Source organism: Hydrogenophaga atypica (genome assembly GCF_042665215.1).
GTDB classification, from domain to species: Bacteria; Pseudomonadota; Gammaproteobacteria; order Burkholderiales; family Burkholderiaceae_C; genus Hydrogenophaga; species Hydrogenophaga defluvii_A.
Map to the genome: position 1 here is coordinate 1 of NZ_JBHTCA010000028.1, position 46,240 is coordinate 46,240.

The following is a 46,240-nucleotide window of genomic DNA, read 5'->3' on the forward strand; positions in this document are numbered from 1 at the left end:
CGAGCGCTTGCCAACGCATCCGGCCAGCCGTATCGACGAGTTGCTGCCGCATCGCTGGTCACCAGCCACCTGAGGTGCAGCGCCGGCCTCGTGCTGGCCGTCAGGATGACTTTGCCGGACGGATACCACGCGCTCGACGCTCGTGCCGATGCAACCGTGCAAGTGCGAGATGACGGGCATCGTCGATGTGAGGCGACACACACTCGCTTCACCCTTGGCGTGTATGTCACGGCGAAGGCTCTTCACACGCCTTCCAAAGCCCGCCAGGACGTGGGCACTGAATTCAATCATGCGTCGCGGCTGCCGCGTTCGCGGAATGGATCACTGACATGCCTTGTCGGATCCGCACGCCGCCTTCGGGCGCCACCGAACACCGCCACCCTATGGCCAGACAGGCAACATCGGTATACCTTTTTAAGGATATTCACATCAACAAATTGATCGAATTTTCATTTTTCAACCCAAAAACGTACTACGAGAAGTTTACAAAATCAGTTGGTCTTTCGGTTTTGCGACGTCTCTCCGCCATGTTTGGTATACTTTAAAAACCATATTGTGGAAACAAGCACATGAAAATCAGCGAAGACCATGAAAACATGCGACGTCTGGTGAGAGAGGACTGCGTCCATCGGGACCTCTACCTTGACCAGGCAGTTTTTGCTCAAGAGCAGCAAGAGCTGTTCGCCAACGCATGGACCTATCTGGGCCACGACAGCCAAATCTCGACGCCCGGCGAGTTCTTCACCCTCGACGTTGCAGGACAACCTTTTGTTGTGCTGCGAGACCAAGAGGGTCAGGTCCGGGCGTTCCACAACCGCTGCCCACACCGGGGCGCGAAGCTGTTTGCGGCTGAGTCAGGTCGCCTGGAGGGTCGCTTTATCCGGTGCCCCTACCACTCATGGTCATTTCGCCTGAACGGCGCCCATATCGCGATGCCCCTGAAAGAGGGTTACGAGGGCACGAACATGGCGTGCAGCTCGGCAGGCGAGGGGATGAAGCCTATGGGAGCGCTTCAGGTCTACCGAGGATTCATCTTCGGCCGGGTGAACCCACAAGGGATGGATTTCCAGGACTACTTTGGCGAGGTGTTGTCGTCGATCGATCTGATGGTGGATCGGTCGCCCACCGGCGAGCTTCGGATTGAAGGTGGCGTGCTGCGCAACACGATTGAGTGCAACTGGAAGCTGTACCTGGAAAACATCAATGATTCGGTGCACCCGGTGTCCACGCACGAATCAGCGGTGCAAGCTGCACAGACGGTAGCACAGGAATGGAATCTGGGCGGGACCCTGCCCATGGCTTTCGAACAGATCCTGCCGTTTGGCCAGCGCTACGACTTCTTCAAGGAGATGGGCGGGCATGTGTTCCCGAACGGCCACAGCATCTCGGGCACCCGCTTCAGCATCCATTCCGGCTACGGCGTGATGCCCGAGTACGTGTCGGCACTGCAAGCCGCTCACGGCGAAGCGCGAGCCAAGGAAATCCTGGAGCGTTCACCGCAAAACACCGTGCTGTACCCCAGCCTGGCGCTCAAGGGATCCCCACAAACGATCCGTGTCATTCGACCCATCGCGGTCAACCGCACCGTGATTGAGTCGTGGAATTTCCGGACGGTGGGGGGCCCTGATTTGCTTCTGGATCGTGCCTTGACGTACAGCCGCTTGGTCTACTCCCCCATGTCGGTGGTTGCGCACGATGACGTGCATCTGTTTGAGATGCAACAAGAAGGCATGCGTTCCAACGCCAACGAATGGATCAGCCTGCACCGCGAATATGCAGCCAGCGAATTGGCGGAGCCGAACAGGGATTGCAGCGGCACCAGTGAGCTGCTGTTGCGCAATTTTCATCGGGCCTGGACGAGGTTCATGACGTCCGACCACAAGGAGGCATGAAATGACCATCGACCATCAAGCCCTGAGCGATCTGATCTACCTCGATGCACTGTTGCTGGACGAGGCGCGTTACGACGAATGGCTGGCGCTCTTCGCCGAGGACGGCCGCTACTGGGTGCCCCTCAAGGGTCGGCTGCAGGCTGAAGACGAAAAATACAACGCCATCGCCGACGAAGACCGCCTGCTGTTGGCGTTGCGGATCGATCGTCTGAAGGCCGGTCGGGCGCACTCGCAGCAGACCACCAGCACTGCACAACACGTGTTGCAGCAGCCGATGTCGGTGGCATCTGACGTGGGTGCTGGCGTGTATGTGTTGCGCACCCCTTTCAGTTATGCGGAAAGCCGCGGAGAAGACTTGGTGACGCTGCACGGGCATTACATCCACCGCATCGTTGCTGTCGACGGGCAGCTTCGCATTGCGCTCAAGCGTGTGAACCTGGTCAACGCCCACGCGCGGCTGCCCATGATCCAGCTGTTCCCATGAGCACGCCCTCTGCCCTGCGAGAGCGCTTGGTATTTGACACCGACCGTGGTCAGGTGCTCGATCAGGACAGGCGCTATGTGCTCATGCGCGCCGATGTGCTCATGGGCCTGTTCTCCGAACTGCCCGAACACAGCCGGGCCGACGCGTTGGCCGCCTTGTCACGCTCCGTGTTGCGCCATGGGGGCAACAGCGTGCGCGCCTATGCCCTGGGCACAGGCGGCGCCCCTGAGGCGCTGTTCAACAGCGTCGGTATGGGCGCCGCTGCGCTCGGTTGGGGCGTATGGACCTTTGAGCACGGGCCGAATGAATGCGTGCTGAGGGTGAGAAACAGCCCTTTCGCACTGGCATCTGGCCCCAGCCCGCACCCCATGTGTGCGCCCATCCTGGGCATGTTCCAGGCGGTGTGCAGCCACGCGTGGCAACAACCCGTCACCGTCCGGGAAACCAGCTGCCGCGCTTGCACAGGCGAGCACTCACACCCCGCTGGCGAGGAATGCATTTTCCACGCATCCCCACAAACCTGACCCACACCACTCCGCGATGAATACCGTTTACGAGCGATTCCACCAAAGCGCACAGCGCTGGGCTGAGACCGAGTTTCTGCATGTCGAGCCGGTCACGGCCAAGGCGTACGGCATCGAGGCACGTTCCTACACCTGGTCACAGGCACTGAACGAAGTCCAGCGGCTGCGCGCCGCCTACATCGAAGCGGGCTACGGCCACGGGCACCGCGTGGGCCTGATGCTGGAGAACCGACCCGTCTACTTTTTTCACTGGCTTGCCCTGAACAGCCTGGGTGTGAGCGTGGTGCCGATGAGCGTTGAAATGCGTTCCGCTGAACTGGAATACCTCATCGGACACAGTGAGATTGCCCTGGCTGTGGTCTTGCCCCAGCGCACCGACTTGATCACCCAGGCTGCTGAGACCGCCGGCATTCCGACCAGGGTGACGGACGCAGCGGCCACCGCGTTCCCAACGCCCGCCCATCCAGCACCGCACGCCCATGCGCCGGAGCGCGCCACCGAATGTGCGTTGCTCTACACCTCTGGCACCACCGGTCGCCCAAAGGGATGCCGTCTCACCAACGACTATTTCCTGCACACCGGCGACTGGTACACCTCCTTGGGCGGCCACTGCCCGGTTCGACCGGGCATGGAGCGCATCATGACGCCACTGCCACTGAACCACGTCAACGCAATGTGCTTCTCCGGCATGGCCGTGATCACGGCGGGCGGCTGCATCATCCAGATTGACCGCTTCCACCCCAAGACATGGTGGGAATCGGTGCGTACCGCTGGCGCCACCATCGTGCACTACCTGGGTGTCATGCCGGCCATGTTGCTGTCCGCCACGCCTGCCGAGTCGGACACCCAGCACGCGGTCCGCTGGGGATTCGGCGCGGGGGTGGGCGCGGCCGACCACTCGGTGTTCGAGGCACGCTTTGGTTTTCCCTTGGTGGAAGGCTGGGCCATGACGGAAACAGGGGCAGGCGCCGCCATTCACGCGAGCCAGGGCACCCGCCACATCGGCACGCACTACATTGGTCAGCCCTCCTCCGAGGTTCAGGTGCGCGTGGTGGCGGAGGACGGCAGCGAGGCGCAGGCAGGCGAGACCGGCGAATTGCTGGTGCGTGCCAGCGGGCCCGATCCACGACGCCACTTTTTCAATGGCTACCTGAAAGACGAAGTGGCCACAGAAGAGGCCTGGGCCGGTGGCTGGTTCCACACCGGCGACGTGGTGCGCCGCGACGAGCACGGCGGGCTCTACTTCGTGGACCGCAAAAAGAACGTGATCCGGCGCAGCGGTGAAAACATCTCTGCGGTGGAAGTCGAGTCGGTGCTGAACAAGCACCCGGCGGTGAAAACAACAGCCGTGGCCGCAACGCCCGACCCGGTGCGAGGTGACGAAGTCCTGGCCTGTGTGGTCACGCAAGAACCCGTGCCGCAGGAACAACGCGAGGCGATCGCCGCGAGCATCGTGCAGTGGTCGCTCGAACGCCTGGCCTACTACAAGGCACCTGGCTATGTCGCCTTCGTCAACGCCCTGCCCGTGACCAGTTCGCAAAAAATCCAGCGCGGGGAGCTGAAAACGCTGGCCGCCCAGCTGCCGGGGCAAGGGCATTGCATCGACACCCGACACCTGAAAAACAGGCGGCCCTGACCATGTCGCGACTGAGCTACAGCGACATCGCTCTGGCGGTGCCCGTCACCGTTCCCTACACCCGGTACAGCATCCAGGGATCACACTGGTTCGCGGCCCAGGCGCTGAGCGCCTTGCTTGCGCAATCGAAGCTGGAGAAAGCCCAGATCGACGGCATCAGCGTGGGCAGCTTCATGCTCGCACCCGACACCACGGTAGGCCTGACCCAGCAACTGGGCCTGGTGCCACGCTGGATGGACCACATGCCCACGGGCGGCGCATCGGGTGTGATGGCACTGCGCCGCGCCGCGCGCGCCGTGCAATGTGGTGACGCCGACATCGTGGCCTGCATTGGCGCCGACACCAATCATGTGAGCTCGTTTCGCAACAGCCTGTCCAACTTCAGCCATTTCGCGCGCGACGCCACCTACCCCTACGGCGCCGGCGGGCCCAATGCGATGTTCGCCCTCATCACCGCGAACTACATGAAACGTTTTGGAGCGACCCGCGAAGATTTTGGAAAGATCGCCGTCAGTCAACGCCACAACGCGGCGCGCAATCCCAATGCCTTGCTCAAGAAGCCCATCACCCTCGAGGACTATCTGAGCGCCCGGGTCATCTCCGCCCCAATCCACTTGCTCGATTGCGTCATGCCCTGTGCCGGGGCCGAGGCGTTCCTGGTGATGCGAGAGGAAAAAGCCCGGGCCCTGGGGCTGGACCACGTTCTCATGCGCGGTGCGATCGAGCGCCACAACGCCTACACCGAAGACCCCGTCATGGTGCGCGGCGGCTGGATGATGGACCAGAAAGACCTGTATGCACAGGCCGGCATACAGCCGCAGGACATCGACGTGCTGCAAACCTACGACGACTACCCGGTCATCTCGATGATGCAGTTCGAAGGACTGGGCTTTTGTGAACCCGGCGGTGGGCCCGAATACGTCCGCGCAAACAGCTTCACCTTCGACGGGACCATGCCCCACAACACCACGGGCGGCCAGTTGTCCGCCGGACAGCCTGGCGCGGCCGGCGGCTTCCTCGGTCTCACGGAAACCATGCGCCAGCTCATGGGCACGGCGGGCGAGCGCCAGGTCGACCAGGCCAAGTGGGGCCTGTCGGCCGGATTCGGCATGGTCAATTACGACCGCTGCGTCTGCACCGGCGCCGTCATCATGGAGTCATCGACATGACACACCCCGCGCCCTCGAGCCCATCACTGGTTCCAAGAAAGAACCCGCTGCTGCGCACCCCGCAGATGAACCTGCCGCCGGAAGGCCGCAGCCGCATTGCGCATGGCCTCACGGAGGCCGCAGCGATCGGAGCAGGCTTGCGCCTGCAGTGTTGCGCCGACTGCGGGACCACCCAGTACCCGCCGCAAACCACCTGCGTCAAGTGCCTGTCCGCCAAAGTCCGCTGGACAAGGCAGTCAGGTCTCGGCGAGCTGCTGACCTCCACCACACTGGAACACAGCAACCACCTGTACTTCAAGGAGCGCTTGCCCTGGCGCATCGGTTCGGTGCGCCTGGACAACGGTCCCTGCGTGATCGCTTTCCTGACGGACAGCGTGACGGAAACATCCCCCCGCGTTCGGTTGTCGCTTCGACTGGACCGCGCGGGACAGGCGGTTGTGATCGCCCAACCCGAGTCGGAGCAAGACATGCATCCTCAAGAAAAACTGCAAAAAGAAACCGGCTGCTCGCCCGATCACCGCAAGGTGCTCGTTACCGATGGCAAATCGGTGGTGGGACAGGCCCTGGTGCGCTCACTGCTCAAGGCGGGCGCGGACATCGTGTGGGTCGGCCATGCCGAGCCGTGGAAGCCACTGCCCGGCGTAGCCGAGATCGCCCAACTGCCCCGCGTCGAGATGGTTCCACTGGACGTGACCGACCCGATTTCCGTCACCCGCCTGGGCGCTGAAATCGGACACAAGGTCGACATCCTGATCAACAACGCGGAAGTCCATCGCACCCACGGCATCTCATCGCGCCGGGGCACCGAGATCGCCCGCGCCGAGATGGAAATCAACTACCTCGGCCTGCTGCGCCTTGCGCAGGCATTTGGTCCTGCGCTGCAGGGCCGGGCCGCCGACGGCAGCGCGCACGCCGTCGCGTGGGTCAACATGCTGTCGGTCTTTGCATTGAGCAATTTCCCGGCGCAAGGCACCTACTCTGCATCCAAGGCAGCCGCGCTATCGCTGGCCCAGTGCCTGCGCTCGGACATGCTGTCGCACGGTATCCGCGTGCTCAACGTGTTTCCTGGCCCCATCGACGACGAATGGAACCAGAATCTGCCCCCCCCAAAACTGGCGCCCGCTTCGCTGGCCGATGCAACGGTCAAGGCACTGATCCATGGCGTGGAAGACCTGTTTCCTGGCGACGTGGCGCAGGAATGGCTTGCACGCTGGCGCGACAACCCCAAGGCACTCGAGCGCGAGCTCGCACAGGGAGCTCTCTGACATGGCACATTCCGTTCTGTCTCAACTGGTCGCGGCACTGGCCACCGAACAAGTGCGGGTCATCGACCTGACACAAACCCTCAGCCCCGAGTTCCCGACCATTGCGCTGCCCCCGGAGCTGGGCCAATGCTGGCCCTTCCGGCTGGAAGAAATTTCTCGCTACGACGAGCGTGGGTCGGCTTCGTATTGGAACAACTTCTCTTGCGGCGAACACACGGGGACGCACTTCGACGCCCCCATCCACTGGATTTCGGGCCGGTATCTGCCGAACAACTCGGTGGACACCGTCAAGGTGCAAAACCTGTTCGCACCGGCTTGCGTGATCGACTGCAGCCAAAAGGCCGCTGCTGATCCAGACTACCTGCTCACCAACGAAGACATCGCCGCGTTCGAGGCGGCCCACGGTCGCATACCTGCCGGTGCGTGGGTGCTGATGCGCACCGACTGGAGCAAGCGTGTGGACCCGGTGAGCTATGTCAACGCCAATCACACCGGTCAGCACACACCCGGCCCTTCTACGGACGCCATCCGCTTCCTGGTGGAGGAGCGCGATGTGTTGGGCTTTGGTTCCGAGTCCATTGGCACCGACGCCGGTCAAGCAGACCACCTCAAGCCACCCTACCCCTGCCACTCCCTGATGCATGGTGCTGGCAAATGGGGATTGCAGTGCCTCACCAACCTGGATCAGCTTCCCGCTACCGGGGCGGTTCTGGTGACCCCTCCACTGAAGATTCTCAACGGCTCTGGCAGCCCGCTGCGCGTGCTGGCGCTGGTTGACGCCTGAAGTGAAACAACACACCCCGACCGCGTAGCCGCATGCCAAAGCCAAAACCCTCATAGCTCACCCACCCAAACCATGAACCTGCTTTCCCAAGTCGCCCAAGCTGTGCGGTCCGGCACCGTACGAACCATTGACCTCACCCAGGTGCTGAGCGAAGACTTTCCCGCGCTCCAGTTGCCCAGCTCATTCGGTCAAACCCAAAGCTTCAGCCGCCAGCGCATATCCCGCTATGACGAAGCCGGACCACACTGGTACTGGAACAACTTCACTTGCGGCGAACACACTGGCACCCACTTCGATGCACCCGCGCACTGGATCACGGGGAGCGAACTGCCGGCCAACACCGTCGATACCATCGACCCGGAAAACTTCATCGCGCCCGCTGTTGTCGTTGATGCCAGCGCGCCCGTCGCGGACAACCCGGATTGGCTGTTGACGCCAGAGTACCTGATGGATTGGGAAGCCCAACACGGTCGTATCCCCGCCGGCGCCTGGTTGTTGTTTCGCACCGATTGGTCCAAGCGCCTCAAACATCCGCCCGACTTTGTGAACATGAAGGAAGACGGTCCGCATACCCCGGGCCCAACACAGGCGGCCGTCGAATGGTTGATCCGGGAGCGCGATGTGCTGGGCTTTGGCGTCGAGACCATCAACACCGACGCCGGGCAATCCCACAGCTGGCCCACGCCCTACCCCTGCCACACCTTGATGCACGGCGCAGGCAAGTACGGTCTGCAGTGCTTAACCCATCTGGATCAACTGCCCCCCACCGGCGCGCTGATCCTGGCAGCACCGCTCAAGATTCTGGAGGGATCGGGCAGCCCGTTGCGCGTGCTCGCACTCGTGCAAGCACCGTAGGGTTTCCGTGAATCGTTGGCGATAGACTCTCACCATGTCATCCACGGACAACTTGGAAACCTCTTCCGATAAATCACCCGCCGAACCACAGCCGAACCTCGGCACGGAGGCCTATAGCTACCTGCTGCACAGGCTGCGCAATGGTTCCATCCGACCCGGCGAAAGACTGGTAGAGGCCGACATCGCCAGTCACCTGGGTGTGTCCCGTGTCCCCGTGCGCCAGGCGCTCATGCGCCTGGTCGTCGAGGGTTACCTGGTGAGCACACCGCGCGGCTACAGAATTCCACAGCTCCAGCCGCAAGACATCCGTGAAGTGTTCGAACTGCGTCGCTTGCTTGAGCCACGGGCTGCCGCCATGGCAGCCCGCGACATCACGCCGCAGCAGCTTGATGAGCTGAACCAGGCGATTGCTGAAGCCAAAGCCGGTCACGCCACCAACGATATCGAACGCATCTTTGGGGCCGCCCAAAAATGGAGGGACACTTGGCTGAGTGCGGTCGGCAATTCAAGGCTGGTGGCCACCCTCACACGCTATGCCGATCAGGTGTTCGTGGTGCGCCAAACGACCCTGTCCGACCAACGCGTTCAGCGCAGCATGATCGCGGGATACGAGGAGCTGGTCGCGGCGTTCACAAAGCACGACAGCGTCGCAGCGGCGGATGCCGTGCAGCGGTTCGTCATGGCATCCGAGCGCGAGTACGAAACCCTGGCAAGCCACGAACTGTAGCCCATCAGCGCCCATTTGCTGGGCGCTGATTCCCTCTCAAAGGTCCAGCACCAGCCGAGATCCTCGGGCGCGCGACACACAGATCTGGATCGTCTTTCCCGCGTCCCGTTCAGCGGTGCTCAGGACATGATCGCGGTGATCGACCTCACCATCCAGAACAGGCACCACACAGACGCCGCACTCGCCTCGCCGACAGTCTGCCAACACGTCACAGCCTGCGGCCTCCAGGCACGCCAGAATGCTTTGATCATCGCCTACACGCAGGGTCTGGCCGCTGCGTGCCAGCACCACATCAAAGGGCTGATCGCCCAGCTGCATGGGTGGCGCAGAAAAAAGTTCGAAGTGAACTCGCTCGGGCGGCCAGCCTCGACGACGTGCTTCATCGAGCAGTGCATCAAGCAATGCTTGAGGACCGCACACATAAAGCTCCTCGTCTGGAGGACAAGAGTCCACCAGAGATGCCACATCAACAGGCCGTGCCGCTTCTTCATCTGCGTGCAAGGACAGGTCATCTCCCAGCAGATGACGCAGCTCATCTACAAACAACATCTGGTCGCGGCTGCGGCTAGCGTACAGCATTCGCACCGGTCGCTCGCGGCGCCGGCACTCGGTGACCATGGACACCAGCGGTGTGACACCGATGCCACCGGCCACCAACAACGCTGGAACGTTCCAGTCACCAAGCGGAAAGTCATTGCGTGGCGGTCGAACGGTCACGGTTTCACCCACCTTCAGCCCGTGCATGAACCTGGATCCACCCCTACCTGCGGGCTCCAGCCGAACGCCCAACAGGTAGTGATCGGGTCGGGATCGCACCTCCTCCGAAGTATCGAAATTGACCAGCGAATAGTGCCGCCAATCGGTCTTCCCTTGCGGCAAATGAACCGCGACCTGGAGGTGCGCCCCAGGTTCGTAGGGCGGAAGGGCAGCGCCATCGATGGCACGCAAGACAAGTCGGCAGAGCAGCGGGTGGGGCTTCTCAATTGATGCGACTCGAAGTTGCAGGGTGGGCGAGTGTGTCATCGAATGCATTTGCAAAAGAAACCGGATATCAATCGATGGAAACCCCGGTCTCTATGATCACGGGTTTGATTTTTTCGGTCTCTGAACGAATGGTCGATTCGAACTCGGCCGGGGTCGTGGCGACACGGACATAACCCAGATCGTTGAAGCGTTTGAGATTCTCCGGGCTGGCCACAGCGCGCTGAAAAGCGTCACTCAACTTGTTAACGATAGTCGCAGATGTTCCTTTCTTGACAACGGCCCCGATCCAAAAGTCCATCACCAGTGCGGGAAATCCAATTTCAGCGGTGGTTGGAACATCCGGAAGCAGGCTGTTGCGCTGGGTTCCGGCAACTGCAAGCGGGACGACTTTGCCCGTCTTCATCATGTTCAAAGTACCAGGGACAGCATCAAACAGAAGGTCCACTTCCTGGGTCATCAGGGCCTGCATCGCAGGCGGAAATCCTTTGTAGGGCACATGTGTGAATTTCGCACCGGAGGCTTGCTTGGAAAGAATATGGCCGAGAAGATGTGGCGCAGTTCCAGGACCGAACGAGCCATAAGTGACCAAACCACTGGGGTTTGCCATGGTTTCCTTCAAGGATTTGACCGTGCTGATTTTTCCGCCTGTATTGGCCAGCATGACCTGCGGCGCGCGCACCAACATGGTGACCGGCTCGAAGTCCCGCGAGGGAATGTAATTAATGTTCTTGTACAGCAGCGGATTGACGGTGAAATCGCCGATCTGCCCCACAAAAACAGTGTGGCCGTCCGCCGGGGACAACAGGACGTCCGATGCCGCGATCTGCGAGCCACCGCCAGGCTTGTTGAACACAACAATCGTCTGGCCAAGTTGCCGCTCCAGCTCGGGACCGATCGTTCGCACAAACGTGTCAATGGCCCCACCCGCCGGGAAAGGGACCACCACCCGTATCGGCTTATTCGGAAAAGCCGCGCCAGGTGTCTGAGCGTGAGCGGATGTCACAGCGACCAGAGAAGCCACACAGAGGGCACCCAAGCCCAGAAAACTAACCCGACGAAGTACAGAAAAGTTCATGATCTTTACCTTGTGAAAAAAATGGGTTTAATGCACCCGCTCATCCTTAGCGGGCCGAAAGTGCGAGAGCGAACGAGGATTTCATGGGTGATCGGGACAGCCACCCGTCCGACTGCTCGGCATATCCTTTGTTTTGCGCTCGACTAAATACGTCCCGATAACCTCCCGGAGATCAGAAGGAATAGCGATGGGACGCTTCTCCTTCATGCCCACAAACACAAGCGTCAGCTTGGCTGAAAGTCTGATTTGCGCATCGGTAGAAAGGCCATTTCCGAACACGTCAACTTGCAGGTGCAAGGAAGACTTTCCGACGTGTTGCACGGTCAATTGGCAAAGCAAGGTGTCGCCGAGCACGCTCGGCGCTTTGAAATCCACCTCCAGATTGGCAATAGGCACAGCCATTCCGCGCGGCCCATGCAGTGTCAAAAAATCGCAGCCCAACCCATGTCGGAACCAATGCTCGACAACGTCGTTGAGCATTTCGACGTAGCGGGGATAGAACACAATCCCGGCTGGATCGCAATGCTTGAAGCTGACTTCCAGCGGGACGCGATGCGAGGTGGTCATGCACACGCCTCCTCGGCATGGCGCGAGACTAGTGTTTCCAGCACGCGCGCCAGTTTCTGGCCTGACTCATCGGCCAGGGCCGCGTCGCGCAACTCGCGCACTTGGTCCGCCGTTGTCCGTGTCCGCCCCTCCACCAAGGACATGATGGTTTCGTAGTTGGACAAGCCTCGCGCATGCGTGTCGCCGTAGCCCTTGATCAGACGCTGGCACTCCACGACCTCGCAGGCCAACGCATAGTCGACCCGAGCGATCCTGGTCACACGCGACATCCAGGCCTGCATGGCCTCGTTCTCCCTAACGTAGCGCAAAGACTTGCGACGAAAGCCACGACAACCCGCCACGACGTAGAGCATCAGGAACCCCGTCAGTGATGTGGTGCGAACCACGCGGCCCTGCTGGGTGACCCGCTCCAGCAGAGCGCGTGGCGTGCCGCTGGCCATGAGCCAGCGCCCCAGACCCTGCGGCAGCATGTCGGCGATCTCTTGCAAGCGCGGGTGAAAGTACTCGTTAATATGCATCAACTGCTGTTGGCTCACCTGCACTTCGCGCCCCACGCGCTGGAACCGCGAGGCCCGCAACTTCAGCTCCGCCACACGGGCGGTGTCTTCAAACGTCATCCACAGCGCCAGGTAGCGCGCCGTCTCCCGCGCCAGGCGCCAACCCTCCACACCCAGCTGCTTGTCCAGCGCCACCACCGGGGCCAGACGGTTCAGGTACTCGGCGGCATAGGCCAGGTCCTGGTAGTCGGCCGTACGCCTGACGCCATGGGCAACCACGTCCGCGATGTCGGCCGGGAAGTCGTTCCGCACCCGCTGCAGGAGCTCACGCAGGCGAGGGTCCTCCAGGTCACGAGTAAGCTTCGTCAAGGGCGGGCTCGGGCTCTCGTCGTCGCGGTAGGCATCAAACCCCGCAGCAAAAGCCTTCAAGCTTGCCGAGACGCCCACGCCGCCGCGCTCGATCGCGGACTCGAACGCCTGGCGACCCCAAGGAAGCACTTCGGCGGCCGCGAGTGCGCCAAACAACACGGCACTGATGACGCTGCCGCTGCTTTCCGCCAATCGGGAAAAGTCACGCACCACACAATGCCGCGCTGCCTTTCGGCCCGCTTCAAGCAACTGCTCGGAGGGCACTCGGCCATCGCCCATGGCCATCTTTTCGGGCATGGCGTAGACCCGGTGGGACGAGGTGATGAGGGTGGTCTTGTCTGGCGTGACCAGACCGCGCTGTACCGCGCGCGCCGACTCCATCAGCTCCGAAGCGATCACGACGTCCACGTCCCCCGGTGTCGGCATCAGGCTGAAGACGGGTGTACGCCCCGCCTCGCGTGCCATCGGCAAGACTTCCACGTAGTAAATCGTCGCGCCGGTGCGCTGGGCCACACCTGGCACCGAGGTGGACAGGGCGTAGCAGCCCTGCACCTCGGCGGCATCGACGATCCAGTCGGCCAGCACGCCACCACCTTCGCCACCCATCGCCAGGATCGCGATCTTGATGGGCTTGATCGGCACCTCACGCAACATGGACGAACTCCCGCGCAGCCAAACGACGTTGCAACAATGTGGTGATGACCGAGGTGATGCGCGCCCAAAGGCGTTCACCCCGACTGGGATTGCTCACCAACTCCGTGCGGTAGAAGGACGGACACAACACAGCAGCGTGCGATACCTCACCACACAAACCACAACCCACGCAACTGGACTGCACCACGGCAATGGGATCTTTGCGCAGCGGGTCCGGGTTCGGTCGGATGCTCAAGGACGGGCACCCAGACAAGCGGATGCAGGAGTGGTCACCGGTGCAGGTGTCCGAGTCGATGCCGAAGCGTTCGGTCACGACGCGCTCACCCTGTGCGATTTGCTTGCGCATCAGCGGCTTGACCCGCCTTTGCTTGTTCAGCATGCACTCCGATTGAGCGATCAACACCTTGGGCCCACGATCACTGGTGGTCAGCGCCTCGCGCACCGCCGCCTTCATCTTCTTGAGGTTGTAGGTGTTCGAGACGGTTCGGATCCAGTTCACCCCCGTGCCACGAACCGCCCCCTCGATGGACATCTTCGTGGTGCGTTTGTCGTTCTTCGCCCTGGAAGACAGAATGTCCTGGCCACCCGTGGCCGCGGAATACCCGTTGTCCACCACCACAATCAGGTTGTCGCTCTTGTTGAACACGGCATTGCCGACACCCGAGGTCAGACCGTTGTGCCAGAACCCGCCATCGCCCATCACGCTGATGGTGCGGCGGCCGGCCCCCTCCACGTTCAAAGCTGCCGCGCCTGCGGCACCCAGACCGTATCCCATGGAAGTCGCGCCAAAGTCGAAAGGGGCCAATGCCGCGAACTGATGGCAGCCGATGTCCGCGCTGACGTAGTGTTTGCCAATTTCTCGCTCCACCAACTTGATGGCCGTGAACAGCGGTCTTTCCGGGCAGCCAGTGCAAAACGATGGCGGCCGGGGCAACACGCCTGGCGCCTCCTGCAGGGCGACACCGGGCATCGACGGGATCAGGGGAATCACCTTGGGGGCCAACATGGCCGCGACGCCCGAATCTACCGGTGCCATCTCCAGCAGCGCCGGTGCGTACCTTTGCAGAAACTTGCGGATGCCCTTCATCATCACCAGCGTGGTGTACTCGCCAGCGCGCGGCAGCATGTCCTTGCCATGGATCCGGGTTTCAAGATCCGCACGAGCCACCACGGTCTGCAGCGTTTGCTCGATGAACTCGGGCTGCCCCTCCTCCAGCATGAGCACGGCCGGGTACTTGAGGCAGAAATCAACCACCTCCTCATCCACCACCGGGTAGACAACGTTCATGACGTAGATGGGCAATCGGGCCGAGCCCCAGATGTCCGCCAGCCCCATCAGCTCCAACGCGCGAATCAACGTGTTGTACAAGCCACCCTGGACCATCAGGCCGACACCGCAACCAACCGTATCAGGGCTCTCGAACACCTCGTTGAGCCCCTGCTCACGGATGAACCGGGTTGCGGCGGGCCAGCGCTCATGGACCTTCTCGTGCTCGTGCGCAAACGTCGCCGGCGCAAGCGCCATGCGCTCCACCCCACGGCGGGGGTTCTCAATGGCGTCTTTCAAAGTGAACGACGGGCGCACATTGTCTTGCGCAATGAAGTGGCCATGTGCATGGCAGGTGCGCACGCGCATGGTCAGCATGACCGGGGTGCGGCTGGCTTCCGACAATTCAAAGCCCTTCTGCACCGCATCAACCAACGCGCCGTGGCTTGGCCTGGGATCCAGCAGCCACATCTGGGATTTCATCGCAAAAGCGTGGGAGCGCTCCTGGATGATCGAAGAACCCTCTCCGTAGTCTTCGCCCAGAATCACCAGGCAGCCGCCCGTCACACCGCCCGATGCCAGGTTGGACAGGGCATCGGAGGCCACGTTTGTGCCCACCGTGGACTTGAAGGTGATCGCACCCCGCAGCGGGTAGTGAACGGACGCACCGAACATGGCCGCTGCCGTGGCCTCGCTGGCCGAACTCTCGAAATGCACGCCGAGTTCTTCAAGGATTTCGCTTGCATCGGCAAGCACATCCATGAGGTGGGACACTGGCGAGCCTTGATAGCCGCCCACGTATGCAACGCCGGACTGGAGCAGGGCTTTGGTGACCGCCAGGATGCCTTCGCCCTGGAACTCGGTGCCCGCGCCTGCCCGCAACTTTTGCACTTCTTGCTTGAATGATCGTTCTGCCATGGGGGCAGAATGTAGAGCGCAGATCAGGATCCTCCTATTAGATTTCTATTGCACCCACATGACTCAAATTCATCGTCCTCACTTGGATTGATCAAACCATGGACATACGGCAATTGAAAGCCTTGCAGGCGATCGCCGACAGCGGAAATTTTGGTGAAGCTGCGGCAACGCTGGGCTTGACACAGTCAGCCCTGAGCCACCAAATACGTCAGCTTGAAGAGGAACTGGGCGAAACCCTTTTGATTCGAGCACGTCCCCAGTCTTATCCCTCGGCTGCGGGGCGCGCGGTCTTGGAGTCATTTGCCCGGATCTCTGCGGAGTTCACTGCGCTTGAGAGGCGTTTCGCCAGCGCGAAACACGGAGCACTGTCAGGCATCTTGCGAATCGCCGCGACGCCCATGTCCTTCACCTATCTTCTTGGTGACCTGTGCGAGGTATTCCGTCAAAGATATCCCTCCATTGAGCTTGTTTTCACCGCCACAGAAAGCGCGGAGCTCGCTGTACGGCGTGTCCTCACTGGTGCGTCAGATGTGGCGTTTGGCCCCCTTACAAGCCAGCACGAAACTTTGAGTGAAGTAAGACTGGCGCGCGCCGAGCACGTCTTTATCGTACGTAGCGGTCATCCGCTGGCATCCCAAAAACGGGTGACGCCGGATCAATTACGCCAATTCCCTATCGCTCTGTTTCAACCCAGAAGTGGCACCCGCTCGCTTACCGACGCCATTTTTGAAGGCAAGGGCTACCCGCCTGTCCTGACCGAATCGAACGACGCACAGTTTCTCAAGCGAATGGTCTCCATCAGCGATGCAAGCGCCCTCATGGTGGCCTACGCCTTGGAAACGGGCGGATACAGCCGATCGCCTGTCAGCTGCTTGCGCCTTGATGGCCCTCCCGTGGTTGTGGATGTAGGTCTGATCCACAAAAGTAACCTACACATGAATGCACTGGAGATTTTTAAAGCGCTCTGCCTGGATCTGCGGGGACCAAAACCCCTGGAACTGCTGCTGGATAGGCCCAACGGATCACCGTTCCTAAGTTCTGCAACTTCTTCCGTCTCGCCCCAGAATGGGCAGTAGCACAAACAAGCTTGTCGCTGTGCTACCTCGGTCGCGGCGCATTCACGATCCATTTGCGCCGCGCTTTTCACATAGCCACCGCTCAAAGTACTCCATTGCGTTGTGCTACTGCCGGTTTCATCCGGCACGCATTTGCCAGTCAACGGCTCATTGTGAGTTGGTAGCTGAACCGATCCGCATGATGCGTTGCGGTTTCCAATTGCAGCGGCTTGCCTTCGTCGTCCAAAAGCACACGACGCACCTGCAAGGCGGGCCCGTCTGGCGTGGCTTGTAACCACTTGGCCGCCAGTTTGGGCATGGGCACGGCACTGATTTCCATGCGGGCCTGCGACACACGCAATCCCAGGTCGTGCTCCAGCACCTCGATGACGTCACGCCCGGAGAGGTCCAGCCGCACCATGCGCTCGCCCAGGGGCAGCGGGTAGTGGGACTCGTTGAGCGATACAGGCAGCCTGTCCACGTACCGCAGAGTGCGAAGCTGGTAGACCTCACTGCCGGGTGACAACTGCAGCGCGCTCACCACATCGGGCGAGCCCTTGAGGCGCTTCATGGACAGGCGCTGGCTGTGCACTGCCTGCCCATGAGCCGATAAGGCCTCACCTAGGCCCTCCAGGCGCTGAAGGGCCTGCGTGGTGCGCGGGGCCGACACGTAGGCCCCCTTGCCCTGCAAACGCGTGATCAGGCCCTCGCGCTGCAGATCGGCCAGCGCCTGACGCACCGTGATGCGGCTCACGCCGTGGGCCTGCACCAACTCGTGCTCCGATGGCAGTTTGTCGTGCACGCGCAGCCGACCGGCCAGGATGTCGCCGCGCAGCGCATCGCGAAGGCGCGCATAGAGGGGCTGAAGGATCTCGCTCATGGGGCGCTATCTTGGCACACGAATTGCATGCTTGATCTTACTTGTTATAACAAGTAGAGTTGCACCACCGCCGTGCAAGCCGTCCACCCATTTGTTGGAGTCCATCACCATGCAATCGCGCACCTTTCTCACATCCGTCGCCCTGGCCTGCACCGGCTTGCTGCCGCTGTGGTCCGTCACCGCCCACGCCCAGTCCTACCCAAGCAAGCCCGTCACCGTTGTCGTGCCGTTTGGTGCCGGCGGCGGTGTGGATGCCACCGCTCGCCTGATCATGCCCAAGCTGGCAGAGGCGCTGAAGCAGCCGGTGGTCATTGAGAACGTGGCCGGTGCGGCCGGCACCATCGGCACCCAACGTGTTGCGCGCGCCGCATCCGATGGGTACACCTTGCTGTTTGCGGTGGCCAGCCCGCTCAACGTGGCCCCGCTGGTGGCGCCAGCTGCGGTGAAGTACGACACCTTCAAGGATTTTGTTCCCCTGGCCACCGCCGCCGTCGGGCCATTTGTGCTGATTGGGCGCAGCGGGCTGGCCGCACCCAACACCACCGAGTTGCTCAAGCTTGCGCGTGCGCAGCCCGGCAAGCTGACGTTTGGCACCGACGGCGTGGGGACGTCGCTGCACGTCACAGCCGAAATGATCAACCAGCAAGCGGGGGTGGAGATGCTGCACGTGCCCTACAAGTCGGGCCCCCAGGTGCTGACCGATGTGGCGGGCGGTCAAGTCGATCTCGCGGTGTTGCCGCTCACCCTGGCACAACCCTTCATCCGTGACGGCAAGGTGCGCGCGTACGGCGTGACCTCCAAGGCCCGCTGGCCTGGGCTGCCCGATGTGCCCGCGCTGGCAGAGACGGCCGAGCTCAAAGGCATCGACGTGGAGTCCTGGCTGGGCCTGCTGGGGCCGGCGGGTCTGAGCGCCGATGTGTCGGGTGCTTTGATCAAAGCCATGGAACAAACCATGAAAGACCCCGAGATCGTGCGCAAGCTCGGTGACATCGCCAACCGCCCCCTGGTGATCAGTGGCGCGAAATTTGGCGAATACCTGGCACGCGAGCGTCAGCTCGTCCAGGGTGTGGTGACCAAAGCCAACATCAAGGTCGAGTAAGCACCCATGGACGCCAGCACGGGCGCACTCATCTTGATGGCCGGCTGGCTCATCGGTGCAACCGGCATTGGTGGCGTGCTGGTGGTGCCTGCGCTGGGCGCCCTGGAAGGTTTGGCCATGCCTCACGCCATCGCGGCCACCGCGCTGGCGTTTGCCCTTCCGGGCGCCGCGGCGTTGTGGCGCCTGCGCGGGCACGCCGACCGTTCGCAAGCCGCAGGTGGTGCCACGCCTTTGCCCATCGTCAGCCTGATATGGGGCGCCATACCAGGCAGCTTGCTGGGCGCGGCGGGCGTGCATCACCTCGGCAACGCCTGGCTGCTCGCGGGCCTGGCCGTTCTGGCGCTGGGCAGTGGCCTGCGCGGATTGCGCCCAGTCCAGGCCGTGCATGGGCCGGCGGTCAGCTGTTCACGCCCACGGGCCCTGGCCCTGGGGGCCCTGGTGGGCTTGGGGTCCGGGCTCAGTGGCACGGGTGGACCGGTGCTGTTGGTTCCGCTGCTGATGGCATCGCGCCTGCCCTTGCCGGCCACCATCGCTGCGGCGCAAGCCATCCAGCTTCCCGTGGCCCTGAGTGCCGGCGCCATGCACGCCTGGTCGGGCGCACTGGATTTTGGCCTGGCACTTGAGCTGGGCGCCTGGTTGCTGCTGGGCTCTGTGGCGGGGCAATGGGCGGCCACGCGGCTGGCCGTTGCCCGCTTGCAGATGCTGGTGAGCTTGTTACTGATTGCCACCGGCCTGTGGCTGGGGCTGCGCTTGTTTGTTTGAATCCCGGAGTGTCACGATGACGCACATGCCCCCAGTCGCTTTGGCGCAATCTGAATACCTGCTGCAACCTGCTCAAGTGTTGCGTCCCGAGGGCCCGGTACGTGACTGGGCGGTGGTGGTGAAAGCCGGACGTTTCACCCACGTGGGGCCGGCCGCCGAGGTGTGCGCGGCACACCCGCACCTGACACCGCAGGTGCTGCCCGACATGCTGCTCATGCCGGGCATGATCGACGCCCACACCCACCTCACCCAATCGCTGGGGAAGGCGCTGGCCTTTGGTGAGCCCTCCGAAATCTTTCGCCGCATCTGGGTGCCCATGGAGGGGGCGCTCGGGCCTGAGGCCGCGTATGTGAGCGCCAAGCTGGCGGCACTGGAGGCCTTGCGGGGTGGCTTCACCACCGTGGTCGACGCTGGTACCCGCTCAGCCCACGGCCTGGCCTCGGTGGCGCAGGCCGCGCGCGACGTGGGCATTCGCTGCGTGCTGGGCATCATTTGCAACGACCTGCACCATCCGCTGGGTGAGCAGGCCTTTGAGCAGCTGGCAGCCGAGGCTGCGGCGCACCTGGCCCGCCATGAGCACGATCCGCTGGTGCACGGTTCGCTGGCCATCTCCATCCCTGAGGTGGCCAGCGACCGGATGTTGACCCATGTGGCCGCGCTGGCAAATGAGGCCGGTGTCAGCTTCCAGACCCACGCCAACGAACACCTCGTGGCGGTGGAACGCTCGCTGGTGGCGCGTGGCCTGCGTCCGATCGAACTGCTGGCCGCCTGCAACGCGCTCAACCCCAACACCCTGCTGGCCCACGCCACCTTGCTCACGCCGCGCGAGTTGATGCAGGTGCGCGACAAAGGGGCTGCGGTGGCCTACAACCCGGTGGCCAGCCAATGGAAGGGAAATGCGGTGCTGGATGCGGTCATGCTTCACGCGCAAGGCATTCCCATGGCCCTGGGCACCGACGGCACGCGCTACGACGCCTTCCGACTGCTCGACGCCGCAGAGGCCACCCAGCGCCTGACCCATGGTCTGGCCCGCGGTGACTCGTCGTGTGGCGGCGGCTGGATGTGGCTGGACCACGCCACCCATCTGGGCGCACAGGCCATTGGCCTGGGTGGGCTCACCGGTGAGGTTGCGGCTGGCAAGGCCGCCGATTTCCTGCTGATCGATCTGGATGTCCCCGAGTTGGCGCCTAGCTGGGATTTGAGCTGGGAACTGGTCCGCTTGGCCGACCGCAGCCAGATCACGGCCGTGGTCGTCAACGGCGCGCTGCGCCTGTGGCAGGGCTGGCCGACCGACTGGGATGCCCGTGCGCTGCTGGCCGACGTGCGCCGCATGGCACGCGAAGACATCAGCCAGGCTCCGATTCAGCGTGTTCACCCGGTGGCCGATGCCCATCGGCGCGAGTGGTCCAAGGGCATTTATGCCAAACGAAAGCGTCGGTTCTGAAGACCGGCATACGATCAGCCGTGTGGTGTAGGTTTGACCGCCTCTCATGGGCAGGGAGTTTCTATACGAGGGGTCGTGACGCTCAAATAGCGGCAGTTCCACCACTGGAGTCTACTGATGACAGCCACCCTTCCCCTGCCAATTGCCCGCTCCCTCAAGCGCCTGGGCGCCAACATCTCCAAGGCACGCCGCCGCCGTGAGTTGGATCAAGCAACTTTCGCTGCCCTCATGGGGATCTCACTTGCCAGCCTGAAGCGGTTGGAAGCTGGCAGCCCAGGCATCGGTCTCCATACATTCGTTCGCGCGCTGCTGGCCCTTCAACGGCTGGATGACTTTGATCAGCTTCTTGAAGCGCCCAACGACAAGATTGGTCTGATTCATCAAGACGACAATCTCCCCAAGCGCGTACGCAAGTCGGCTTGAGCGCACGATATGACCGAGGGCATCACGCCAGCGCAGCGAGCTGAACTGTCGTTGATCATTCCCAGTGACGGTTCTGGCATCCACTGCAGCGACGAACTTTCCATCAGCCTTGGTGAGCCCGCCCAGCCGCTGGGTATCCTCCGCTTGCACAACAAGCTGGGGACCAACTGCTCCAGCTTTCGCTTTGACCCATCCTGGCTGCGGCACTCCCGCCGATTTATGGTGTCGCCAGACCTTCAAGCGGTCAACGCCACCCAGTGGTGTCTGCAGTTGGGTGAAGGGGGCGCCCAGGTTTTCGCGGCCTTGAACGACACCATCCCCAGCGGCTTCGGAAAACAACTCGTCGAGCATGCGTGGGCCAATGGCCTCCTGGGCGAGTTGGGCGACTGCGACGAACACAACTCGGCATCAATGGCGCTGTGCGCTGTCTCGGACCATGCGCGCCTTGGCGCACTGCGGGTACGCGCGACCGGTCAGCCATTTGCTGATCCCCGTACCGCAAAATTTTCGCTGCCCTTGCACGTTGATCTGGACAACATGGGCGCCATGGTTCGCGCGTTCAAGGAAGACCGGGAAACCTTGCGCCAGTTGCTGCTCATGCTCTACGGCTTCACGGCACTGGGCGGACCTCAGCCCAAATGCACCTTTGTCACCGAAGATGGCGCACTGTCCGTGGCCAAGTTCTTCGCCTCCGAACAGCCAGGCTGCATGCCTCGGGCGGAGGTTCTGTTCACCACCCTGGCATTGGCCGCCGGACTGCACACGGTGCAGCTGCGCTTGCTGCATCCGGTATTTAGCCCAGTGGTGATCGGCCCTCGTTTTGATCGCGATCCCACCGGACGCCGAATTCCGTACCTGAGCGCCCGGTCGTTACTTCAGGCACGCCCGGGTGAACAGCTCAGCTGGACCGAGCTGCTAACACAAATGCGCCTATGCAGCAACAACTTTGCGGCCGATGCCAAAGAAATTTGGTGCCGCTTGGTGTTTGGTCGGCTGATCGGTAAAGCACCAGAGAGCATCGATGACTTCGAGTTCTTGTACGCGGGCAACGGCAAGTGGCAACTGGCTCCTGGCTGTGGCTTCAGGCCCCATTTTCCGGGGACCGATGACAAGCCAACAGACGGACATCCACGTTTTCTGCTGCCACCGAACATTGAGGCTTTGCTGGCAAGCGCAGGTCAGTTCGGACTCAAGGAGACGGACGCGCTTATCGAGATAAGGCGCCAGATCAACGTGCTCAAAACCTGGAAATGGCGGGCTACCGAATTCATGTTCAACATGAACCACCACCAGATCGACGCCATTGCACCTCTGATTGACAACACCCAGCTTCGCCAGGCCACCCTCTTGGTGGGGTCGTGAGGTTTGCCAAGCGTTTCACCTACCGCTATTGAAGCGGAATCCTCGTTACGCCCCGGCCAGCCCATCGCCTTTGCGCACGTCACTGCTTGCCCACGCGCAAGCGTCGCGCGCACGCTCGGTTAGGCGTATCACATCAGTCATGTCACCAGACAACGACCAGCGCCAAGTAAAAAGGCTGCCGGCCAAGTCCTGCTCGATCTATCGGCTCACATTTGAGCCGTCAAGCGTCTTTTCAAGTCACATCTGACCAGCGCACTGGCCTTGGTCACCAATCGCCCACCCCTCAAAGAAATTCACGCTAGCTTTGATGCCGTGATCCGGCGGATCAAATCTGCACCGTAACGCCAGCTAAGGTTTCAGCTCTGCAAAGAGGACGCAGCCGAAAACACAGTCGGCCGTGGGCGCAACCGGCCCGCAATAGGGATGCTGCCAGACAGACCACCGGCTCAACCACTGCCAGCTGTCTTGACAGACGCGGTGCTGGGAATTAGCGGAGGCAGCATCACAGACCTGGCGCTGGCTTCCGACTTACCGCTGGGCTGCTCACCACATTCATCGTGGCCCCGCCACATCGGCGCTCAAAGCTGCCTCAAAAATGTTGCAGCGATCCTGTGCAGGCGCCCTGCCCCCTGCGAGGCTCAGCTCAAGGCATCAAGAACCTGCGGGATTGGGCGGGCGCGTAACACCCCGGCAATGCCGATCAAAAGCCACCGTGGATCGCAAAACACCAGAGCGAACCCACAACCACGCACCCAAGATTAAATCGCGCCAAAACGCCCAAAAACCGCCCTCTTGCGGGCATACATCATTGCTGCTGCATCTTGCGTTTTCAACCTACCGGATGGGTGGCCAGTTACCCTGAACTTCCCGCAAAGTTTTTGCGTGAGGTCCACGTACAACGGGTGCGGAGCGCCGGGGGGCTTGCACACTCCTGGCCACGATTCCTTTTTTGCGCCCGCGCGCGTACACGCGTGTGACGCGGGCGCGCGCGCATTTTTTTTGTAGCTTGCTTTTCGGAGCACCCGTTTGGCCGGCGCGTTTTCAAAAGCCCAATAAACACAAGGGAAAACGCAGATTTTCCGACCGAGCCAGGCCGATACGGGTTCGGTCCAGACTACGTCCACCGCCAGTATGACAAGGCCCCCGCAGCGCGGGGGCCTTTTCTTTTGGCAAAGCCCCAGTTCATGCGGGCTCCAGGCCGATTCGGCTTTCTCTGTGGGCTATCTCTGACCGAATCCGCGCTGTTTTTTCCGGCCCTTTCTCTGTGAGCCCTCCGGGGCGGTGACATTGTGGGTTTGCGCCGCTTGATTGCCCCATGTAAAACGGGGGGCCGAACACCCCGTTTTTGATTGAGTGGCTGCCTGCTCAGGCCATACCGAGCAACCGCCTCTGCTCATCCCAGTCCATCGGCAGCGGCACCATCCGGCTGAGCTTGGTGGGGGTCAGCTCAAGCCCTGTTCTTTCTCGCGATTCGCTCCCAATCGCGCAAGGTTTGGACGATGCGGTTGCGTGAGTCGGGGTGACCGCTGCGGAAGGACTGGATCAGGCGCGCTTTGATGGCCTCACCGGGTGGTGGCGCACCGGTCGCTTTGAGCTGGTCAATCAACAGCATCAGTGTCTGGAAGTCCTGCGCGTCCAGTGCCAACGCCAACATGCTTTTGCCGTCGGCCGAGACGTCTGCCACGTTGGCCCCATGGGCGATCATGTGGCGAACAAGGCCGGCTTTGCCATGCTGGCATGCCCAGTGCAGTGGTACCAGGCCGCTTGCAGTGGCTTGGTTGAAGTTGGCACCGATGGCCAAGGCTTCGGGGGCATCGGGCCAGCCCGAGGCCTTGATCATCTGCTGGGTTTTCCAATCGCTCATGGGGAATGTCGGTGCGCGTGGGCCCTGCTCTGAGCGCGAACACCCAAAAGCCAAGCCCATTTAAAACCAAAAATAATATTCTGAACGGTTTTTACAACAAAATAGTATAATTCAAGGCTCGAGACCACAACACGCCATTCCCACATGGCAAGTCTTGACGTCGCTGTCGGAGCCTCTCGCGCCCCGTCGCCTTTTTGACCTTTGAGCGCCTGCCCCCCGAGGCAACCAGCTCATGCGGGCGTGATCCACGCTTGCAATCCTGATTGATCACGATTTCCAACATTTCTATCTCCATGGGCCAGTACGTCGTTTCGCCCTCGACACAGCCGACCGCCTGCGGCCGCTTCCGCGCCTCATTTGCGGTCCAACGCTCTCAGGGCAACGGCAGCTATTGCCGCGTATTCAGGTTTGACACGACCTTTGCGTCGCGCGAGGCCGCCCGCGTGTTTGCCGTCACCCAGGGCTGGCTACAAACCTGCGTGCCAATGCGCCCCGCGTGCTGACGACCTGCTCACGGCAGACGCCAGACACCTTTTCAATTCCCAGCGGACTTCCGGTTCGCTCGCACGCATCGCGACGATGCGTCCAGATTCACAGAAAGACTCAAACATGAGCACCAAGATCTACGTGGGCAACCTGCCCTACTCCGTCAGCGATGCCAGCCTCAAAAGCAACTTCGCCGAATTCGGCAGCGTTGCTTCAACCAAAGTCATGATGGACCGCGACACTGGCCAGTCCAAGGGCTTCGGTTTTGTGGAGATGACCTCAGCCGAGCAGGCCCAGGCTGCCATCAGCGCATTGCATGGCATGTCCGTCGATGGCCGCACCATCGTTGTCAATTTGGCCCGGCCACGCGAAGACCGTGGCACTTCCGGTACCCATGCTCCGACGGAATACCGTGCCTCCAATCGCCCGGACGTTGGCTATGGCACGGGTGGCTACGGCGGCGGCCGCTACTGAAGCCTGCGACATCTCCTGAAAACCGGTTTGCTCAAGCCGGTTTTTTTTCGCCCAGGCAAAGTCGCCCTGGTCAGCAAGTCGACCAGCATGTCACGACGCATTGGGGCCACCAACCGTGCGAATCTGCGGTTCAGCGGAAACCCTGACGTAACATGCGGCGGCTACGCCACTGGCGAGTGAAAGGTTGCCCATGTCCCTCCTGTCCCGCATCGGTACCCCGTTGACACAATGGGCCAAACAAGTGTTCGACACCACGCCGGCCGCGGTGCCACCCCGCGCCGCCGCGCTGCAGGTGCTGGAGAACGAGCCCTACGCGTCCAAATGCCTGAGCGCAGAGCAGGCGGCCGAACTGGTCAAGCCCGGCAACAAGGTGTTTGTGGGGACCGCCTGTGCCACGCCTCGCACGCTGATCCGGGCGTTGGAAGCGGTGCGCTTTCCCCCGCCTGACGTGGAACTCATCCACTTTCTGACCACCGACAGCATCGCCCGTGACGCACAAGGTGCGCCCGTCACCCAATACCGTCATCAATGCTTTTTTGTGGGCATGGACATGCGCGAGGCCGTCAAGCGCGGACAGGCCGAGTACCTGCCGGTGTCCATCGCGGCGGTGCCCGAGCTGTTCAACATTGGGCGGTTTCCGCTCGACGTGGCGTTCATCCAGGTGTCGCCGCCCGACCGCTTTGGCTACGTGAGCCTCGGGGTCTCGGTTGACGTGGTCGTGGCCGCTGTGCAGAACGCACGGCTGGTCATTGCCGAAGTGGTGCCCGACATGCCATGGACCATGGGCTATTCCACGCTGCACGAAAGCCAGATCCACCACTTCGTGCCGGTGGACACACCGTTGATCGAGTACACCCACACGGTGTCCGAAACCCAGGTGGTCGAGCGCATTGCGCGCTACATCGCCGGCATCATCGAGGACGGCTCGACACTCCAGATCGGCCTCGGCCGGTACCCCAACGAAGCGCTGCGCTACCTGACCGACCGCAAGGACCTGGGCATCCATTCCGATGTCATCACCGACGCCATCCTGCCGCTGCTCGAGCGTGGCATTCTGACCGGCAAACACAAGACCTCGGACAAGGGCAAGATCGTCACCAGTTTTGCCATGGGCTCGCGCCAGTTGTACGAGGTGCTGGACCGCAACCCGCTGTTCTCTTTCCAGCCCATGGACATGGTGTGTGCCGTGGGCACCATCGCCTCGCAACACAAGATGGTGTCGGTGACCCAGGCCTTTGCCATCGACCTCACCGGCCAGGTCTGCGCCGACCAGTTCGAGGGCGAGTTCTACAGTGGCATCGCCGCGCAAGAGGAGTTTCTGCGCGGCGCCTCTCGCTCGCCCGGCGGCAAACCCATCATCTGCCTGGCGTCCACCACCGACGATGGCAAACAGTCGCGCATCCGGCCCATGCTCAAGGCCGGTGAAGGCGTGACCGTGCCGCGCTCTGACGTGCACTTCGTCATCACCGAATACGGTGTGGCCTACCTGTTCGGCAAATCGCTGCGCGAGCGCGCCATTGCCCTGATCCAGATTGCTCACCCCGACCACCGGCAAGGCTTGCTCGATGAGGCCAAGCAACTGGGCTACCTGTCGCCCACGCACACCCTCAAAAACATGCGCGCCTACCCGGTGGAAGACGAGCGCACGGTGCAACTGAAGAACGGCCAGACCGTGATGCTGCGCCCCGCGCGCGCCTCCGACGGCAACGGCATCCGCCAGCTGTTCTTTGGCTTGCCTGCGGCCGACGTGTACACCCGTTTTTTCCGCACGGTGCACGCGCTCTCGGCCGACGATGTGGAGCGCCTGTGCAACCACAACTACGAAAACGAGGTGGGTTTTGTGGCCGTGGTGGGGCCCCGCGAACAGGAGGAGATCATTGGACAGGCCTGCTACTTTTCCAACCCGTCCACCAACCTCGCCGATGTGGCCTACCTGATCAATCCGCAGTGGCAATCCACCGGCCTGGGCAGCGCGCTGCAGCAACGCATTCTTGAACATGCGCAAGCACGGGGCGTGCGCGGCTTCATCGCCGACATCCTGCCCGGCAACACCAAGATGATTGCCCTGGCCAAAAAGGCCACCGACCACATCACGGTGGAAAAGGAAGACGACTCGCTGCATGTGACCATGATGTTCGAGTGAAAGCGGCGCGCGAATCGACCTGCCCTCCCAACGGCACCGTCGCCTCATGCCCAGAAGGGGCGCCGACGCAACAACCCTGATCGGTAAGCTGACTCACACCCGGGCCAAGGCCGGCCCGCTATGTCGTGCGCTGGCGTGCCACCTTGCGCAGCAACTCAAGCAACATGGCGCGCTCGGCCGCCGACAACTGGTCCAGCAACTGCGACTCCTCGGCCAGCACGGCCGCCATGGCTTGCGAGACCAACGCCTCGCCATCGGCCGTCACTTCGAAATGCCGCGAGCGACGGTCAGTGTGGCTGCGCTGACGCGTGATCAGCCCACGTTCTTCGAGCTTGCCCATCCAAACGGTGATGGCCGGCATGCTGACCGACAGGGCTTGGGCCAATTTGGAAGGGGTCACCGCCGTATTTTGTTTAATCAAGTGCAGCAATGTGAACTCCACCTGACCCAGGTGGGTGGGCTTGCCAACGGCGCGCACAAAACCCAGGTTGGTCAGGATCGAGGCCTGCGCCAACTGGTATCCCAGCACATCGCGCAAGCCTCCCTCCTCAAGACGAGCTTTGGGCGTGAATGCGTCAGGTGTCGGCTTGGGCGTGCTGCTCATGCCCCCATTATCGATTCACACACCCCTCCATCACGCCGCAGGCTCGCACCTCCCGGTGTAAACCCTTGTTTGCACCATTTAGTTAATTAAATAAACTAAATAAGATCTTGCGGCCATCGTCGCCAAAAGGCCACCCCAACCCCGGAGGAGACCCATGCCCACCTTGATCCAACGCGCCACGCGCCTCGGCGCACTGTCTGCGCTGACCGCCCTGAGCACCGCCTGTGGCGGCGGTGACGACCCCCTGCCCCAGCTGGCCGCTGCAACGCCGGCCAGCTTGGTAGGCGCCTGCGACCAGTTGAGCACCGCCCTGGCCGGCCTGCCCAACACCCAGATCAGCGCCGCTGAAACGGTGGCAGCCGGCACGGTGCAACAAGGCGGCCAGCCTATCGCCGAACACTGTCGCGTGACCGGCAAGATGCACGAACGCGTGAGTGCCGTGGATGGCAACACCTACGCCATCGGCTTCGAGATGCGCCTGCCCAAGGCCTGGAACGGGCGCTTTCTGCACCAGGGCAACGGTGGCATCGACGGCGCGGTGTTGCCCGCTTTGGGCGCCCTGGGGGGGGGCCCATTGACCGGCGCCCTGCACCAGGGGTTTGCCGTGCTCAGCTCGGACGCCGGCCACAGCGGCAGCGCGCCGACTTTTGGGATCGACCCCCAAGCCCGCCTGGACTACGGTTACCAGGCGGTGGCCAAACTCACACCCATGGCCAAGGATGCCATCAAGCGCGCGTATGGCAAGGGCCCGGACCGCTCCTACTTCGCGGGCTGCTCCAACGGTGGGCGCCACGCCCTGGTGGCGGCCGCGCGCTACCACGCCGACTACGACGGCATCCTGGCCGGGGCCCCGGGCTACAACCTGCCCAAGGCGGCCACGGCCAACCTGGCGGCGGCCCGCCTGTACCAGACCGTGGCGACCACCACGGTGACCAACCAGATCGACCTCGCCACCGCCGTGACCGACACCGAGCGCCAGTTGCTGGCCAGCCGCGTGCTGGCGAAATGTGACGGCCTGGACGGTGTCGCCGACGGCCTGGTGCAGGACGTGACAGCCTGTCAGGCCAGCTTCAAGCTGGCCGAAGACGTGCCCACCTGCAACGGCCCCCGCGACGGCAGCTGCCTGAGCAGCGCCCAGAAATCGGTGCTGGCCCAGGTCTTCAGCGGCCCCACCACCAGCCAAGGCGAACGCATCTACGCCAGTTTTCCGTACGACGCCGGTTTTGGCGCCGGCAAAGCGGGTGTGGCGTCGGGCGGCAGTCCAGTCGGCAGCGGCATCGCCTTTTGGGAGTACTTCGCTGCGATCAACCTCGACGCCGGCGCGACCGGCCTGATCTTCGGTGCACCGCCGCAGGACCTGGCCACCTTCAACCCGCTGAGCTTTGCGCTGACCACCAACATCGACGCCCTCAACGCCTCGATGTACGCCACCAGCGGCATCTACAGCGAATCGGCCATGTCTTTCATGACCCCCCCGAAGCCGACCCAGTTGCAGGGCCTGCGTGAGCGCGGCGGCAAGATCATGGTCTACCACGGCGTCAGCGACTCGATCTTCTCGGTGGACGACAGCGAAGCGTGGTTCAAGGGTGTGAGCCGCGACACCGGCGAGGACTTTGCCCGCTTCTACCGCGTGCCGGGCATGGGGCACTGCTCGGGCGGCCCGGCCACCGACCAGTTCGATCTGCTGACGCCGCTGGTCAACTGGGTCGAGAACGGCCAGGCACCGGCCGACATTGTGGCCTCCGCGCGTGGCGCGGGCAACCCGGGCGGCACCAACGCCGACCTGCCAAGCGGTTGGGCCGCCGACCGCACACGCCCGCTCTGCGCCTACCCCAAAGTCGCCCGCTACAAGGGCACGGGCAGTGTGGAATTGGCGAGCAACTTCAGTTGCCAGTGATGTGAACCAACAGCGCGGCCATAAGCGTGGCGGCACCGTTGCTGCGAAGCAAGTGCTTCGCAGCACTGCCCCAGGCGCCCGCGCTGTGCGAACTCGCTTTGCGGAAGGACCACGAATTGGCGGGCTGCTTCGCATTGGCCGCCCCAAAGCCGCCACATGGGCGCGGCAGGGCTAACGCCCAGCCAGTTGGCGCAAACACTCTGGGGTGGTGACCGGGAGCCCAAAGAACCGAAGGTAGGCCGGGATTTGCTCGTACAGCATGTCCTCGCCCACCTGGGTGCGGCAGCCTGCGGCTGAGGCAGCCCGAATGAGAGGCGTCACGGCCGGCTCAAGCACCACATCACCCACCAATGTGTGGGGCGACAAGCGCTCGGCCTGAAACGGCAGGGGGTCCTGTGCATACATCCCCAGTGGGGTGGCGTTGACCACCAGATCCAGATCGCAGGGATCGGGCGCGGCCACTTGAACCACATCCAGGTCGGCATAAACGGCTCGCAGACGCTGGCACAGTTCTGCCGATTGTGTCGGTTGCGCATCAAATAGCCGCAACTCAGCCAGTCCCTCACCGGCCAAGGCCGCGGCGATGGCGCGCCCCACACCGCCACAGCCCACCACCAGGGCACGGGCACCCTTGAGCACCACCCCTTTGCGAAGGGCACCTTGCACAAACCCTTCACCGTCGAACAATTCCCCCACCAACCGACCATCGACCGTGCGCCTGACCGCATTGCAGGCCCCCGCGACCTGCACCGCCATGCTCACCTCGTCGAGCAAGGACACGACCGCGACCTTCAAGGGCATGGTGATCAGCGCGCCACGCACGTTGTCGAGACGAAACAGCGCGGGCAACACCTGTGCGAGATCATGGGCCCGGCAGGCCATGGGCACCACCACGGCCCGTATGCCCTGGGCCGCAAAGTAGGGGTTGTAGATGCGGGGTGACCGAAAGCCCTGGGTCGGAAAGCCCAGGTGCACGATCAATTCGGTGTGGCCGTCGATGGACGGCGTGGGCTGGTGTGTCATGCGTGCGCCCCTCAGCCAGAATAACCCGCCAGCCGAGGCACAAACAACACGAAGTCCGGCCACAAGGTGATGACCGCCAGCGCGCCAACCATGACGAACAGAAAAGGCATGACTTCCTTCACCAGGTCAAACAGAGACACCTCGGCGATTTTGGTCATCATGAACAGCAGCAGGCCATAAGGCGGTGTGACCAGGCCGATCATGATGTTGAGCACGGCGATGACGCCAAAGTGCACGGGGTCGATCCCCAGCGCGGTGGCGGTGGGCAACAACACGGGCAAGATCACCAGGATGATGGTCGAGCCTTCCAGAAATGCACCCAGCACCAGCAGCAGCAGGTTGACCGCCAGCAGGAAGGCCAGCGGCGACAGGTCCAGCGCGCGCAGCACCGCACTCAACGAGGCGGGTATGTTTTCTGAGGTGATGACGTAGTTGAACACCAGTGCGCCCGCAATCAGCATCCCGATGGAGATGCTGGTGCGGGCGCTGCTGAGCAACGAGTCGTAGACCTCACGCCAGCCCATGCTGCGGTACAACGCGGTGGCCACCAGCAGCGCGTAGGCTGCGGCCAGGCCGGCGGCCTCGGTGGGCGTGGTGATGCCGCTGTACAGGCAACCCAGCAGGATGACGGGCAACATCAGGGCGGCAAAGGCCTCGCGGGTGATGCGGGGCAAGTCGCGCAGCGGCACCGCCGGCTCCACCGGAAAGTGGCGCCGCTTGGCCTGCACATAGATGAGCGCCATCTGCACGCCCGCCAGCAACAGCCCCGGCAACACACCCGCCAGAAACAGGTAGCCGATGGACGTGCCCGACACCAGGGCGTACAGCACCATGGGTATGGACGGCGGCAGGATGGGGCCGATGACCGCCGACACGGCCGACAGCGCACCGGCAAAGGCCGGGGTGTAGCGCCCGCCCCGGGTCATCATGGCCTGCATCAGCTTGCCCGAGCCTGCCGCATCGGCCAGCGCCGAGCCCGACATGCTGGCAAACACAATGCTTTGCAAAACGTTGACCTGGGCCAGGCCACCCGGAAACCGCCCCACGATGGCGTTGCAAAAACGCAGCAGGCGATCGAGCACGCTGCCTGTGCTCATGAAGCTGGCGGCGAGGATGAACAGGGGAATGGCCAGCAACAGGTAGCTGGAATAGGTGCTGTTGAGCAACTGCTCGGCCGCGCTGCCCATGTCCATGCCCTTGAGCCACAGGTAGAGGATGGAGCCACCGATCATGGCCTGCCCCACGGGCACACCCAGCAGGCTCAAGCCCACAATGGTGGCCAGTGCCAGCGAAAAAGGACTGGTGAAGTTCACGTGCTGCTCAGACAGAATCGGACGACGGGAGGCTGGCCGCACCGCGCCACAAGGCACGCGCGATCCGACGCAGTTGCCACAGGTGGCGGGCGATGACGGCCAGCACAAAAACGATGTAGATGGCATAGAGCACATCGACACGGATCTTGAGGTAAGAGGTCTTCTCGACCTTCATGAAGCTCACGTAGTCCCAGCTGGCGGGCAGCGACATGCCAAACAAAACCACGATGGCCACCGAGCCCAGGGCCTGCGCCAGCAGGCGCAGGCGACCGGGTGCCAGCACGTCCAGCAACTCGATGCGGATTTCCTCTTGGTCGTTGAGCACGAAGGCCGCGCCCCACAAGACCAGCCACAACCAGGCCACCAGCGACAGTTCAGCCGTCCAGCCGACCGGCCAGTCAAACACGTAGCGCAAGGCGATCTGCAGAATGAACGCGACAAAGATGACCGCCAGCAGGCCGGCGGCCACCCCGTTGGCGCCGTGGCGCAACAGCGGCAGAAGGCGCGTCATTTCATCGCGTTGATCTTGTCCAGCATACCCGCCGGCCAGGCCTTGGCCTCGTCAGACGCGAGGTAGATTTTTTGAGCGTGCTCGCGGAACGCCTGCAGGTTGGGGGTGTACACCTCCAGCCCCTGGCGCCGGAAGCCTTCGGCCAGCTCGGCCTCGCGTTTGAGGTGCTCGGCGGTGCTCCAGGCGATGGCCTTGTCGGCCGCAGCCTGGAAGGCGCGCTGTTTGTCGGGCGCCATGGCGTTCCAGCGTTTGAGGTTGAGCGTGAGCAGGTCAAAGCCCACCAGGTGCGAGGTCAGCACGATCTGGCCCATCACCTCGTTGAACTTCATGTTCTGCACGTTGGGCAGTGGGTTGTCCTGGCCGTCCACGGTGCCGGTCTGCAGGCCGGTGTACGTTTCGGCGTAGGCCAGCGGCGTGGGGTTGGCACCCAGCGAGCGGCCCAGCAGCTGCCACGCATCGCCCGGTGGCATGCGCAGCTTCACGCCGCTGAGGTCGGCCGGGGTGTTGATCTTTTTCTTGCCCTTGAGCCCCACATGGCGGGTGCCGAAGAAGGTCGGGCCCAGCACCTTGACCTTGAGCTGGTCCTCCACCATTTTTTTCATCTGTGCGCCCATCTCGCTGGCAAAAAACGCGGTCAGGTGGTTGGCGTCACGGAACAGGTAGGCCGAGGTCAGCAGCGACCAGGCCGGCACCTGTTTGGAGATGTCCTGCGGCGAGATGTTGCCCATCTCCAGGTTGTCGCGCTGCAGCGCCACCAGCTCGGTGCCCTGACGGAACAACGTGGAGTTGAGGAACAGGTCGATCTTGTGATCGCTGGCCACCTCGGCGGCCAGGCGTTTCATCATCTCGGCGCGGATGTCGGTGTCGGCAAACACCGCAGCAAAGCGCAGCGTGCTCTGGGCATGTGCCAAGCCGGGCAGCCATGCCGTGGCCAGCGCGGCGCTGGCACACAAGGCCTGGCGGCGGTTGATGGGTGCGTTCATGTTTGTCTCCTATCGTTGTCGTTGGAAAGAATAAATCAAAGTCAATTGGTCGCAGCGTTCATTTGCGCAGCCAAGGCGCGCAGCGCCAGTTCATAGCCCAAGGGACCCAAACCACAGATCACGCCAGTCGCGCCGTTGGCCGTGACGGAATGTTGGTACAAGGCCTCGCGCCGGTGGATGTTGGTGATGTGCACCTCGATCACCGGCTGTTCTATGGTCTTGAGCGCATCGAGCAGCGGAATGGACCGGAAGGACAGACCGGCCGGATTGATGAGCACGGCGGCGCCCGCTGCGCGCGCTTCCTGCACCCAGTCCACCAGCACACCCTCGTGGTTGCTCTGGCGAAACTCGCAACCCAAGTCCAACTCGGCGGCCACCGCGCGACAACGCTGCTCCACCTGCGGCAAGGTGGTGTGGCCGTAAAGATGGGGTTCGCGTATGCCCAACAGGTTGAGGTTGGGGCCGTTGAGAATGTGGACAGTGTGGGTCATGATGCGCTTCGACGTGGGCGCCGCTTGTGGTGTTGTGGCCATTGTTGCGGCACACTGGGAAACACCTTCCAAACTGGAAAACCATTCCGTATTGCAGAATGAACTTGGCACTTGATCGCGGCCTGTCGCTGCTTGAACACCTCTCGCAACACCCGGATGGCCTGCCGCTGGCCCTGATGGCACAAGAACTCGACATCCCGCTGAGCGCCTGCCACCGACTGTTGAGCGACTTGCAGCAGCGCGGCTACGTGAGGCAAAAGCGCAAACAGGGCGACTACCAACTCACCACCAAGGTGGTGTCACTGGGGCTGGGCTACCTCAGCCACGCCGGTCTGGTGGACATCGCCGAACCGCTGCTGGAACGGCTCGCACAAGCCTCGGGTGAGCTGGTCAGGCTCTCCATCGTGGACGATGACCGCTTGATCTGGGTGGCCAAGGCCCAGGGCTCGCGCCAGCAAGGCATGCGCTACGACCCCGACATGGGCATGGAGGCGCGGCTGTCCTGCACCGCCTCGGGCCACGCCTGGCTGCTCACGCTCAGCGACGAGCGCGCGCTGGAACTGGTGGCGCGCCAGGGCTTCGGTACCTGCGCGGAATACGGCCCCAAGGCACCCACCACCATCAAGGCCTTGCTGGGTTTTCTGCATGCGGCACGCGTGCGCGGCTACGCGCTCATCGACGAGGTGTTTGCGCCCGGCATGAGCGCCATCGCCGTGCCCGTGTTGCGGCGCCGCGAAGCCATTGGTGTGATCAGCATTGCCGCACCACGACAACGTTTGACCATGGACGCCATGCAGGCACTGGCCCCTGCCCTGCTGGCCGCCGCCGCCGAGCTTGGCCCCATCAGCAACGCATCCAATTTGTTCGGTCGCCCACCACTGGGGAAAGGCTGACGTTTTTGGCACCGATGTCGCCCCGCGCGCCGCCATCGGTCGCAGCGTTGCAGGTTCAATGCTCCAACAACGCCGACGCTGTTCGCTGCAGCAGTGGCCTGAGCAAATAGGTCAACATCGTGCGTTCGCCCGTTTTGATGGTCACGGAACACTGCATGCCCGCAAACAACTTCACCTCGTTGAGCCGTGCAATTTCGTCAGGGCTGATGCGCACTCGAACCGTGTAGTACGGCACCCCCGTTCGCGGGTCCGTCATCACATCGGCCGACACCGTTTCCACCACCCCAGCCACCCGCGGTCTGCGGGCCATGCTGACATACGCATCGAAGCCCACATCGGCGGTCAAGCCGGGGCGCACCCGGTCGATGAACTGTGGGGCCAGGTGGGCTTCCACCACCAGCTCCTCACCCAGCGGCACGATGTCCATCACCCGGTCACCGGGCTTGACCACGCCGCCCACCGTGTTCACCGCCACATCCACCACCGTTCCGGCCACGGGCGCACGCATCACCAGGCGGTCATGGCTGTCGGCCACACCCTTGCGGCGTTCGGTCAGCATGGACAATTCCCGCTGCGCTTCCGACAACTGCGCCTCGACGTCCTTCTGGTAGTCGTTGCGGATTTGCTGCTCGCGCATCTGGAACTCGGCCAAGCGTGCGTTGGTGGCGGCGATGTTGGACAGGTCTTCGGCCTGTTTGCTTTGCACTTCCGAGAGTTGGCGCTCGGTGTCCAGCAATTGGTTCTGCGAGACAAACCCTTGCTGTTGCAGGGCCTGAAACTTGTTCAATTGCTCGTTGAACAGCCTGACCTGCTTTTCTCGCCCCACCTTGAGCTGCGCCAGGCTGTCCAGCTGAGCCCGCAAGCCCTTGGTGGATTCGCGCACGATGCGCAACTCGCCCTCAAGCGCGCGGCGCCGGGCGGCAAAGACATCGCGCTGTGACTTCAGTGCGGCTTGCACTTCGACCGAACGGTCCTGCTCCAACTCCTTGGGAAAACGGATCACCACCGCACCTTCACGTTCGGCCTGCAAACGCGCCACGGCAGCCGATGCCATCAGCCACTGACCGGTGACCGCATCCAGTGCGGCTTTGCCCTGCACCTCGTTGAGCACGAGCAGGTCCTGGCCTGCCGCCACCTGCTGGCCCTCCTTGACGAGAATCCGTTCGACCAACCCGCCGGTCAGGTGCTCCACCCGCTTGCGTTTGGTCTCCACGCCCACCACACCGGGCGTGGGCACACCTTCATCCAGAGGGGCCAGGCTGGCCCACAGCAAAAATCCCCCGAAGCCCACGCCCAGCAGCCACAGCGCAAGGCGGGTGGGGCCTGCGTGGTCGGCATTGGGCATGCGGGGCGGTTGTGGCCCGGTCAACAGCGGGGCATTCATGGGCTTTCTCCCGCCGGTTGGCCATCAATGCCTTTGGGCCGCTCGCCATGTGAACCCGCCGTGTGTGGCGGCTGACCCACACGCTGCTGGTTGGCTTTCAAGATGTCTTCACTGGCCCCCATGACCTGTATGCGTCCATCGTTGAGCACCATGATGGTGTCGACCTGGGTCAACAGGTTCATGCGGTGCGTGACCACAAACACGGTGCGACCGCGTGCCTTGAGGTCCCTCAGGGCCTGCATCAGGGCCTGGTCACCCGCTTCATCCAGGCTGGCGTTGGGCTCGTCCAGCACCACCAGCACCGGGTCGCCATACAGTGCGCGGGCCAGCGCGATGCGCTGGCGCTGGCCACCCGAGAGGGTGACACTGCCGGGTGAGCCATCCTGTATGCGGGTTTCATAGCCTTTGGGCATGCGCAGGATGAGCTCATGCACCCCTGCGCGCTGAGCGGCTTGCACCACGGCATCGGAGTCGATCACACCAAAGCGCGCGATGTTTTCAGCCAAGGTCCCTGCAAACAATTCGATGTCTTGTGGCAGGTAACCGAGGTAGGGGCCGATGTCGTCGCGGTAGGCGCTGCCCAGGTCGGCGCCGTCCAGGCGCACCGAGCCCGCCAGTGGTTTCCACACGCCCATCAGCGCGCGGGCCAGCGTGGATTTGCCCGAACCGCTGGGGCCCACAATGGCCACCTGCTGTCCCGCTGCCACCTCAAAACCCAGGCCCTTTAGGATGGGTTCGCGTTTGTTGGGTGTGTCGCCGTTCGCACCAGCGGGTGCGGCCACCACCAGGTTCTCAACTTGCACAAAACCTTGGGGTCGGGGCAGCTTGATGTCGGGTGGGTAGACCACAGGCTGCGCCATCAACCCGTTGAGCCGCTGGAGGGCTTCCCGGGCGGTGACCAGCTGCCGCCAGTGGGCAATGACCATGTCCACCGGGGCCAGGGCGCGGCTCAGCAGAATGGACGCCGCGATCATGCCGCCGGGGGTCACCTGGTCTTTGAGCACCAGGTATGCCCCCAAGCCCAGAATGCCCGACTGCAAAAAGGACCGCGAAAACTTCACAGCCGCACCGATGCGGGCGGCGCGTTGATTGACGTCACCCAGCGTGGCCAGGTAGTGGTGCTGGCGCACCAACCAACGTTCGCGCAACGCACCCAGCATGCCCAGCGCATCGACCACCTCGGCGTTGCGTGCGCTCGCATCAGCCATGTGGGTGGCCGCGTTGCCCATGCGGCCGGCTTCGGCCTGCAAGGTGCCGGTGGCGTGTTCGTTGTACCAGGCCAGCCCGAGCAAAAAAGCGGCAGAGACCACGCCAAACCAGCCCAGCACGGGGTGAATGAGGAAGGTGACCAGCAGAAAAACCGGCAGCCACGGGGCGTCGAAGAGTGCCATGAGCCCCCTGCCCGTGACGAAGCCCCGCACGTGGCCCAAGTCGTTGAGGGTCTGGCTCAGACTGCCCTGCCCGCTCAGGCGTTGGGCAAAGGCCGCGTTGAAAAGTTGGGGCCCCATCTGCACGTCCACCGCCGCACTGGCCCGGCTCATGACCAGCGAGCGCAGGTACTCCAGCGCCGCTTCCAGGGCCAACAGGCCTGCAAGCAGCAATGTCAGCATGACCAAAGTGCCTTCGTTGCGGCTGGTCAGCACCCGGTCGTAGGTCTGCAGCATGTAGAGCGACGGCGCGAGCAACAGCAGGTTGATGACCAGACTGAAGAGGCCGATGTGGGTGAACACACGGCGCAACTGCCCCAGGGCGCGGGTGAACTCGCCCTGGGGAATGTGAAACAGGCTCATGCGCTGGGGAAAGTAAGAAAGCGTCCGGTGAAGCTCAAGGCTGCTTGGCGAACAACAGCGCGGCAGCGCGGGTCTCGGCCTCGTTGGTGGCGACCACCGTCAGGCGGGCATCGGCGGTGGAGAGCGTGGCCACACCATGGAAGGTCTGGGTGGAAGGTGTGCCGCTGCCAGGACAGGTTTCTGTGAACTGCACCTTGTACAGGCTCTGGGCAGAAACGACGCTGGTGTGTCCGCTGTAGGTGCAACCCGTGGTGCTCGTACCGCTGAGGTTGTTGGTGCCGGCGGCAGCGCTTTGAACGGTCCAGTTGACGCGGGCACTGCCCAGGTCCGCTTGCCATGTGCCGTTGGCCTGGTCGGCGCGCAGTGCGGTGGCCATGGCATCGCTGCGATCGAACAGGGCGGTGGTGCCCAGCAGGGGCTGGATGGCCATTTGCGAGCTGGCACCGGCCCCCGTGGTGGTCTGGATGGTGTAGCTGGCACCGCTGACCGCCGTGACGTTGGACGTGCCCAGCATGTACACGTTGCCGGTGACGGCACCTGCGGTCAACACGGGGCCGCTGGCTTTGAGCTTGATGAGGGTGGACGCGTCCTGGGCCAGCGCCCACACGGTGTCCACGGCAGGCGTGTTGGCGCCGGTCGATGCGGGCACCACGATGGCCGTGTAAGCCGGTGTGAGGCCGGTGCTGAGCCAGCGGCCTTGGGTCAGGCTGGAGGTGGGCGTGAGGTCGGGCGCATCCGAGCCGCCACCACAGGCGGTCAGAGTCAGCGCACAGGTGGATGCGAGTGCGGTCAGCAGGCGGGCACGGGTGAACAAAGGCTTGGTTTGCATGGGTGCGTGGGGGAATGTGTGGGTCACGGACTGCTTCTTTCAGGCTGGCTCAGAACCAGAAATGGTCCAACGGCAGCTTGGGCTGGTGTTCGGTGATGGACTGGGGCAGGTTGCCAACGGCACCCGGGTCGGAGATGGTGCCATTGGCCAAACCATCGGCGTCGAACTGCCCGCCGTCTTCGATGACAAAGTCCAGGCGCAGCTTGCCCCCTTCCGACACCATCTTGCCCCCGTGGGCTTCACTGGCAAGGTTGACCCAGGTGCCACTGGCGTCTTTCTTCCAGTAGCCGTTGACGCCCAGGTTGGCGTCCACAAACAGGCTGAAGGTTTCCTGGCTGCCAACGTCTGCAATGCTGGCTTTGAAGCTGATCAGGCCCAGGGGCGTCGTCAGGTCGGCGGGCGTGTCGGCAGGCGCATCGAGCTGCTTGATCTCGGTGATGGTCGCACCGCTGGCAGGGCTGGCCTTGCCATCCGTGCTGTCGGCCACCAGGGTGACGAAGGTGGGTGCGGCGGCCGGGTCGGTGGAGATGTTGTCGGTGACGCGGAACTGGGTGGACGACACCGCCGCTTGCTGGGTATCGGCAATGCCGTCCCCGTTGCCGTCACCGGCCACCGGCGTGCCGCCACCGGCCACCGGCAGCGTGGGCACCAGGCTTTCCACCGCGTTGCTCACGCCATCGCCGTCGGCGTCGCCCGGGGGCAAGGGCACGGGCGGCGGGGCCGGCGCGGGTTCCGGGTCGGGCTCCGGTGCCGGCGCTGGTGGGACGACCCGGGTCAGCACCACATCGTTGCCGTCACCGCCTTGGTAGCTGACGGTGAAGGTCTGGCCGTTGACGGTGATGGTGCCGTTCTGTGCAATGCCCGCAAACGTGCCCACCACCGCATCGGCGCCGTCGTTGTCGATCAGCCTGAAACTGTCGCTGCCGCTGGGAGAAAAACCCAGGGTGGTGGACAGCGTGGCGCCGCTCAGGTCCACGGCGCCATTGACCACCAGTTGGTCAAAACCCGAGCCGGCGGTGGCGCCATTGAGCTGCATCACCAGCGTACCGCCGGCGGCCACCGTGAGGCCGTTGTTGAGGGTGAGCGTGCCAGGGCCGCCCACACCCGGGGCCAACGTGCCGCCCGACAACACGGTGACGGCACCCGATGTGGCCACCGTCCCCACGCTGCCACTGCCGGTCAGCGTGGCACCAGAGGCCACCGACAGCGTGCTGGTGTTGGCCAGCGATCCGGTGACCGACAGCGTGCCCGCGGTCACGGTGGTGCTGCCGCTGTAGGTGCTGGCGCCGCTGAGGGTGACGGTGCCTGCGCCGGTTTTGCTCAGGGGCTGCGCGCCCGAAATCACGCCGCCGAACGTGCCGCTGTTGCCCGTGTCGGCAAACACCTCAGCACCGGCACCAGTCAGCGTGATGGCGTTGGCCAGGCTGATGCCATTGGCCACACCGATCTTGCCGTTTGCATTCAGGGTGATGTTGCCGCTGCCAAAAGCGGTGTTGCTGCCCGCGATGACCACACCCCCGTTGTTGGTGACGGTGGTGCCGCCGCTGTAGCTGTTGTTGCCCGAGAAGATGAAACGGGTGTCGGTGGAGACCCCACCACCCACGGTGAGCGCCTGTGGGCCGCCGGTTTCGGTGATGGTGCCGCTGACCGTGCGGGTGCCGGCAATGTTGCCTGACAAAACCGACGCGTTGCCCGCCAGCACAATGTGGTTGCTGTAGGTGACGTCGCTGCCTGCCACGGCAAAGGTGGTGCCCGCTGCCAGGGTGATGGTGCCGGTGCCAAAGGCGTTGGCCGAGCCCGTGACACCCAGCACCTGCAATGCCCCGCCCTGAACATCCACCGCGCCGGTGGTGGTGACCGCCCCCGCGTAGGTGATGGCGCCAGTGCCCAGCTTGACGAAGGACCCGCTGCCGCTGATGGCACCGTTCAGCGATATGCCGAAGTCGCCCTGAAGTGTGCCCCCGCCCGCGCCCAGGACCATGGCGTTGTTGAGCGTGACGCTTGTGGTGGCCACAAGGGTGCCGCCTTCGAACGTGACGGCGCCCGTGCCGACGCTGCTGCCGCTGGCGATGAGCAGCTTGCCACTGGAGAGGGTGGTGCCACCCGAGTAGGTGTTGGCTGCCGACAGCGTCAAGTCACCCGTGCCGGTCTTGGCCAGTGCGCCTGTGCCACCGATGACACCCGACAGCGTGAAAGCATCCGAGGTCACACGCACCGTGCCGCCGCTCGCACCCAACGACACCGCGTTGTCCACGGTGCGGCTGCCGGTCGAACTTTGCAGATTGAGCGTGCCACCGCTCAAGGTGACGGCGCCGGCGCCCAGGTGGTTGTCGCTGCCGATCGTCAGCATGCCGCCGGTGACGGTGGTCGTTCCGGTGTAGGTGTTCGCTCCGGACAGGGAGAGCGTGCCCGCACCACTTTTGCTCAGGCTCCCCGCGCCTGACAAGTTGGCGTTGAGGGCGAGCGTGTCGCCCGTCGCATTGCTCACGCTCAACAGGCCGGCCAGCACCAAGGCGTTGTCGCTGATGGTCAGCGTGCCGGCCGCATCTGCGTCAAACGTCGTGCCGTCAGGCACAGCGGCGTTGGCGCTCAAGGTGATCGTCTGGCCGCCCAGGCCGGCGGCAAACCCGACGGTCTTGCCGCCTGCGGAGGCCAGGGCCAACGCCTCGCGCAGGCTCAGGCCACCGCCATCGGCCAGCTCGGCGGCATAGCTGCCCCCCGCAGTGGCATCGTCACCTGCATCGCTTTGGGTGGTCACCATCAGCGCTTCGTTCACCGTGATGGTCAGGGCTTCTTCGTAGGACAACGAACCGGGGCCGTTGTCGGTGGTGCGGATGCGCACCGAGTAGGTGCCCGCGCTCAGGCTGGCGGCATCGTTGGCGCGCAGCGTGTTGCCAGAAATGGAGAACAAGCCATTGTGGGTGTCGCCCGCGCCGGGGACAAAGGTGTAGGTGTGCGTGTCGCTGGTGTCGACGTCGGTGCTCGTCAGGTTGCCCACAGTGGCGTTGGTGCCGTCGTACACCGACAGCGCGGCGTTGCTCAGGGCGATGTCGGTGGGGGCGTCGTTGACGGCGGTGATATCGATGTTGCCGTTGGCCACCGTGGAGTCCACCGTGCCGTCATTGACCTTGAGGGTGAACGTGGCCGCGTTGTCGCCACTGGCGTTGGCGGCGCCGGTGTACTGGATGGCGCTGGTGTTGTCCAGCCACGCGTTGATGTTGGCCGCCGTGCCCGTCAGCGTCAACGTGCCCGTGCCCGAGCCGCCCACCGTGACGCCGCCACCGCTGGTAGCCGCCAATGTGCCCGCCGACACACCCAGCGTCGCCGTCAGAGGGCTGTTGTCCACATCCGCCACGGTCACGGCCGAGAGGTCCAGGTTGCTGGTCTGGTCTTCGGTCACCGTCACATCGGCAGGGCTGCCGGTCACGGTGGGCGCGTCGTTGACCGCCACCACCGTGACGGTGGCCATGGCGGGCGAACCACCGGGGGTGCCCGTGTCCACACCGCCGTTGGCCGTGCCGCCGTTGTCCTGGATGGCTGTGAGCGTCACCACCCGGGTGCTGGCCGTGTTGGGCGCCTGGCTGGTGTTGCTGTAGGTCAGGCCCGTCACCAGTGTCTCGATGGCCGCCACGGATATGCCGGCGCCGTTGGTCAACGTAACCGTGGCCGTGCCACCGGTGATCGACACGTTGTACCCCATGCTGTTGGTGGTGGTCGTGCCACTGGCGCCGTGGGTCAGGTTGATGGTGCTGCCGTCCACACCCAGCCGCTCGGTGGTGTCGCTGACGTTGGTGACGGTCAGGGTCAAGCCGGTGAGGGTCTGCCCCGACTCCCCCGGAATGGCGTTGGCACTGCCAAACAGCGTGACAGCGCTGCCGTCTTCCGTGAACGTGGGGCTGGAGCCGTTCGCGTTGAGCGACGGGGCATCGTTGACCGCCGTCAGGTTGACGGTCGAGGTCACGCCCGTGCTGGCGCCACCCGCATCGCTGGCCACCCAGGTGATGGTGCGGCTGGCCGAGGTGGCCGTCGGATCGTCCGAGCTGGAGGCAAACGTCACCGAGCGCAGCGCCGCCTGGTAGTTGGCCGCCGTGGCACTGCCACTGAGCGTGAGCACGCCGGCGCCGGCGTTGTAGCTGCCGGTGATGCCGTTCTGGTTGACGAAGCCCAGCGTATCGCCCCAAGCAAAGCCGGTGGAGACACTGACCGTGGCCGATGTGATGGCGTCGTTTTCCGTGTCCGACAACGTCAACGTGCCGTCGATGGCAGCAGCGCTCGCGTTTTCAGTGTAGGCCAGCGTGCCCCCCGCAGTGAGGCCAGGGCGGTCGTTTGGCGGAACGGTGCTGAAGTTGTAGGTGGTGTCGTTGGCGATGGCCGCCAGCGCGTTGCCCGCCAAATCCTCAAGCGCGCCGGACGTGAATTGCACCGAATAGGTCTTGCCAGGCGTCAGGTCGGCGGCCGGGTTGATCGTCAGTTTGTCGCCGCTGATGGTCGCGGTGCCAAAAACACCCGCTGCACTGCCAGCGGCCACGGTAAAGATGCCCACATCGCTGCCGTCGGCGCGGACCGTGATCGTGCCGCTGGCACCGAAAGCCACGTTTTCAGAAAAGTCGATGACGATGTCGCTGCCCAAGGCCACGTTGGTGTCACCGTCGGCCGGCGAGGCATCGGGCGCGGCGCCGTTCAGCGTGGGGGCCGCTGTGTCGATGGTGAGGGTCAAGCCCGAAGAGGCGACACTGACGTTGCCCGCTGCGTCGGTTGCCTTGGCCGTAACGTTGTGCGCACCGGCCGCCAAGGCGCTGGCGGTGATGCTCCAGTTGCCCCCGGTGGCCGTGCCCGAGCCGATTGGGGTGACGCCATCGGTGTCGTACAAGGTGACCGTGGCGCCCGCTTCCGCCGTGCCCGTGAAAGTGGGGGTGGTGTCGTTGGTCAGGTCATCGGTGGATGAACTGCCCGTGTCCGTGCCAGCCGTCAGGTCAGGCGTGCTGGGGGCGGCAGGCGCCGTGGTGTCAATGACCAGCGCCTTGTTGGCGCCCAGCGAGTTGGCCGCGCCGGGCGATGGCAGCGTCAGCACCGCCACCGCGCCACCGCTGGTGGCGGTGATGGTGCCGCCGTTGAGTGCCAATGCGGTGGTGCTGGTGTAGTCCAGGTCGGCGCTGGTGTCGCCAGACTGCACCGTGTAATTGAAGGTCAGGGTGGTGCTGCCACTGCCGCTGACGTAGTTGACGGTGCGGTCGGTGGTGCCCGTTTCCAACGTAAGTTGTGGCGTGCCCGCGACGTTGACCGCCGCACTGAACGTCACCTGGATGCTGATGAGATCGCCCGCGTTGTAGCTGCCGTTGGCGGTGGATGATGTGATGCTGGTGACCGTCGGTGCTGGCGGTGTCGGCTCCGAAAAATCGATTTGGTCCATCGATATGGCAAGAATCTTCCCGTCTGCCGTCGTGAACCTGACCTGGTCAATGTTGTCCCAGTTGCTACCAAACGTCAGCAGCCCGGCGTTGGCCGTGTTGCTAGAGCTCGATTCTTCAGCGCCAGTGGTTTGCCGGTCGTAAACAATGGCACTGTTTCCCCCTCCATAGGTGCCATCGGCAGTGAATGTGACCGTAGCCGACACGGTTTGCGAGCCGTCGTTGTAGCCGGTGACGGTGTACACCTCTGCTGTGCCAGAAGTGCCTCCCCACACCTCTGCCCGCAGCGAATTCAGCTTGAAGTTGTTCGCGTTGTTTTCGGAGGCAAACTGGAAATACGTTCCCGTGTTGGTGCCATACCATGCTGAACCAATGGCATTGCCCGTGCCCAACGTCGGCAGCATACCGGTGATGGCATCTACCGTGTCAACTCGAATGGCATCGTTGGTCGAGTTCGTCGAATAGATCACGCCGTCGAGCGTGATCGACGGGTTGTTTTGTCGCACGCTCTCCTGCGGTGGTAGTGCATCAAAATTTTGATCGGCCGGCGCCGCAAGCGCCCCTTGGTAAGCGGTGATCATTAAGGCAGATGACTCGATGTGACCGTCTGAATGCTCCAACACCCAATCGCCACCAAGCCCCACAGCCCCCGTCACATCATCAGACGCCGCCACATCTGCTCCGCTGGTATGTGCCAGGCGTCCTACCAAATCCACCCCGGCAGCGTCACCCGCCACGTTGCACCCATACACCAGCCAGTCACCCTCTTCTGTCAGGGCCGCGCCAATGCGCGCCAAGGTGTCGGCGTGTTCGTTCAGGTTGTCGCCGGTGAGTGTCAGCGCACCCAAGTTGATCGCACCGCTGCCGCCATGCCCCAGGAGGTGAATCGCATCAACGCTGCCGGGCGTTTTTTGCGCCAGCCAGTCGGCCATTTGCGCCAGGCCATCGCCCCGGCTGTCCAGCACCACCACCTCCACCCCGGCGCGCACGCCTGCGGCCAGCGTCTCCCAGTCGGCCACGTTGTCGAGCACGAAGGCCACCTCGTGGTGTTGGTTCAGGCTGGGTTCGCCCGCTTGGTACAAGGTGGCAATGGTTGGTTGGGTGGCGGGTATGGTCATGGGTGCTTCCGTGGGGCGATACGGTCAGGCAAATCTGAGAACAGGCGCAACAAAACTATTCAAAGCCTGGGCTGTTGGGTCGGTTGGCAAGGTGCGGCGTGAAGCAGCTGCTTCATGGGTGGGCACGCACACTGCCCGGGTGGTGCTCGGCGGGCTCGGGTGCGGCCGGGACATGGGAACCTTTGGGTGCAGTTGACAGTTAAATCAGTTTAACAGGCCGTTGAAAAATCCCCTGCGAGCGTCCGCGTCGGCCGCTACGATCTGAAGTCATCCCGCAACAACTGCGACGATAAAGATGAGAGGCAACCAAGACTTCCAGGGGGCGATGTTTAGCTAC

The 46,240-nt window shown here is 63.2% G+C and carries 39 protein-coding genes; 21 read left to right on the forward strand and 18 right to left on the reverse strand.

The genetic code is table 11. The annotated features are described in order from the left end of the window. The coding region (locus ACFQPB_RS20650) for a hypothetical protein (RefSeq protein ID WP_382227461.1) at positions 1 to 291 on the reverse strand (291 nt) is incomplete at its 3' end. A gap of 278 nt (positions 292 to 569) precedes the next feature. On the opposite strand from ACFQPB_RS20650, the gene ACFQPB_RS20655 reads away from it, so the two are divergent. The 9 genes from ACFQPB_RS20655 (at position 570) to ACFQPB_RS20695 (ending at position 9,336) form a co-directional block, all read left to right on the forward strand. After that, entirely contained in the window at positions 570 to 1,892 is a 1,323-nt protein-coding gene (locus ACFQPB_RS20655; protein WP_382227464.1) for an aromatic ring-hydroxylating oxygenase subunit alpha, read from the forward strand. A 1-nt stretch (position 1,893) separates the two neighbouring features. Next, positions 1,894 to 2,376 carry an aromatic-ring-hydroxylating dioxygenase subunit beta gene (locus ACFQPB_RS20660; RefSeq protein WP_382227467.1) on the forward strand — a complete coding sequence of 161 codons (483 nt, stop codon included), beginning with the start codon at positions 1,894 to 1,896 and terminating at the stop codon, positions 2,374 to 2,376. Continuing rightward, positions 2,373 to 2,900, forward strand: a complete 528-nt coding sequence (locus ACFQPB_RS20665) for a V4R domain-containing protein (RefSeq protein ID WP_382227470.1) — start codon at positions 2,373 to 2,375, stop codon at positions 2,898 to 2,900. Before ACFQPB_RS20660 ends, ACFQPB_RS20665 begins: the two co-directional genes overlap by 4 nt. Positions 2,901 to 2,916: 16 nt before the next feature. Then, the gene (locus tag ACFQPB_RS20670) at positions 2,917 to 4,536 is read left to right on the forward strand and encodes an AMP-binding protein (protein ID WP_382227473.1); all 1,620 of its coding nucleotides are present in this window, start codon (positions 2,917 to 2,919) and stop codon (positions 4,534 to 4,536) included. Between the two features lie 2 nt (positions 4,537 to 4,538). Next, positions 4,539 to 5,705, forward strand: a complete 1,167-nt coding sequence (locus tag ACFQPB_RS20675; RefSeq protein ID WP_382227476.1) for a thiolase family protein — start codon at positions 4,539 to 4,541, stop codon at positions 5,703 to 5,705. After that, entirely contained in the window at positions 5,702 to 6,970 is a 1,269-nt protein-coding gene (locus ACFQPB_RS20680) for an SDR family NAD(P)-dependent oxidoreductase (RefSeq protein ID WP_382227480.1), read from the forward strand. Before ACFQPB_RS20675 ends, ACFQPB_RS20680 begins: the two co-directional genes overlap by 4 nt. A 1-nt stretch (position 6,971) precedes the next feature. Beyond that, positions 6,972 to 7,754 (forward strand): cyclase family protein, encoded by a 783-nt coding sequence (locus ACFQPB_RS20685; protein ID WP_382227483.1) that lies wholly within the window; start codon positions 6,972 to 6,974, stop codon positions 7,752 to 7,754. A gap of 72 nt (positions 7,755 to 7,826) precedes the next feature. After that, entirely contained in the window at positions 7,827 to 8,609 is a 783-nt protein-coding gene (locus ACFQPB_RS20690) for a cyclase family protein (protein ID WP_382227486.1), read from the forward strand. A 34-nt stretch (positions 8,610 to 8,643) separates the two neighbouring features. Further along, on the forward strand, positions 8,644 to 9,336 hold the full coding sequence (locus ACFQPB_RS20695) for a GntR family transcriptional regulator (RefSeq protein ID WP_382227489.1): 693 nt from the start codon (positions 8,644 to 8,646) through the stop codon (positions 9,334 to 9,336). A 36-nt stretch (positions 9,337 to 9,372) separates the two neighbouring features. Here ACFQPB_RS20695 and ACFQPB_RS20700 read toward each other — a convergent pair whose 3' ends face one another. The 5 genes from ACFQPB_RS20700 to ACFQPB_RS20720 form a co-directional block, all read right to left on the reverse strand. Continuing rightward, the gene (locus ACFQPB_RS20700; RefSeq protein ID WP_382227492.1) at positions 9,373 to 10,080 is read right to left on the reverse strand and encodes a PDR/VanB family oxidoreductase; all 708 of its coding nucleotides are present in this window, start codon (positions 10,078 to 10,080) and stop codon (positions 9,373 to 9,375) included. Between the two features lie 307 nt (positions 10,081 to 10,387). Further along, positions 10,388 to 11,395: a Bug family tripartite tricarboxylate transporter substrate binding protein gene (locus tag ACFQPB_RS20705; RefSeq protein ID WP_382227495.1), complete on the reverse strand. Its 1,008-nt coding sequence runs from the start codon at positions 11,393 to 11,395 to the stop codon at positions 10,388 to 10,390. An 81-nt stretch (positions 11,396 to 11,476) separates the two neighbouring features. Further along, complete coding sequence (locus tag ACFQPB_RS20710; RefSeq protein WP_382227498.1) at positions 11,477 to 11,962, reverse strand: acyl-CoA thioesterase; 486 nt, start codon at positions 11,960 to 11,962, stop codon at positions 11,477 to 11,479. Further along, positions 11,959 to 13,482, reverse strand: coding sequence for an indolepyruvate oxidoreductase subunit beta family protein (locus ACFQPB_RS20715; RefSeq protein ID WP_382227499.1), 1,524 nt, complete (start codon positions 13,480 to 13,482; stop codon positions 11,959 to 11,961). The genes ACFQPB_RS20710 and ACFQPB_RS20715 overlap by 4 nt, the downstream gene beginning before the upstream one ends. Then, positions 13,472 to 15,298: a thiamine pyrophosphate-dependent enzyme gene (locus tag ACFQPB_RS20720; RefSeq protein ID WP_382227502.1), complete on the reverse strand. Its 1,827-nt coding sequence runs from the start codon at positions 15,296 to 15,298 to the stop codon at positions 13,472 to 13,474. The genes ACFQPB_RS20715 and ACFQPB_RS20720 overlap by 11 nt, the downstream gene beginning before the upstream one ends. 162 nt (positions 15,299 to 15,460) lie before the next feature. On the opposite strand from ACFQPB_RS20720, the gene ACFQPB_RS20725 reads away from it, so the two are divergent. Then, positions 15,461 to 15,655 carry a hypothetical protein gene (locus tag ACFQPB_RS20725; protein WP_382227505.1) on the forward strand — a complete coding sequence of 65 codons (195 nt, stop codon included), beginning with the start codon at positions 15,461 to 15,463 and terminating at the stop codon, positions 15,653 to 15,655. 110 nt (positions 15,656 to 15,765) lie between these two features. Then, positions 15,766 to 16,743, forward strand: coding sequence for a LysR family transcriptional regulator (locus tag ACFQPB_RS20730; RefSeq protein ID WP_382227507.1), 978 nt, complete (start codon positions 15,766 to 15,768; stop codon positions 16,741 to 16,743). A gap of 139 nt (positions 16,744 to 16,882) precedes the next feature. Here ACFQPB_RS20730 and ACFQPB_RS20735 read toward each other — a convergent pair whose 3' ends face one another. Beyond that, positions 16,883 to 17,602, reverse strand: coding sequence for a GntR family transcriptional regulator (locus ACFQPB_RS20735; RefSeq protein WP_382227510.1), 720 nt, complete (start codon positions 17,600 to 17,602; stop codon positions 16,883 to 16,885). Between the two features lie 109 nt (positions 17,603 to 17,711). Between ACFQPB_RS20735 and ACFQPB_RS20740 the strand changes: the two genes are divergently transcribed. The 5 genes from ACFQPB_RS20740 to ACFQPB_RS20760 all read left to right on the forward strand — a co-directional run bounded on the left by ACFQPB_RS20740 (position 17,712) and on the right by ACFQPB_RS20760 (position 22,692). Next, positions 17,712 to 18,701 (forward strand): Bug family tripartite tricarboxylate transporter substrate binding protein, encoded by a 990-nt coding sequence (locus tag ACFQPB_RS20740; protein WP_382227513.1) that lies wholly within the window; start codon positions 17,712 to 17,714, stop codon positions 18,699 to 18,701. A 6-nt stretch (positions 18,702 to 18,707) separates the two neighbouring features. Further along, entirely contained in the window at positions 18,708 to 19,463 is a 756-nt protein-coding gene (locus tag ACFQPB_RS20745) for a TSUP family transporter (RefSeq protein ID WP_382227516.1), read from the forward strand. Positions 19,464 to 19,479: 16 nt separating this feature from the next. After that, positions 19,480 to 20,907 (forward strand): amidohydrolase family protein, encoded by a 1,428-nt coding sequence (locus tag ACFQPB_RS20750; RefSeq protein ID WP_382227519.1) that lies wholly within the window; start codon positions 19,480 to 19,482, stop codon positions 20,905 to 20,907. A gap of 117 nt (positions 20,908 to 21,024) precedes the next feature. Beyond that, positions 21,025 to 21,330, forward strand: a complete 306-nt coding sequence (locus ACFQPB_RS20755) for a helix-turn-helix domain-containing protein (protein ID WP_382227522.1) — start codon at positions 21,025 to 21,027, stop codon at positions 21,328 to 21,330. A 9-nt stretch (positions 21,331 to 21,339) separates the two neighbouring features. Next, complete coding sequence (locus tag ACFQPB_RS20760; RefSeq protein WP_382227524.1) at positions 21,340 to 22,692, forward strand: HipA domain-containing protein; 1,353 nt, start codon at positions 21,340 to 21,342, stop codon at positions 22,690 to 22,692. Between the two features lie 1,447 nt (positions 22,693 to 24,139). Here the strand turns inward: ACFQPB_RS20760 and ACFQPB_RS20765 are convergent. Beyond that, positions 24,140 to 24,556 carry an ankyrin repeat domain-containing protein gene (locus tag ACFQPB_RS20765; protein WP_382227525.1) on the reverse strand — a complete coding sequence of 139 codons (417 nt, stop codon included), beginning with the start codon at positions 24,554 to 24,556 and terminating at the stop codon, positions 24,140 to 24,142. Positions 24,557 to 24,849: 293 nt separating this feature from the next. Between ACFQPB_RS20765 and ACFQPB_RS20770 the strand changes: the two genes are divergently transcribed. From ACFQPB_RS20770 to ACFQPB_RS20780, 3 genes are all read left to right on the forward strand, one after another. Further along, complete coding sequence (locus ACFQPB_RS20770; protein WP_382227566.1) at positions 24,850 to 25,059, forward strand: hypothetical protein; 210 nt, start codon at positions 24,850 to 24,852, stop codon at positions 25,057 to 25,059. Positions 25,060 to 25,165: 106 nt separating this feature from the next. Then, positions 25,166 to 25,516, forward strand: coding sequence for an RNA recognition motif domain-containing protein (locus ACFQPB_RS20775; protein ID WP_382227528.1), 351 nt, complete (start codon positions 25,166 to 25,168; stop codon positions 25,514 to 25,516). A 190-nt stretch (positions 25,517 to 25,706) separates the two neighbouring features. Next, positions 25,707 to 27,659 (forward strand): GNAT family N-acetyltransferase, encoded by a 1,953-nt coding sequence (locus ACFQPB_RS20780; protein ID WP_382227531.1) that lies wholly within the window; start codon positions 25,707 to 25,709, stop codon positions 27,657 to 27,659. A gap of 118 nt (positions 27,660 to 27,777) precedes the next feature. Here ACFQPB_RS20780 and ACFQPB_RS20785 read toward each other — a convergent pair whose 3' ends face one another. Next, positions 27,778 to 28,263 (reverse strand): MarR family winged helix-turn-helix transcriptional regulator, encoded by a 486-nt coding sequence (locus tag ACFQPB_RS20785; protein WP_382227533.1) that lies wholly within the window; start codon positions 28,261 to 28,263, stop codon positions 27,778 to 27,780. A gap of 154 nt (positions 28,264 to 28,417) precedes the next feature. Between ACFQPB_RS20785 and ACFQPB_RS20790 the strand changes: the two genes are divergently transcribed. Beyond that, entirely contained in the window at positions 28,418 to 30,160 is a 1,743-nt protein-coding gene (locus ACFQPB_RS20790) for a tannase/feruloyl esterase family alpha/beta hydrolase (protein ID WP_382227536.1), read from the forward strand. Between the two features lie 171 nt (positions 30,161 to 30,331). Here ACFQPB_RS20790 and ACFQPB_RS20795 read toward each other — a convergent pair whose 3' ends face one another. The 5 genes from ACFQPB_RS20795 to ACFQPB_RS20815 are packed head-to-tail and all read right to left on the reverse strand — an operon-like array spanning position 30,332 to position 34,481. Beyond that, on the reverse strand, positions 30,332 to 31,183 hold the full coding sequence (locus ACFQPB_RS20795) for a shikimate dehydrogenase family protein (protein WP_382227539.1): 852 nt from the start codon (positions 31,181 to 31,183) through the stop codon (positions 30,332 to 30,334). A gap of 11 nt (positions 31,184 to 31,194) precedes the next feature. Further along, complete coding sequence (locus ACFQPB_RS20800) at positions 31,195 to 32,496, reverse strand: TRAP transporter large permease (protein ID WP_382227541.1); 1,302 nt, start codon at positions 32,494 to 32,496, stop codon at positions 31,195 to 31,197. A 7-nt stretch (positions 32,497 to 32,503) separates the two neighbouring features. Then, positions 32,504 to 33,007, reverse strand: a complete 504-nt coding sequence (locus ACFQPB_RS20805; RefSeq protein ID WP_382227544.1) for a TRAP transporter small permease — start codon at positions 33,005 to 33,007, stop codon at positions 32,504 to 32,506. Further along, positions 33,004 to 33,990, reverse strand: a complete 987-nt coding sequence (dctP, locus tag ACFQPB_RS20810) for a TRAP transporter substrate-binding protein DctP (RefSeq protein ID WP_382227547.1) — start codon at positions 33,988 to 33,990, stop codon at positions 33,004 to 33,006. Before dctP ends, ACFQPB_RS20805 begins: the two co-directional genes overlap by 4 nt. Before the next feature lie 41 nt (positions 33,991 to 34,031). Beyond that, positions 34,032 to 34,481: a type II 3-dehydroquinate dehydratase gene (locus tag ACFQPB_RS20815; RefSeq protein WP_382227550.1), complete on the reverse strand. Its 450-nt coding sequence runs from the start codon at positions 34,479 to 34,481 to the stop codon at positions 34,032 to 34,034. Between the two features lie 98 nt (positions 34,482 to 34,579). Here ACFQPB_RS20815 and ACFQPB_RS20820 point away from each other — a divergent pair, with 98 nt between their 5' ends. Continuing rightward, complete coding sequence (locus ACFQPB_RS20820) at positions 34,580 to 35,374, forward strand: IclR family transcriptional regulator (RefSeq protein ID WP_382227553.1); 795 nt, start codon at positions 34,580 to 34,582, stop codon at positions 35,372 to 35,374. A gap of 55 nt (positions 35,375 to 35,429) precedes the next feature. On the opposite strand, the gene ACFQPB_RS20825 is transcribed toward ACFQPB_RS20820, so the two are convergent. The 4 genes from ACFQPB_RS20825 to ACFQPB_RS20840 are packed head-to-tail and all read right to left on the reverse strand — an operon-like array spanning position 35,430 to position 45,903. Next, positions 35,430 to 36,758: an HlyD family type I secretion periplasmic adaptor subunit gene (locus ACFQPB_RS20825; RefSeq protein WP_382227556.1), complete on the reverse strand. Its 1,329-nt coding sequence runs from the start codon at positions 36,756 to 36,758 to the stop codon at positions 35,430 to 35,432. Next, positions 36,755 to 38,548, reverse strand: a complete 1,794-nt coding sequence (locus tag ACFQPB_RS20830) for a type I secretion system permease/ATPase (protein WP_382227558.1) — start codon at positions 38,546 to 38,548, stop codon at positions 36,755 to 36,757. The genes ACFQPB_RS20825 and ACFQPB_RS20830 overlap by 4 nt, the downstream gene beginning before the upstream one ends. 34 nt (positions 38,549 to 38,582) lie before the next feature. Then, on the reverse strand, positions 38,583 to 39,404 hold the full coding sequence (locus ACFQPB_RS20835; RefSeq protein WP_382227561.1) for a hypothetical protein: 822 nt from the start codon (positions 39,402 to 39,404) through the stop codon (positions 38,583 to 38,585). 22 nt (positions 39,405 to 39,426) lie between these two features. After that, the gene (locus tag ACFQPB_RS20840) at positions 39,427 to 45,903 is read right to left on the reverse strand and encodes a DUF4347 domain-containing protein (protein WP_382227563.1); all 6,477 of its coding nucleotides are present in this window, start codon (positions 45,901 to 45,903) and stop codon (positions 39,427 to 39,429) included. Positions 45,904 to 46,240 lie beyond the last annotated feature (337 nt).

What these genes read in the sequence shown, in the direction of transcription:
- ACFQPB_RS20655 (WP_382227464.1), top strand. Translation starts at nt 570, where the DNA reads ATGAAAATCAGCGAAGACCATGAAAACATGCGACGTCTGGTGAGAGAG.
- ACFQPB_RS20660 (WP_382227467.1), top strand. Translation starts at nt 1,894, where the DNA reads ATGACCATCGACCATCAAGCCCTGAGCGATCTGATCTACCTCGATGCA.
- ACFQPB_RS20665 (WP_382227470.1), top strand. Translation starts at nt 2,373, where the DNA reads ATGAGCACGCCCTCTGCCCTGCGAGAGCGCTTGGTATTTGACACCGAC.
- ACFQPB_RS20670 (WP_382227473.1), top strand. Translation starts at nt 2,917, where the DNA reads ATGAATACCGTTTACGAGCGATTCCACCAAAGCGCACAGCGCTGGGCT.
- ACFQPB_RS20675 (WP_382227476.1), top strand. Translation starts at nt 4,539, where the DNA reads ATGTCGCGACTGAGCTACAGCGACATCGCTCTGGCGGTGCCCGTCACC.
- ACFQPB_RS20680 (WP_382227480.1), top strand. Translation starts at nt 5,702, where the DNA reads ATGACACACCCCGCGCCCTCGAGCCCATCACTGGTTCCAAGAAAGAAC.
- ACFQPB_RS20685 (WP_382227483.1), top strand. Translation starts at nt 6,972, where the DNA reads ATGGCACATTCCGTTCTGTCTCAACTGGTCGCGGCACTGGCCACCGAA.
- ACFQPB_RS20690 (WP_382227486.1), top strand. Translation starts at nt 7,827, where the DNA reads ATGAACCTGCTTTCCCAAGTCGCCCAAGCTGTGCGGTCCGGCACCGTA.
- ACFQPB_RS20695 (WP_382227489.1), top strand. Translation starts at nt 8,644, where the DNA reads ATGTCATCCACGGACAACTTGGAAACCTCTTCCGATAAATCACCCGCC.
- ACFQPB_RS20700 (WP_382227492.1), bottom strand. Translation starts at nt 10,080, where the DNA reads ATGCACGGGCTGAAGGTGGGTGAAACCGTGACCGTTCGACCGCCACGC.
- ACFQPB_RS20705 (WP_382227495.1), bottom strand. Translation starts at nt 11,395, where the DNA reads ATGAACTTTTCTGTACTTCGTCGGGTTAGTTTTCTGGGCTTGGGTGCC.
- ACFQPB_RS20710 (WP_382227498.1), bottom strand. Translation starts at nt 11,962, where the DNA reads ATGACCACCTCGCATCGCGTCCCGCTGGAAGTCAGCTTCAAGCATTGC.
- ACFQPB_RS20715 (WP_382227499.1), bottom strand. Translation starts at nt 13,482, where the DNA reads ATGTTGCGTGAGGTGCCGATCAAGCCCATCAAGATCGCGATCCTGGCG.
- ACFQPB_RS20725 (WP_382227505.1), top strand. Translation starts at nt 15,461, where the DNA reads ATGCACGCCGAGTTCTTCAAGGATTTCGCTTGCATCGGCAAGCACATC.
- ACFQPB_RS20730 (WP_382227507.1), top strand. Translation starts at nt 15,766, where the DNA reads ATGGACATACGGCAATTGAAAGCCTTGCAGGCGATCGCCGACAGCGGA.
- ACFQPB_RS20735 (WP_382227510.1), bottom strand. Translation starts at nt 17,602, where the DNA reads ATGAGCGAGATCCTTCAGCCCCTCTATGCGCGCCTTCGCGATGCGCTG.
- ACFQPB_RS20740 (WP_382227513.1), top strand. Translation starts at nt 17,712, where the DNA reads ATGCAATCGCGCACCTTTCTCACATCCGTCGCCCTGGCCTGCACCGGC.
- ACFQPB_RS20745 (WP_382227516.1), top strand. Translation starts at nt 18,708, where the DNA reads ATGGACGCCAGCACGGGCGCACTCATCTTGATGGCCGGCTGGCTCATC.
- ACFQPB_RS20750 (WP_382227519.1), top strand. Translation starts at nt 19,480, where the DNA reads ATGACGCACATGCCCCCAGTCGCTTTGGCGCAATCTGAATACCTGCTG.
- ACFQPB_RS20755 (WP_382227522.1), top strand. Translation starts at nt 21,025, where the DNA reads ATGACAGCCACCCTTCCCCTGCCAATTGCCCGCTCCCTCAAGCGCCTG.
- ACFQPB_RS20760 (WP_382227524.1), top strand. Translation starts at nt 21,340, where the DNA reads ATGACCGAGGGCATCACGCCAGCGCAGCGAGCTGAACTGTCGTTGATC.
- ACFQPB_RS20765 (WP_382227525.1), bottom strand. Translation starts at nt 24,556, where the DNA reads ATGAGCGATTGGAAAACCCAGCAGATGATCAAGGCCTCGGGCTGGCCC.
- ACFQPB_RS20770 (WP_382227566.1), top strand. Translation starts at nt 24,850, where the DNA reads ATGGGCCAGTACGTCGTTTCGCCCTCGACACAGCCGACCGCCTGCGGC.
- ACFQPB_RS20775 (WP_382227528.1), top strand. Translation starts at nt 25,166, where the DNA reads ATGAGCACCAAGATCTACGTGGGCAACCTGCCCTACTCCGTCAGCGAT.
- ACFQPB_RS20780 (WP_382227531.1), top strand. Translation starts at nt 25,707, where the DNA reads ATGTCCCTCCTGTCCCGCATCGGTACCCCGTTGACACAATGGGCCAAA.
- ACFQPB_RS20785 (WP_382227533.1), bottom strand. Translation starts at nt 28,263, where the DNA reads ATGAGCAGCACGCCCAAGCCGACACCTGACGCATTCACGCCCAAAGCT.
- ACFQPB_RS20790 (WP_382227536.1), top strand. Translation starts at nt 28,418, where the DNA reads ATGCCCACCTTGATCCAACGCGCCACGCGCCTCGGCGCACTGTCTGCG.
- ACFQPB_RS20795 (WP_382227539.1), bottom strand. Translation starts at nt 31,183, where the DNA reads ATGACACACCAGCCCACGCCGTCCATCGACGGCCACACCGAATTGATC.
- ACFQPB_RS20805 (WP_382227544.1), bottom strand. Translation starts at nt 33,007, where the DNA reads ATGACGCGCCTTCTGCCGCTGTTGCGCCACGGCGCCAACGGGGTGGCC.
- dctP (WP_382227547.1), bottom strand. Translation starts at nt 33,990, where the DNA reads ATGAACGCACCCATCAACCGCCGCCAGGCCTTGTGTGCCAGCGCCGCG.
- ACFQPB_RS20815 (WP_382227550.1), bottom strand. Translation starts at nt 34,481, where the DNA reads ATGACCCACACTGTCCACATTCTCAACGGCCCCAACCTCAACCTGTTG.
- ACFQPB_RS20820 (WP_382227553.1), top strand. Translation starts at nt 34,580, where the DNA reads ATGAACTTGGCACTTGATCGCGGCCTGTCGCTGCTTGAACACCTCTCG.
- ACFQPB_RS20825 (WP_382227556.1), bottom strand. Translation starts at nt 36,758, where the DNA reads ATGAATGCCCCGCTGTTGACCGGGCCACAACCGCCCCGCATGCCCAAT.
- ACFQPB_RS20830 (WP_382227558.1), bottom strand. Translation starts at nt 38,548, where the DNA reads ATGAGCCTGTTTCACATTCCCCAGGGCGAGTTCACCCGCGCCCTGGGG.
- ACFQPB_RS20840 (WP_382227563.1), bottom strand. Translation starts at nt 45,903, where the DNA reads ATGACCATACCCGCCACCCAACCAACCATTGCCACCTTGTACCAAGCG.